Source organism: Methylobacterium sp. UNC378MF (genome assembly GCF_900103195.1).
Lineage (GTDB): Bacteria > Pseudomonadota > Alphaproteobacteria > Rhizobiales > Beijerinckiaceae > Methylobacterium.
On sequence record NZ_FMWU01000016.1, the window covers coordinates 54,603 to 110,983 of the forward strand.

49 protein-coding genes and 1 pseudogene (2 of these 50 cut by a window edge) are annotated in these 56,381 nt (G+C 69.9%); 23 read left to right on the forward strand and 27 right to left on the reverse strand.

Annotated elements, in window-relative coordinates; all coding sequences use genetic code 11:
• Positions 1-244, reverse strand: partial view of a GNAT family N-acetyltransferase gene (locus BLT59_RS17610; RefSeq protein ID WP_091782997.1) — the 5' portion only. Its footprint begins 215 nt before the window's first position; 244 of the gene's 459 nt are visible here — the first part of the coding sequence; its start codon is at positions 242-244; the stop codon falls past the left edge of the window.
• A 146-nt stretch (positions 245-390) separates the two neighbouring features.
• On the opposite strand from BLT59_RS17610, the gene BLT59_RS17615 reads away from it, so the two are divergent.
• From BLT59_RS17615 to glyS, 3 genes are all read left to right on the forward strand, one after another.
• The gene (locus BLT59_RS17615) at positions 391-1,299 is read left to right on the forward strand and encodes a glycine--tRNA ligase subunit alpha (RefSeq protein WP_091783000.1); all 909 of its coding nucleotides are present in this window, start codon (positions 391-393) and stop codon (positions 1,297-1,299) included.
• 193 nt (positions 1,300-1,492) lie between these two features.
• Positions 1,493-1,936 carry a DUF3828 domain-containing protein gene (locus BLT59_RS17620; RefSeq protein ID WP_091783003.1) on the forward strand — a complete coding sequence of 148 codons (444 nt, stop codon included), beginning with the start codon at positions 1,493-1,495 and terminating at the stop codon, positions 1,934-1,936.
• A gap of 52 nt (positions 1,937-1,988) precedes the next feature.
• Positions 1,989-4,172 carry a glycine--tRNA ligase subunit beta gene (gene glyS / locus BLT59_RS17625; RefSeq protein ID WP_091783007.1) on the forward strand — a complete coding sequence of 728 codons (2,184 nt, stop codon included), beginning with the start codon at positions 1,989-1,991 and terminating at the stop codon, positions 4,170-4,172.
• A 180-nt stretch (positions 4,173-4,352) separates the two neighbouring features.
• Here the strand turns inward: glyS and BLT59_RS17630 are convergent, their stop codons facing one another.
• Positions 4,353-5,033, reverse strand: coding sequence for a 3-oxo-tetronate 4-phosphate decarboxylase (locus tag BLT59_RS17630; protein ID WP_091783011.1), 681 nt, complete (start codon positions 5,031-5,033; stop codon positions 4,353-4,355).
• Positions 5,030-6,037 (reverse strand): LacI family DNA-binding transcriptional regulator, encoded by a 1,008-nt coding sequence (locus BLT59_RS17635; protein ID WP_091783014.1) that lies wholly within the window; start codon positions 6,035-6,037, stop codon positions 5,030-5,032. Before BLT59_RS17635 ends, BLT59_RS17630 begins: the two co-directional genes overlap by 4 nt.
• A gap of 340 nt (positions 6,038-6,377) precedes the next feature.
• On the opposite strand from BLT59_RS17635, the gene BLT59_RS17640 reads away from it, so the two are divergent.
• The 5 genes from BLT59_RS17640 (at position 6,378) to denD (ending at position 11,786) form a co-directional block, all read left to right on the forward strand.
• Positions 6,378-7,700: an MFS transporter gene (locus BLT59_RS17640; RefSeq protein WP_091783017.1), complete on the forward strand. Its 1,323-nt coding sequence runs from the start codon at positions 6,378-6,380 to the stop codon at positions 7,698-7,700.
• Between the two features lie 106 nt (positions 7,701-7,806).
• Positions 7,807-8,715, forward strand: coding sequence for an L-threonate dehydrogenase (ltnD, locus tag BLT59_RS17645; protein ID WP_091783020.1), 909 nt, complete (start codon positions 7,807-7,809; stop codon positions 8,713-8,715).
• 13 nt (positions 8,716-8,728) lie between these two features.
• Positions 8,729-9,511 carry a 2-oxo-tetronate isomerase gene (otnI, locus tag BLT59_RS17650; RefSeq protein WP_091783023.1) on the forward strand — a complete coding sequence of 261 codons (783 nt, stop codon included), beginning with the start codon at positions 8,729-8,731 and terminating at the stop codon, positions 9,509-9,511.
• Positions 9,508-10,782, forward strand: a complete 1,275-nt coding sequence (otnK, locus tag BLT59_RS17655) for a 3-oxo-tetronate kinase (RefSeq protein ID WP_091783026.1) — start codon at positions 9,508-9,510, stop codon at positions 10,780-10,782. Before otnI ends, otnK begins: the two co-directional genes overlap by 4 nt.
• 26 nt (positions 10,783-10,808) lie before the next feature.
• On the forward strand, positions 10,809-11,786 hold the full coding sequence (denD, locus tag BLT59_RS17660) for a D-erythronate dehydrogenase (protein ID WP_091783029.1): 978 nt from the start codon (positions 10,809-10,811) through the stop codon (positions 11,784-11,786).
• A 3-nt stretch (positions 11,787-11,789) separates the two neighbouring features.
• Here denD and BLT59_RS17665 read toward each other — a convergent pair.
• A pseudogene (locus BLT59_RS17665) lies at positions 11,790-12,071 on the reverse strand (type II toxin-antitoxin system VapC family toxin); the annotation flags it as partial.
• Positions 12,072-12,190: 119 nt separating this feature from the next.
• On the reverse strand, positions 12,191-12,427 hold the full coding sequence (locus tag BLT59_RS17670; RefSeq protein ID WP_091783032.1) for a type II toxin-antitoxin system VapB family antitoxin: 237 nt from the start codon (positions 12,425-12,427) through the stop codon (positions 12,191-12,193).
• Between the two features lie 83 nt (positions 12,428-12,510).
• Between BLT59_RS17670 and recQ the strand changes: the two genes are divergently transcribed.
• From recQ to grxD, 6 genes are all read left to right on the forward strand, one after another.
• Complete coding sequence (gene recQ, locus BLT59_RS17675; RefSeq protein WP_091783035.1) at positions 12,511-14,352, forward strand: DNA helicase RecQ; 1,842 nt, start codon at positions 12,511-12,513, stop codon at positions 14,350-14,352.
• 189 nt (positions 14,353-14,541) lie between these two features.
• Positions 14,542-15,717 carry a hydrolase gene (locus BLT59_RS17680; RefSeq protein WP_091783038.1) on the forward strand — a complete coding sequence of 392 codons (1,176 nt, stop codon included), beginning with the start codon at positions 14,542-14,544 and terminating at the stop codon, positions 15,715-15,717.
• Between the two features lie 228 nt (positions 15,718-15,945).
• A complete protein-coding gene (purL, locus tag BLT59_RS17685; RefSeq protein ID WP_091783041.1) occupies positions 15,946-18,171 on the forward strand; it encodes a phosphoribosylformylglycinamidine synthase subunit PurL in 2,226 nt (741 codons plus the stop codon).
• Between the two features lie 27 nt (positions 18,172-18,198).
• A complete protein-coding gene (locus BLT59_RS17690) occupies positions 18,199-18,435 on the forward strand; it encodes a BolA family protein (RefSeq protein WP_007568343.1) in 237 nt (78 codons plus the stop codon).
• A gap of 23 nt (positions 18,436-18,458) precedes the next feature.
• Positions 18,459-18,953 (forward strand): DUF29 domain-containing protein, encoded by a 495-nt coding sequence (locus BLT59_RS17695; RefSeq protein WP_091783044.1) that lies wholly within the window; start codon positions 18,459-18,461, stop codon positions 18,951-18,953.
• Positions 18,954-18,992: 39 nt separating this feature from the next.
• On the forward strand, positions 18,993-19,331 hold the full coding sequence (gene grxD, locus BLT59_RS17700; RefSeq protein WP_012318124.1) for a Grx4 family monothiol glutaredoxin: 339 nt from the start codon (positions 18,993-18,995) through the stop codon (positions 19,329-19,331).
• A gap of 159 nt (positions 19,332-19,490) precedes the next feature.
• Here grxD and BLT59_RS17705 read toward each other — a convergent pair whose 3' ends face one another.
• Positions 19,491-20,147: a class I SAM-dependent methyltransferase gene (locus tag BLT59_RS17705; RefSeq protein WP_091783047.1), complete on the reverse strand. Its 657-nt coding sequence runs from the start codon at positions 20,145-20,147 to the stop codon at positions 19,491-19,493.
• 99 nt (positions 20,148-20,246) lie between these two features.
• On the opposite strand from BLT59_RS17705, the gene rlmN reads away from it, so the two are divergent.
• Positions 20,247-21,521 (forward strand): dual-specificity RNA methyltransferase RlmN, encoded by a 1,275-nt coding sequence (rlmN, locus tag BLT59_RS17710; protein WP_091783050.1) that lies wholly within the window; start codon positions 20,247-20,249, stop codon positions 21,519-21,521.
• A 101-nt stretch (positions 21,522-21,622) separates the two neighbouring features.
• Here the strand turns inward: rlmN and BLT59_RS17715 are convergent, their stop codons facing one another.
• From BLT59_RS17715 to BLT59_RS17730, 4 genes are all read right to left on the reverse strand, one after another.
• Positions 21,623-22,747: a mechanosensitive ion channel family protein gene (locus BLT59_RS17715; RefSeq protein WP_091783053.1), complete on the reverse strand. Its 1,125-nt coding sequence runs from the start codon at positions 22,745-22,747 to the stop codon at positions 21,623-21,625.
• A 276-nt stretch (positions 22,748-23,023) separates the two neighbouring features.
• Positions 23,024-28,330 (reverse strand): alpha-2-macroglobulin family protein, encoded by a 5,307-nt coding sequence (locus BLT59_RS17720; RefSeq protein ID WP_091783056.1) that lies wholly within the window; start codon positions 28,328-28,330, stop codon positions 23,024-23,026.
• 127 nt (positions 28,331-28,457) lie between these two features.
• Positions 28,458-28,757 (reverse strand): antibiotic biosynthesis monooxygenase family protein, encoded by a 300-nt coding sequence (locus BLT59_RS17725; protein WP_042673072.1) that lies wholly within the window; start codon positions 28,755-28,757, stop codon positions 28,458-28,460.
• Positions 28,758-28,773: 16 nt separating this feature from the next.
• Positions 28,774-29,634 (reverse strand): Kdo hydroxylase KdoO, encoded by an 861-nt coding sequence (locus BLT59_RS17730; protein WP_091783270.1) that lies wholly within the window; start codon positions 29,632-29,634, stop codon positions 28,774-28,776.
• Between the two features lie 206 nt (positions 29,635-29,840).
• On the opposite strand from BLT59_RS17730, the gene BLT59_RS17735 reads away from it, so the two are divergent.
• The gene (locus BLT59_RS17735) at positions 29,841-30,290 is read left to right on the forward strand and encodes an RNA polymerase subunit sigma-70 (RefSeq protein ID WP_091783059.1); all 450 of its coding nucleotides are present in this window, start codon (positions 29,841-29,843) and stop codon (positions 30,288-30,290) included.
• A 138-nt stretch (positions 30,291-30,428) separates the two neighbouring features.
• Here the strand turns inward: BLT59_RS17735 and BLT59_RS17740 are convergent, their stop codons facing one another.
• Together BLT59_RS17740 and BLT59_RS17745 are read right to left on the reverse strand one after the other, a co-directional pair.
• On the reverse strand, positions 30,429-31,424 hold the full coding sequence (locus BLT59_RS17740) for a l-ornithine N(alpha)-acyltransferase (protein WP_091783062.1): 996 nt from the start codon (positions 31,422-31,424) through the stop codon (positions 30,429-30,431).
• 160 nt (positions 31,425-31,584) lie between these two features.
• Positions 31,585-32,067 (reverse strand): Hsp20 family protein, encoded by a 483-nt coding sequence (locus tag BLT59_RS17745; protein ID WP_012318116.1) that lies wholly within the window; start codon positions 32,065-32,067, stop codon positions 31,585-31,587.
• A 205-nt stretch (positions 32,068-32,272) separates the two neighbouring features.
• Here BLT59_RS17745 and BLT59_RS17750 point away from each other — a divergent pair, with 205 nt between their 5' ends.
• Positions 32,273-33,307 (forward strand): alpha/beta fold hydrolase, encoded by a 1,035-nt coding sequence (locus BLT59_RS17750; RefSeq protein WP_091783066.1) that lies wholly within the window; start codon positions 32,273-32,275, stop codon positions 33,305-33,307.
• A gap of 4 nt (positions 33,308-33,311) precedes the next feature.
• Here the strand turns inward: BLT59_RS17750 and BLT59_RS17755 are convergent, their stop codons facing one another.
• Positions 33,312-33,836 carry a SixA phosphatase family protein gene (locus tag BLT59_RS17755; RefSeq protein WP_091783069.1) on the reverse strand — a complete coding sequence of 175 codons (525 nt, stop codon included), beginning with the start codon at positions 33,834-33,836 and terminating at the stop codon, positions 33,312-33,314.
• 213 nt (positions 33,837-34,049) lie between these two features.
• On the opposite strand from BLT59_RS17755, the gene BLT59_RS17760 reads away from it, so the two are divergent.
• The gene (locus BLT59_RS17760) at positions 34,050-34,973 is read left to right on the forward strand and encodes a class I fructose-bisphosphate aldolase (RefSeq protein ID WP_091783071.1); all 924 of its coding nucleotides are present in this window, start codon (positions 34,050-34,052) and stop codon (positions 34,971-34,973) included.
• Positions 34,974-34,982: 9 nt separating this feature from the next.
• Here BLT59_RS17760 and BLT59_RS17765 read toward each other — a convergent pair whose 3' ends face one another.
• From BLT59_RS17765 to BLT59_RS17780, 4 genes are all read right to left on the reverse strand, one after another.
• Complete coding sequence (locus BLT59_RS17765) at positions 34,983-35,903, reverse strand: NAD-dependent epimerase/dehydratase family protein (protein WP_091783074.1); 921 nt, start codon at positions 35,901-35,903, stop codon at positions 34,983-34,985.
• A complete protein-coding gene (locus BLT59_RS17770) occupies positions 35,900-36,961 on the reverse strand; it encodes an MraY family glycosyltransferase (protein ID WP_091783077.1) in 1,062 nt (353 codons plus the stop codon). The genes BLT59_RS17765 and BLT59_RS17770 overlap by 4 nt, the downstream gene beginning before the upstream one ends.
• Positions 36,962-37,005: 44 nt before the next feature.
• On the reverse strand, positions 37,006-38,691 hold the full coding sequence (locus tag BLT59_RS17775; RefSeq protein WP_091783081.1) for a methyl-accepting chemotaxis protein: 1,686 nt from the start codon (positions 38,689-38,691) through the stop codon (positions 37,006-37,008).
• A 112-nt stretch (positions 38,692-38,803) separates the two neighbouring features.
• A complete protein-coding gene (locus tag BLT59_RS17780) occupies positions 38,804-40,846 on the reverse strand; it encodes a protein meaA (RefSeq protein ID WP_091783084.1) in 2,043 nt (680 codons plus the stop codon).
• Positions 40,847-41,458: 612 nt separating this feature from the next.
• Between BLT59_RS17780 and ccrA the strand changes: the two genes are divergently transcribed.
• Together ccrA and BLT59_RS17790 are read left to right on the forward strand one after the other, a co-directional pair.
• On the forward strand, positions 41,459-42,745 hold the full coding sequence (ccrA, locus tag BLT59_RS17785) for a crotonyl-CoA carboxylase/reductase (RefSeq protein ID WP_043347875.1): 1,287 nt from the start codon (positions 41,459-41,461) through the stop codon (positions 42,743-42,745).
• Between the two features lie 170 nt (positions 42,746-42,915).
• A complete protein-coding gene (locus tag BLT59_RS17790; RefSeq protein ID WP_091783271.1) occupies positions 42,916-43,215 on the forward strand; it encodes an alkylphosphonate utilization protein in 300 nt (99 codons plus the stop codon).
• Positions 43,216-43,405: 190 nt separating this feature from the next.
• Here BLT59_RS17790 and BLT59_RS31345 read toward each other — a convergent pair whose 3' ends face one another.
• Positions 43,406-43,582, reverse strand: coding sequence for a hypothetical protein (locus tag BLT59_RS31345; RefSeq protein ID WP_175544048.1), 177 nt, complete (start codon positions 43,580-43,582; stop codon positions 43,406-43,408).
• Between the two features lie 192 nt (positions 43,583-43,774).
• Between BLT59_RS31345 and BLT59_RS17800 the strand changes: the two genes are divergently transcribed.
• Positions 43,775-45,238: a serine protease family protein gene (locus BLT59_RS17800; protein ID WP_091783090.1), complete on the forward strand. Its 1,464-nt coding sequence runs from the start codon at positions 43,775-43,777 to the stop codon at positions 45,236-45,238.
• A 100-nt stretch (positions 45,239-45,338) separates the two neighbouring features.
• Here BLT59_RS17800 and BLT59_RS17805 read toward each other — a convergent pair whose 3' ends face one another.
• From BLT59_RS17805 to BLT59_RS17835, 7 genes are all read right to left on the reverse strand, one after another.
• On the reverse strand, positions 45,339-45,494 hold the full coding sequence (locus tag BLT59_RS17805) for a hypothetical protein (RefSeq protein WP_007563230.1): 156 nt from the start codon (positions 45,492-45,494) through the stop codon (positions 45,339-45,341).
• 122 nt (positions 45,495-45,616) lie between these two features.
• Complete coding sequence (locus tag BLT59_RS17810; RefSeq protein WP_091783093.1) at positions 45,617-46,666, reverse strand: cysteine synthase A; 1,050 nt, start codon at positions 46,664-46,666, stop codon at positions 45,617-45,619.
• A gap of 39 nt (positions 46,667-46,705) precedes the next feature.
• The gene (locus BLT59_RS17815) at positions 46,706-47,731 is read right to left on the reverse strand and encodes a sulfate ABC transporter ATP-binding protein (RefSeq protein WP_091783273.1); all 1,026 of its coding nucleotides are present in this window, start codon (positions 47,729-47,731) and stop codon (positions 46,706-46,708) included.
• Positions 47,732-47,759: 28 nt separating this feature from the next.
• The gene (cysW, locus tag BLT59_RS17820) at positions 47,760-48,641 is read right to left on the reverse strand and encodes a sulfate ABC transporter permease subunit CysW (RefSeq protein ID WP_091783096.1); all 882 of its coding nucleotides are present in this window, start codon (positions 48,639-48,641) and stop codon (positions 47,760-47,762) included.
• Positions 48,634-49,488, reverse strand: a complete 855-nt coding sequence (gene cysT, locus BLT59_RS17825; RefSeq protein WP_091783100.1) for a sulfate ABC transporter permease subunit CysT — start codon at positions 49,486-49,488, stop codon at positions 48,634-48,636. Before cysT ends, cysW begins: the two co-directional genes overlap by 8 nt.
• A 10-nt stretch (positions 49,489-49,498) precedes the next feature.
• Positions 49,499-50,536 (reverse strand): sulfate ABC transporter substrate-binding protein, encoded by a 1,038-nt coding sequence (locus BLT59_RS17830; protein WP_091783103.1) that lies wholly within the window; start codon positions 50,534-50,536, stop codon positions 49,499-49,501.
• Between the two features lie 526 nt (positions 50,537-51,062).
• Positions 51,063-51,248 carry a hypothetical protein gene (locus BLT59_RS17835; RefSeq protein WP_091783106.1) on the reverse strand — a complete coding sequence of 62 codons (186 nt, stop codon included), beginning with the start codon at positions 51,246-51,248 and terminating at the stop codon, positions 51,063-51,065.
• Positions 51,249-51,413: 165 nt separating this feature from the next.
• Here BLT59_RS17835 and BLT59_RS31350 point away from each other — a divergent pair, with 165 nt between their 5' ends.
• A complete protein-coding gene (locus BLT59_RS31350; RefSeq protein ID WP_175544046.1) occupies positions 51,414-51,581 on the forward strand; it encodes a hypothetical protein in 168 nt (55 codons plus the stop codon).
• Between the two features lie 150 nt (positions 51,582-51,731).
• Here the strand turns inward: BLT59_RS31350 and BLT59_RS17840 are convergent, their stop codons facing one another.
• The gene (locus tag BLT59_RS17840) at positions 51,732-52,076 is read right to left on the reverse strand and encodes a hypothetical protein (RefSeq protein WP_091783109.1); all 345 of its coding nucleotides are present in this window, start codon (positions 52,074-52,076) and stop codon (positions 51,732-51,734) included.
• A 199-nt stretch (positions 52,077-52,275) separates the two neighbouring features.
• On the reverse strand, positions 52,276-52,761 hold the full coding sequence (locus BLT59_RS17845; RefSeq protein WP_091783114.1) for an SRPBCC family protein: 486 nt from the start codon (positions 52,759-52,761) through the stop codon (positions 52,276-52,278).
• Positions 52,762-53,550: 789 nt separating this feature from the next.
• Here BLT59_RS17845 and BLT59_RS30680 point away from each other — a divergent pair.
• Positions 53,551-56,381: the 5' portion of a rhamnosyltransferase WsaF family glycosyltransferase gene (locus BLT59_RS30680; protein WP_175544049.1), read on the forward strand. Its footprint extends 1,090 nt past the window's final position; only the first 2,831 of its 3,921 coding nucleotides appear in the window; it begins with the start codon at positions 53,551-53,553; its stop codon lies off the right edge, out of view.

Here is a 56,381-nt window from a genome sequence, read left to right on the forward strand (position 1 = left end):
CGACCGTCCAGGCCGAGCGGTGGCGGATGTGGTGGACGAGGCCGACCGCCTCGGCGCCGCGCCAGGCCAGCGCGCCGTCGACCGGCTCGGCGGGGTCGTTGAGGCGCTGCCAGGTGGTATCGGTGACGGCGTTCGACAGGTGGACCTTGTAGAACGCCTGATAGCCCTGCCAGAGCGGCAGCCAGGCATCGCGGTCCCCGGCGCCGATCGGGCGGATCGCAAGGGCGGCCGTGTCAGCGTTCATGATGGTCTCCGGGTGTAGTTCAGTCCGATCGGACCACCATTCGGCTCGAACGCGCAAGCCGCCCCGCCTTGCACCCCTGCCCGCCCGCACCTAAACCGGCCCGCCAGCGGCCCGAGCCGCCGCGCGAGCCCGAGTCTCCGACACCCATGTCCCAGAAAAAATCCTTCCAGGGTCTGATCCTGACGCTTCAGGAATTCTGGGCGGCGCAGGGCTGCGTGATCCTCCAGCCCTACGACATGGAGGTCGGCGCCGGCACGTTCCACCCGGCCACGACCCTGCGGGCTCTGGGCCCGAAGCCCTGGAAGGCGGCCTACGTCCAGCCCTCGCGCCGGCCCAAGGACGGCCGCTACGGCGAGAACCCCAACCGGCTCCAGCACTATTACCAGTTCCAGGTGATCCTGAAGCCGAATCCGCCGAACCTGCAGGAACTCTACCTTGCCTCACTGGCCGCCATCGGCGTCGACCTGAAGCTGCACGACATCCGCTTCGTCGAGGACGATTGGGAGAGCCCGACGCTGGGTGCATGGGGGCTCGGCTGGGAATGCTGGTGTGACGGGATGGAGGTGTCCCAGTTCACCTATTTCCAACAGGTTGCGGGCTTCGAATGCGCACCCGTGGCGGGCGAGCTCACCTACGGGCTGGAGCGGCTCGCCATGTACGTCCAGGGCGTCGAGAACGTCTACGATCTCGACTTCAACGGCGCCGAGGGTCCGGATCGTATCACCTACGGCGACGTGTTCCTGCAGGCCGAGCAGGAATATTCCCGCCACAATTTCGAGGCGGCCGACACCGCCATGCTGTTCCGCCAGTTCACCGACGCGGAGGCCGCCTGCCGGACCTACCTCGCGGCGGGCGCGCCGGAAGCGGAGGGCGAGCGCCACCGCATGGCGCAGCCGGCCTATGATCAGTGCATCAAGGCCAGCCACGTCTTCAACCTGCTCGACGCGCGCGGCGTGATCTCGGTGACGGAGCGCCAGAGCTACATCCTGCGGGTGCGGGATCTCGCCAAGGCCTGCGGCGCGGCGTGGCTGAAGACCGCGGCCGGAGGCGCGTGAGACGCTGCCGCAGGTTTTCCGAGCCGTGACCGTAGCGAAGCGATCCGGCGGGCGCGACAACTCCCGACGTTGCGCTGCCCTGGGTCGCTTCGCTGCGCTCGCGATGACGGAGCGGAGCCCCTTGCCCGCTCGTGCGTTGCAACCCCCGCCAACCGGCGCGCTTCGGCGCGTCCGCAGACGCGGGAACCTCGTGATGAAGAAGACGATCCTCGCCCTCAGCCTCCTCGGTTTCGGCCTCGCCCCCGCGCTGGCGGCCGATCCAGGCCCGGAGGCCGTGGTCAAGAAGCTCTACGCCGAGCCGCACCCGAATCACTCCGCGGTCTACTCGAAGCGGCTGCAGGGCCTGTTCGACGCTGACGCCAAGCAGGCCAACGGCGCAACCGGCAACCTCGATTTCGACTACCGTCTCAACGGCGAGCCCCTGAAGCCCGACACGGTGAAGAGCCTGACCTTCAAGGAAGCCACCGAGGGCAAGGACCAGGCGAAGGTCACGGTGGAGCGCAAGGGCGGCGACGGCTCGAAGGCGATCGTCTACGACCTCGTGCGCGAGGACGGCGGCTGGAAGGTCTCCGACGCCCACGCGATCGGCGACCGCAAGTGGCAGCTCTCGACCATCCTCAAGGGCGAGGCGCGCTGATCCCGGAGCTTCGACCCTCGACAGGTGTGCGGCGCGGCGATATGGCCGCGCCATGCCCGACCTCCTGCTCGAACTCCGCTCGGAAGAGATCCCCGCCCGCATGCAGCGGCGCGCGGCGGAGGATCTCAAGAAGCTCGTCACCGACGCCCTGGTGGAGCGCGGCTTCCTGTACGAGGGCGCCCGGGCGTTCTCGACGCCGCGCCGACTGGCCCTGCACATCGCCGGCCTGCCCGCCCGGGGCGAGGCTGTCCGGGAAGAGCGTCGCGGCCCGCGGGTCGGCGCGCCCGATGCGGCCGTCCAGGGGTTTCTGAAGGGCGCGGGGCTGACGAGCCTGGATCAAGCCAAGACCGTGACCGATCCGAAGAAGGGCGAGTTCTACCTCGCGGTGATCGAGCGGCCCGGCCGCGAGACGCTGGACGTCCTGGCCGAGATCCTGCCGGAGATCATCCGGACCTTCCCTTGGCCGAAATCCATGCGCTGGGGCGCGGCCTCGGCCGAACCCGGCGCCCTGCGCTGGGTGCGTCCGCTGCAGTCGATCGTCGCGACCTTCGGGCCGGAGACCGAGACGCCTGAGATCGTGCCGTTCTCAATCGGCGGGATCGCGGCCGGCACGGTGACCTACGGCCACCGCTTCCTCGCGCCGGACCCGATCGAGGTTCGCCGGTTCGACGATTACATCCAGGCGCTGGAGCGCGCGAAGGTCATCCTCGATCCTGAGCGGCGCAAGGACGTGATCCTGCACGATGCCCGCGACCTCGCCTTTGCCCGCGGCCTCGACCTCGTGGAGGATGAGGGCCTGCTGGAGGAGGTGTCGGGCCTCGTCGAATGGCCGGTGGTTCTGATGGGCTCGTTCGACGAGTCATTCCTCGATATCCCCGCCGAGGCGATCCGGGCCACCATCCGGGCGAACCAGAAGTGCTTCGTGCTGCGCAAGGGCGGCTCGGAGGATCTGGCGCCGGCCTTCATCTTGGTCTCGAACCTCGTGGCCTCGGATGGCGGTCAGGCGATCACCGCCGGCAACGAGCGGGTGGTGCGGGCGCGCCTCTCGGACGCGAAGTTCTTCTGGGAGACCGACAGGGCGATCCGCCTGGAAGACCGACTGCCGAAGCTCGACGCCATCGTCTTCCACGAGAAGCTCGGCACGCAGGGGGAGCGGATCGCCCGCATCGCCGCGCTGGCGAGGGCGCTCGCGCCGCTGGTGGGCGCCGACCCGGCGCTCGCCGAGCGGGCGGCGCGCCTCGCCAAGGCCGACCTCGTCACCGAGATGGTCGGTGAGTTCCCCGAGCTTCAGGGGCTGATGGGGCGGAAATACGCGGCGCTCCAGGGCGAGCACGACAGCGTCTGTGCGGCCATCGAGGAGCATTACAAGCCGGTCGGCCCCTCCGACCGGGTGCCGAGCGATCCGGTCTCGATCGCGGTGGCGCTCGCCGACAAGCTCGACACGCTGGTGGGTTTCTGGGCCATCAATGAGAAGCCCACGGGGAGCAAGGATCCGTTTGCCTTGAGACGGGCGGCGCTGGGCGTGATCCGCTACCTGCTGGAGGGGGGGCGCTTCAACCTCGTCATGGTACTCGATGGGCATGCTGAGCGTGTCGACGAGTCGATCAAGAAGGCTCATCTCGCCAGCGCAGGCCCTGGGCTTGTATCGTTTGGTCAAGCGTTTAGCCCGATTGCATGGGGTGGACGCCAAGTTAGATCGAATAGCCTCGACCTTCTCGCCTTCTTCGCCGACCGCCTGAAGGTTTATCTTCGCGATCAGGGCGCCCGCCACGATCTGATCGACGCCGTCTTTGCCCTGCCCGGCCAGGACGACCTGCTCATGGTGGTCCGCCGGGTCGAGGCGCTCGCCAAGTTTCTGGACACCGAGGACGGGAAGAACCTGCTCGCGGGCTACAAGCGCGCGGCCAACATCCTGCGCATCGAGGAAAAGAAGGACGGCCGCGCCTACGACGCCGCGCCCGATTCAGGCCTCGCCGCCGCGGGTGAGCCCGCCGAGCGGGCGCTCGCCGAGGCCTTGGCGAAGGCGCGGGAGACGGCCTCGGCGGCCATTGCCCGGGAGGACTTCGCCGGGGCCATGCAGGCGCTCTCGACGCTGCGCGCGCCGGTGGACGCGTTCTTCCAGGACGTGACCGTCAACGCCCCTGATCCGAAGCTCCGCGAGAACCGCCTGCTGCTGCTCAACGCGCTGCGCGCCGCGACGCGAGAGGTTGCGGAGTTCGCGAAGATCGAGGGGTGAGGCCGAGCCTTCCCCGCGCATCACCGACTTCGGAACGGAGCGCGGGTTCCCTCTCCCGTGCGGGAGAGGGGCAGGGTGAGGGGTGCGACCTCTCCGGACAGTTCTCGACCCTCACCCCAACCCTCTCCCGCACGGGAGAGGGGGCGCGTTGCGCTTTGCACGGACCCTTTTGAGGGCCCCTCACCCGTGATCGTGCCCGGCATGATCCTCCGGCTCCGGCAAGGTCAGTCCGAAATGGCTCACCAGATCGGCCACCTGCCCGGGGCTCAGCTGCCGCGGGTTGAGGTTGCGGAGCAACAAATAAAGCTTGGCGGTCTCCTCCAGCTCCTCGGTGGCGAAGACCGCGCCCTCCAGGCTGTCGCCGGCCACCACCGGGCCGTGATTGGCGAGCAGCACCGAGCTGTACTTCCCCGCCAGTCCCCGGATCGCGTCCGCCACGGCCGGATCGCCCGGGCGGTAATACGGCACGAGCGCCGTGCCGCCGGTGCGCATCAGGTAGTAGGGCGTCAGCGGCGGCAGCACCTGACGCGGGTCGATCTCCGGCAGCATCGACACCGCCACCGCGTGGGTCGAGTGCAGGTGAACGATAGCCTTGGCGCCGCTGCGGCTCTCGTAGAGGGCGCTGTGCAGCGGGATCTCCTTGGTGGGCTTGTCGCCCGACACCAGCCGCCCCGCATCGTCCAGCCGCGAGATCCGCGCCGGGTCGAGGAAGCCGAGCGAGGCGTTGGTCGGCGTCACCAGCCAGCCGCCGTCGGGCAGGCGCAGTGAGATGTTGCCGGACGAGCCCGGCGTCAGGCCGCGCTCGAACAGCGAGCGGCCGTAGCGGCAGATCTCCTCACGCAGCCGGCTCTCGTCGCTCATGCGGTCGCTCCCTCGATCAGTTCGAACCCGAGATCGATTCTTTTCGGGCCATCGCCCATCAGGCAGGCGGCGGCCTGCCGGCCGATTTCCAGGCGCGGCGTGCGCACCGTGGACAGCGGCTGGGGCATCGCCGCCGCGAAGTCGAGCCCGTTGAAGCCGAACAGCGCGATCCGTCCGGGCACCGCCAGCCCCGCCGACAGGCAGGCGAAGTAGCCGCCGAGCGCCATGTCGTCGTTAGAGAAGTAGACCGCGTCGAGATCGGGCACGCGCGCCAGCAGCGCCTCGAGCCCAGCCCGTCCCGAAGCCGGCGAGGACGGCCCCAGCCGGATTTCTTTGCCGTAGAGCGCCAGCCCCGCCTCGCCCAGGGCGGCCTCGAACCCGGCGAGCCGCTTGGCCGCGCGCAGGTCGACCGCGAGATCGTGGCCGAGATAGGCGATCCGGCGGTAGCCGCGCGCGACGAGGTGGCGGGCGCTCGCCGCCCCCACGGCCCGGTTGGAGAAGCCGACCACGGCGTCGATCCCCTCCCCGTCCGTGTCGATCATCTCGACCACACGCACGCTGCTGGCCCTGGCCAGGGCGACCGTCCCGGGATTGTGCTCCAGCCCGGTGAGCAGTAGCGCTGCTGGCCGCCAGGATAGGAGCGCGGCGGCCAGCGCCTCCTCCCGGTCGGGGTCGTAGTCGCTCACCCCGATCACGCAGGGGATGCCCGCGGCATCGAGGGCGGCGGTCAGGCCGCGCAGCAGGTCGGGAAAGACCACGTTGGCGAGCGACGGGATCACGACCCCCACGAGCCGCGCGCTCGCCCCCTGTCCCGCGAGGCTGCCGGCGAGGCGATTCGGCACGTAGCCGAGCCGGGCCACCGCCTCCGCCACCCGCTCGCCGGCGCGCTTGGAGTAGGAGCCGTGATTGCGCAGGACCCGCGAGACCGTGCTCTCGCCGAGTCCGGCCGCGCGGGCGACGTCGGTGAGGGTCACGAGCCGCCCCGGCGTCTGGATGTCGTCCATGGCCCCGCTCTCCCGGCGCGGATCTTCTTATGGCGCCCGTCGCATCTCCCATCTCCCTCATCCTGAGGTGACCGCGAAGCGGGCTTCGAAGGAGAACTCTAGAAACCGCTGCGATCTCTAGAGGTCCCTGCGAAGTCTCGGCTGCGCTCCAGCATCTCAGGATGAGGGGGGATGGGAAGACCGTCCTCGGCAATCCACGACTGACATAGCCGCCTGCATTATCTCGCACAACCGGATTGGCAGCGCTGCCAAAAGGCGATATGGCACCGCCCCAGCGCCGCCCGACGAGCGGTGAAGACGAGTGTCCGGCGGCCGTACGGCCCGGACCAGGGAGTACGCCATGCCGGTCCAAGCCGCCCCGCTGGGGGGCGCCACCGCAGCCGCGGATCAAGAATCCTTTGCCGATCGCACCTACGCGAAGGTGTTCTGGCGGCTCGTGCCGTTCCTGATGCTTTGCTACGTAGTGGCGTATCTCGACCGGGTGAATGTCGGCTTCGCCAAGCTCCAGATGTCCCAGGAGCTGAAATTCTCCGAGACGGTCTACGGGCTCGGCGCCGGGATCTTCTTCCTCGGCTACTTCCTGTTCGAGGTTCCCTCGAACGTGATCCTGCACCGGGTCGGCGCCCGGGTCTGGATCGCCCGGATCATGATCACCTGGGGGGTGATCTCCGGGGCGTTCCTCTTCGTGAACTCCGAGTGGAGCTTCTATGGGATGCGCTTCCTGCTCGGGCTAGCCGAGGCCGGGTTCTATCCGGGCGTGATCCTCTACACGACCTCGTGGTTCCCGGCCCATCGCCGGGCCCGGGTGATCGCCGTGTTCATGGCGGCGATCCCGATCTCCGGCATCTTCGGCAACCCGCTCTCCGGCTGGATCATGGACGCGTTCAACGGCGCCCACGGCCTGTCCGGCTGGCAGTGGATGTTCCTGATCGAGGCGGTGCCTGCGGTGCTGATCGGCCTCGCGGTGTTCTTCTATCTCGACAACCGCCCCGCCGAGGCCAAGTGGCTGACCGATTCCGAGAAGCAGCTCCTGGAGCGCGACATCGCCGCCGACAACCACGGCAAGGAAGCGAGCCCGCACTCGATCGCCACGGTGTTCCGCAACGGCCGCGTGTGGTTCATGAGCCTGATCTACTTCGCCTTCGTCACCGGCCAGTACGGCCTGACCTTCTGGATGCCGACCATCGTCAAGGCGTCGGGCGTGCAGGGCAACCTCAACATCGGCCTGATCAGCGCGATCCCCTTCGTCTGCGCGGCGATCGTGATGGTCCTGCTCGGCCGCTCCGCCGACCGGATGCGCGAGCGCCGCTGGCACCTGATCATCCCGGCGCTGATCGGCGCGGTCGCCTTCGTGGTCTCGGCCAATGCCGGCTCGACGACGCTCGCCATCGCGGCGCTGTCGGTGGCGGCGGCTGGCGTGCTGACCTGCTCGCCCCTGTTCTGGTCGCTGCCCACGGCGTTCCTCAGCGGCGCCGGCGCGGCGGCCGGCATCGCGCTGATCAACTCGGTGGGGAACCTCGCGGGCTTCGTCAGCCCCTACGTGATCGGCGCGCTGCGCGACGCCACCGGCAGCACCGCCACGGGCCTCTACGCGCTGGCCGCCATGCTGGTGGTCGGCTCGGTCTGCGTGTTCGTCACGCCCGCCCGCATGGTGAACCGCTGACCTTCGGTCCGACCGCAACCTGCCCCCTCTCCCGTGCGGGAGAGGGGGCCCGCGCCTCACGCGGTGATGCAGAGGCGCCCTCCCCTTCACGCAGGAGCCGCCCCCGATGACCAACGCAACAGACCGCGCCGCGGTGATCGGCCTGGGCTCCATGGGCTCCGGCATGGCCGGCTCGCTCCTGCGCGCGGGCTTCGCCGTCGCCGCCTGCGACGTGAACCCGGAGGCGGTGGCGCGCTTTGAAGCGGCCGGTGGACGGGGAGCCACGAACCCCGCCGAGGCCGCGCGGGACGCCGACGTGGTGGTGAGCGTGGTGGTCAACGCCGCCCAGACCGAGGCGGTCCTGTTCGGTGAGAACGGCGCCGCCGCCGCGATGCCGGAGGGCGCGGTGTTCGTCTCCTCCGCCACCATGGACCCGGCCGTCGCCCGGGCGCTGGCGGCGCGGCTCGAGGCCACCGGCCGCCACTACCTCGACGCCCCGATGAGCGGCGGCGCCGCCCGCGCAGCCGAGGGCGGGCTGACCTTCCTGGCCTCGGGCTCGGCGGCGGCCTTCGCCAAGGCGCGGCCCGCCCTCGATGCTATGGCGGGCACGCTCTACGAGCTCGGCGACGCGGCCGGCCAGGGCGCGGCCTTCAAGATGATCAACCAGCTGCTCGCCGGCGTCCACATCGCCGCCGCCGCCGAAGCCATGGCCTTCGCGGCCAAGCAGGGGCTCGACCTCCGGCGCGTCTACGAGGTGATCACCAAGTCGGCCGGCAATTCCTGGATGTTCGAGAACCGGGTGCCGCACATTCTCGACGCCGACTACAGCCCGAAGAGCGCGGTCGACATCTTCGTCAAGGATCTCGGCATCGTGCAGGACATGGCCCGGGCGGAGAAGTACCCGGTCCCGGTGGCGGCGGCGGCGCTGCAGATGTTCCTGATGGCGTCCGGCGCCGGCATGGGCCGCGACGACGACGCCTCGGTGGCGCGGCTCTACGCGCAGGTATCGGGGGCGAAGCTCCCGGGCCAGGCTTGAGGGAGCGAGAACCATGCCGCGCTTTGCCGCCAACCTGAGCCTGATGTTCAACGAGGTGCCGTTCCTTGACCGGTTCGAGGCCGCCGCCAAAGCCGGGTTCGACGCCGTCGAGTTCCTGTTCCCCTATGAGCATTCGCCGGCAGACATCGGCGCGCGGCTCCGGGCGAACGGCCTGACCCAGGCCCTGTTCAACCTGCCGCCGGGCGACTTCGCCAAGGGCGAGCGCGGGATCGCGGCCTTCCCCGAGCGGTTCGACGAGCTGAAGGCCGGTGTCGGCACCGCGCTCCGCTACGCCGAGGCGACCGGCGTCGGGCGGCTCCACCTGATGGCGGGTCTCGCGCCCTGGGACGACGCCACGGCTGCTGAGTCCTACCGCCGGGCCGTCACTTGGACGGCCGAGCGGCTGGCGTCGGCCGGCCTCGACCTGGTCCTGGAGCCGATCAACGGCCGCAACATGCCGGGCTACTTCCTCAACGATTTCGGCCGGGCCGCGGACCTGATCCGCGACCTCGCCCTGCCGAACCTGAAGCTGCAGTTCGACCTCTACCATTGCCAGATCCTGCACGGCGACGTGACCATGCGGCTGCGCGCCCTGATGCCGATCATCGGTCACGTTCAGACCGCGAGCGTGCCCGAGCGGCACGAGCCCGGAACCGGCGAGATGGCCGACTTCTTCCTGTTCGACGAGCTGGACCGGCTCGGCTACCGCGGCTTCGTCGGCTGCGAGTACATCCCGGCCGCCGACACCGTCGCGGGCCTCAGCTGGCTTGCGGCCTACAAGGAGAGCGCCCGATGAGCCTCGCGTTGGGATGCGTCGCCGACGATTACACGGGCGCTTCGGACCTCGCCAACACGCTGACCAAGGCGGGCCTGCGCACGATCCAGACCATTGGCGTGCCGGCGGATGACCGTGTCCTGCCGGAAGCCGACGCTGTGGTGGTAGCGCTCAAGAGCCGCTCGATTCCGGCCGACCAGGCCGTGGCCCGCTCCCGCGAAGCCGAGGGCTGGCTGCGCGCGCGCGGGGCCGCCCACGTGATGTTCAAGGTCTGCTCAACCTTCGATTCGACCGATGCGGGCAATATTGGCCCGGTCATGGACGCCCTGCGGGCGGAGGCCGGCGAGGCCATCGCGCTCGTCACGCCGGCTTTCCCGGAGACGGGGCGCAGCGTCTACCAGGGCAACCTGTTCGTCGGCGCCGTGCCGCTGAACGAGAGCCCGCTGAAGGACCACCCGCTCAACCCGATGCGCGACGCCAACCTCGTGCGCGTCCTCGGGCGCCAGAGTGCCAGCCCGGTCGGCCTCGTCGATACCGCGACCGTGGCCCGGGGCCCGGAGGCCGTGGCGGCTCGCCTCGAGGCGCTGGCAAAGGAAGGCAAAGGGGCCGCGATCGCGGACGCGATCTTCGACAGCGACCTCGAAGTGCTCGGCCGGGCGATCGTCGGCCATAAGTTCTCGGTGGGTGCCTCGGGGCTCGGGCTCGGACTCGCCCGCACCCTGGTGGCCGACGGGCGCGGAACGACGGATGCCGCCGGGGCGGCCATCGGCGAGCCGGTGGGCGGGACCTCCGCGTGCCTCGCCGGTAGTTGCTCGCAGGCGACGCTCCAGCAGGTCGCCGCCGCGGAGGCAATCATGCCGGTGTTGCGCCTCGATCCGGCGCGGCTGCTGGCGGGCGATGACGTGGTGGAAGAGGCCCTCGCCTTCGCAGAGGAGCGCCTCGGCGCCGGCCCGGTTCTGATCGCTACCTCGGCCCCGCCCGAGGCGGTGCGTGCGCTTCAGGCCGCGCACGGGGTCGATGCCGCCGGCCACGCCATCGAGGCGGCGCTGGCCGCCATCGCCGAGGGCCTCGTCGCCCGCGGGGTGCGCCGGCTCGTGGTGGCCGGTGGCGAGACCTCCGGCGCGGTGGTCGACCGGCTCGGCCTCACAGCCTTCCTGCTCGGGCCGGAGATCGCCGCGGGCGTCCCGGTCCTGCGCACCGCGGGACGGCCCGAGCCGATGCTGCTTGCCCTGAAATCCGGCAATTTCGGCGGCGCCGACTTCTTCGGCCGCGCCCTCGACATGATGGCCTGACGCCACAACCCGACGGGAGGTTTTCCATGCACGCCCTGATTCTCGGCGCCGCCGGCATGATCGGCCGCCGCCTCGTGGACGCCCTGGTGAAGGACGGCCGGGTCGGCGGGCAGCCGCTCAGCGCCCTCACCCTGCTCGACGTCGTGCCGCCCACGGTGCCGGAGGGCTTCTCGGGCCCGGTCCGCGCCGAGGCCGCCGACCTCACGGCGCCCGGCGCCGCCGAGGCCGCCATCGCCGAGCGGCCGGGGGTGATCTTCCACCTCGCCGCCGTGGTCTCGGGCGAGGCCGAGGCGAATCTCGAACTCGGCTACCGGGTCAACCTCGACGGCACCCGGCTGCTCCTCGACGCGATCCGGACGGCCAACGCGCCGGACGGCTACCGGCCGAAGCTGGTCTTCACCTCCTCCCTCGCCGTGTTCGGGCCGCCCTTCCCGAAGGTCATCCCGGACGACCACATCCTGCGCCCGGCCTCCTCGTACGGGGTCCAGAAGGCCATGGGCGAGCTGATGCTCGCCGACTATGCGCGCCGCGGCTTCCTCGACGGTATCGGCCTGCGCCTGCCGACGATCTGCGTGCGGCCGGGCAAGCCCAACAAGGCGGCCTCGGGCTTCTTCTCGGGGATCATCCGCGAGCCGCTGGCCGGCCAGGAGGCGGTCCTGCCGGTGCCCGACACCGTCCGGCACTGGTTCGCCAGCCCCGCGGCGGCGGTGGGCTTCCTCACCCACGCGGCCGGGCTCGACCTCGCGGCGATCGGCCCGCGGATCAGCTTGACCATGCCGGGGGTCTCGGCGACCGTCGCCGAGGAGATCGAGGCCCTGCGCCGCGCGGCGGGCGACAAGGCGGTGGCGCTGATCCGGCGCGCGCCCGACGCCACCATCGCGCGGATCGTCGGCTCCTGGCCGGAGGCGTTCGAGCCGGAGGCCGCGCTGGCCCTGGGCTTCCGGGCGGACGATTCCTTCGACGCGATCGTGTCGCAGCACGTGGCCGAGTTCCACGGCGGCTGAGGCTCAGCCGAGGGCCGAGCGGATGTCGGTCTGCGGGAAGTCGTCGCCGACGTAGAGCAGCGGCACGCCGTGTACCTGCGCGCAGGCATAGGCGAAGCAGTCGCCGAGGTTCAGGCGCGCCGGGTGGCGGCCCTTGCCGTAGCGGCCGTGGGCCGCGAGGGCCAGGGCGGTCTCGGCCTCGGCGATGGGGACGATTCGCAGACCTGCGACGCGGATGAATTCCGCGACCTCCGCCTCGACATCGACCACGGACATCGCCGTCTTGCGGGCCACCGCGATCGCCGTTTCGAAGACGGCGAGGCCCTAGGTAAGGGGGGCCACAGCACCGTCGAGGCGGCTCAGCAGGGTAGAACGCTCCGGTTCCGCGGTCAGGATTGCCACCAGGGCCGAGGCGTCGACGAACATCACACGTCGTTCAGGCTGTCGTAGAACGCCTTGTCGGCCTTGAGGCCCGTGCGCGGCACGGCATCCATCCTGTCGAGGAGGGGCTTCAGCCGTCCCGCGAGCGGCACGCGCGGCTCCCGACGCTCCAGCTCGTTCGTGAGCGCGAGTCGCACCGCCTCGGTCTTGCTCACGCCGGCCCGTGATGCCAGCTTCTCGGCGAGCTGATTCACCTCTTCGCTGCGGATGTTGAGCGGCATGGCGGCGCCCGTGTAGACGCGGGAAGGCTAGTGTCTACACACCCCTGCCGCAAGGGCGGCCAGAACCCCGATCAAGGATCCCGATGACCCGCCTCGACGAGGCCCGCGCCGCGCTGAAGAAGACGTTCGGCTACGAGGATTTCCGACCCGGCCAGGACGAGGTGATCGGCGCGGTGCTCGACGGTACCGACGTGTTCGCCGTGATGCCCACGGGGTCGGGCAAGTCGATGACCTACCAGCTCCCGGCCCTGGTCGATCCGGGGCTCACCGTGGTGGTCTCGCCGCTGATCGCGCTGATGCACGATCAGGTGCAGCAGATGAGGAGCGTCGGCATCCACGCCGCGACCCTGAACTCGTCGGTGTCGGACTCCGAGTCCCGCGAGACCTGGCGCAGCCTGCGCTCCGGCGACCTGAGGCTGCTGTTCGTCTCCCCTGAGCGCCTGCTGATGGACGGCTGCATGGACGCCCTGCGCGGCGCCGGCGTCCGGCGGCTCGCCGTCGACGAGGCCCACTGCGTCTCGCAATGGGGTCACGATTTCCGGCCCGAGTACCGGGAGATCGCCCGCGCCCGGACGGCGCTGGGCAACGTCCAGACCCTGGCGCTCACCGCCACCGCCGACGCCGCGACCCGCGCCGAGATCGCCGAGCGCCTGTTCCCGCAGGACCGGCCGCCGAAGATCTTCGTCCACTCCTTCGACCGGCCGAACATCCGGCTGACCTTCCAGCCCAAGGACAACCCGGCCCGGCAGATCGAGCGGTTCCTGAAGCACCGGCGTTCGGAGAGCGGGATCATCTACTGCTCGTCGCGCAAGCGCACCGAGCAGCTCGCCGAGACCCTCAAGAAGGACGGGTTCGACGCCCTGCCCTACCATGCCGGGCTCGACCAGGCGACGCGGATGGCAAACCAGGACCGGTTCCTGCAGGAGGACGGGGTGGTGATGACCGCCACGGTGGCCTTCGGCATGGGCATCAACAAGCCCGACGTGCGCTTCGTCTGCCACGCCGACATGCCGAACAACGTCGAGGGCTATTATCAGGAGATCGGCCGCGCCGGCCGCGACGGGCTGCCCGCCGACACGCTGACGCTCTACGGCCTCGACGACATGGCGCTCCGCCGCCGCCAGATCGACGAGAAGGAGATCTCGGACGACCGTCGCCGGGTCGAGCGGCGCAAGCTCGAGGCGATGATCACCCTGTGCGAGGGCGCCACCTGCCGCCGCCAGTCGCTGCTCGCCTATTTCGGCGAGGCGAGCGGCGCTTGCGGTCGTTGCGACCTGTGCCGCGGCGGCGTCACCCTGGTGGACGGGACGGTCTCGGCCCAGAAGATCCTCTCGGCGATCGTGCGCACCGGCCAGCGCTTCGGCGCGGCCTATATCTGCGACGTAGTCCACGGGAAGGAGAGCGAGCAGATCCGCCGCAACGGCCACGCGAACCTCAAGACCTTCGGGGTCGGATCCGACAAGCCGGTGGCGGCCTGGCGGGCGATCCTGCGCCAGCTCTTCGCTGCCGGCGCCATTGCCGAGAACGCGGACGGCTACGGCGGCCTGTCCATGACCGAAAAGGGCGAGGCGATCCTGTTCGGTCGGGAGCCGGTCCAGCTCCGGCCCGATCCGGAGCCGAAGGCCGAATCCCGCGAGCGCCGGCGGCCTGCCTCCCGGGAGGATGGCGAGATCGCCCTCTCCGAGGCAGACGAGGCCCTGTTCCAGCATCTGCGGGGCCTGCGCGCCACCCTCGCCCGGGCCGAGGGGATCGCAGCCTTCATGGTCTTCCCCGACCGGACGCTGATCGAGATGGCTCGCCAGAAGCCCGTCGATCTCTGGGCCTTGCGCACCGTGCATGGGGTCGGCGAGCGCAAGCGCGAGGCCTACGGCGACAAGTTCGTCGCGGCCATCGCTGATTTCCTGGCGCATCCCCCGGCTGCGTGAGCCGCGGGACGAGGGATCTCATCCTCGGCGTATCACGCTGGTTCGTGTAGGCAGATCGCCCCAACCCAATCGATCGGACACATCATTTCAGTTTCCGCGCCCAACGCCGATGCCACGCTCCAAGATCTTCCGGACGAAGCCACTTCCCGATCTGGCCCATCTCGGTCGCGGAATCTGACTTCCCGCATCGTGTTCTACCTACCCGGCTTCGACCCGCGGGATCCCGAGACCTACTGGGGCCTGTTCCGCCGCGAGGCCCGTCTCACAGCCGCCCGCCGCGGCGCCGAGATCGCTGTGAGCGATCCGGTCCGCTCGGCGGACGGGCTTGAACTCGCCTGGACCGCACAATCGCGCGGCGTCACCACGCGCTACGTCCTCCTGCGCTGGGAGGACATCGTGCGCGCGCGCTTCCCGCAATGCGGCCGCGCCCGCCTCCGGGGTGTCCCGATCCTGCTCTGGCGGCTGTGGCGCTCGGGCTACGTAGCGGACCTGTGGCGGGAGGGCTGGCGCTTCTCCACAGTGATCTTCGGCGTCCACGTGATCTATCTGGCGCTCGTTCTCCTCAGCCTGACGCTGGCGGGGAGCCTCGCGGCCCTGGCGCCCGCCGTCCTGCAGCCCTGGCCCCTTCTGGCGGTGCCGGTGCTCGCCTACCCGATCCTCGCCGGGCTGATGCGGGCGACCCGCGGCAAGCCGCTCTACGTCTCCCACCTCGTGGACGACACGGCCTTCACGCACGCCTACGCGGCGGGACAGGCACCCGAGGTTTCCCCCCGCCTCGACGCCTTCGCGGCTCGCATCCGTGCGGCGGAGGGCGAAGCCGACGAGGTTGTCGTGGTCGGGCATTCCTCCTCGAGCTTCCTCGGGATCGAGGTGTTGGACCGTGTGCTCGCCCGCGACCCTCGCTTCGGCGACCGGGGCACCCCGGTCTCGTTCGTGAGCATCGGCAGCGTCATCCCCTGGCTCAGCCTCGACCCGGACGCCAAAGGATTCCGTGAAGCGCTCCGGCGCTTCGGGCGTGCACGACAGATCCGCTGGATCGACGTGCGTGCGCCCTGGGACTGGCTGTCCATTCCCGGACAGATTCCGCTTGCCTCCTGCGATCTCGTCGCGCCGGACCCGGAGCGCCCGGCCACGCTCGGGGTGATGATCGGCGATCTGATCACGGGCACCGATGTGGGGCGGCGCCAGTGGAACCTGTTCCAGATGCATTTCCAGCTGCTCATGGCGAGCCAGAGCGCGGACGGCTTCGATTATCTCGACGTGATAACCGGCCCCGAGCCTGTGCACGCCCTGGTGTCGCGCTTCCGGGAGAGCGACCTCGCCCGGGGGCCGGCTTGCGCCGCCGCCGACGAATCGGCACTCTGAGCGACTTCACCTCGCCGAACCGTACGCCCGGCCACGTCGGGGCGAGGGATGGGCAGCTCCCCGGATGTCTCCTGCGCGGATGGTGGGGCCGCGGCATCGGAATACCTGCGGATGTTGCCAGGGCAGGCGCTTCCGCTCTAGAGCCGGGGCAGCCTGGATCCCCGCCCGGTTCGGGCTCGCCGCGGCCCCGGCCTGCGGCACGGCCCGCTCTCTGCCGAGACCCTTCGCATGTTCCGCAACGACGTTCCGATCACCCCCGAGCTCGTGGCCCAGCACGGCCTGACGCCGGATGAGTACGAGCGCTTCCGCGGCCTGATCGGGCGCGACCCGACGCTGACCGAGCTCGGCATCGTCTCGGCCATGTGGAACGAGCATTGTTCCTACAAGTCCTCCCGCAAGCACCTGCGCGGGCTGCCGACCTCGGCGCCGTGGGTGATCCAGGGGCCGGGCGAGAACGCGGGCGTCATCGACATCGGCGACGGCCACGCCTGCGTCTTCAAGATGGAGAGCCACAACCACCCGAGCTACATCGAGCCCTACCAGGGCGCGGCGACGGGGGTGGGCGGCATCCTGCGCGACGTCTTCACCATGGGCGCGCGGCCGATCGCGGCGCTCAACGCCCTGCGCTTCGGCTCCCCCGATCATCCGCGCACCCGCAGCCTCGTCTCGGGCGTGGTCGCGGGCGTCGGCGGCTACGGCAATTCCTTCGGCGTGCCGACCGTCGGCGGCCTGACCGGCTTCCACAAGCGCTACGACGGCAACATCCTGGTCAACGCCATGGCGGTGGGGCTCGCCCGCACCGACGGCATCTTCTACGCGGCCGCCGCCGGAGTCGGGAACCCGATCGTCTATCTCGGCTCCAAGACCGGCCGCGACGGCATCCACGGCGCCACCATGGCGTCGGCCGAGTTCGACGAGGCCTCCGAATCGAAGCGTCCGACCGTGCAGGTCGGCGACCCCTTCGCCGAGAAGCTGCTGCTGGAAGCCTGCCTGGAGCTGATGGCCTCGGGCGCGGTCATCGCCATCCAGGATATGGGCGCGGCGGGCCTGACCTGTTCGGCGGTGGAGATGGGCGCCAAGGGCGACCTCGGCGTCGAGCTCGACATCGACAAGGTGCCGGCCCGCGAAGCCGGCATGACCCCTTACGAGATGATGCTCTCGGAGAGCCAGGAGCGCATGCTCATGGTGCTCAAGCCCGGCATGGAGGCGGAGGCCGAGGCCATCTTCGTGAAGTGGGGCCTCGACTTCGCGGTGATCGGCCGGACCACCGACACGCTGCGCTTCGTGATCAAGTGGCACGGCGAGACCGTCGCCGACCTGCCGATCAAGGAGCTGGGCGACGAGGCGCCGCTCTACGACCGGCCGCATCTGGCCAACACGCATCAGCCGGTGATCGCGGCCTCGGAGGTGCCGGCCCCGGCCTCGCTGACCGACGCGCTGAAGCGCCTCGTCGGCTCCCCCGATCTCGCCTCCAAGCGCTGGGTCTTCGAGCAGTACGACCACTTCATCCTGGGCAACACCGTCCAGAAGCCCGGCGGCGACGCCGCCATCGTGCGGGTCGAGGACGGGCCGAAGGGCCTCGCGCTGACCTGCGACGTCACCCCGCGCTACTGCGAGGCTGATCCGGTCGAGGGCGGCCGGCAGGCCGTGGCCGAGGCGTGGCGCAACATCACGGCGGTCGGCGCCAGGCCGCTCGCCATCACCGACAACCTGAACTTCGGCAACCCGGAAAAACCCGAGGTGATGGGCCAGCTCGTCGGCTGCCTCCAGGGCATCGGCGAGGCCTGCCGGGCGCTCGACTTCCCGGTCGTGTCGGGCAACGTCTCGCTCTACAACGAGACCAACGGCGTCGGCATCCTGCCGACCCCGACCATTGGCGGCGTCGGCGTGCTGGACGACGTGGCGCGCCACGCCACGATCGCCCTGAAGCGCGAAGGCGACGTGCTGGTGCTGATCGGAGCGAGCGAGGGCTGGCTCGGCCAGTCAGCGTACCTGTCGGTGATCGAGGGCCGCGAGGAGGGCGCGCCGCCGCCCGTCGACCTCGCCCTGGAGCGCCGCAACGGCGACTTCGTCCGCGGGCTGATCCAGGCGGGCACCGTCGACACGGTCCACGACCTCGCGGATGGCGGCCTTGCCGTCGCGCTCGCCGAGATGGCCATGGCGGGCGGTACCGGCGCGGCGCTCTCCGACGTGCCGGTGGACCTGCCGCCCCACGCCTACCTGTTCGGTGAGGACCAGGGCCGCTACCTGCTGGCGGTGCGTCCCGAGGCGGCCACCGACCTCCTCGCGGCCGCCGCGGCCCAGGGCGTGGCGGCGGCCTCGGTCGGCGTCGCGGGCTCCGACCGTTTGACCCTGCCGGGCGGCGAGACCATATCGCTCGCCGACCTGTCCGCAGCCCACGAGGGCTGGCTGCCCGACTACATGGCGAGCCAGCCGGCCGCGCCGGCCGCCTGAGTCCCGTTCCTGTTAAGGAGTTTCCCGATGCCGATGGATGCGGGCGAGATCGAGCGCATGATCCGCGAGGCCCTGCCGGACGCGCAGGTGGAGATCCGCGACCTCGCGGGCGACGGCGACCACTACGCCGCCACCGTCCTGTCGGCGGCCTTCAAGGGCAAGACCCGGGTGGCGCAACACCAGATGGTCTACGGCGCCCTCCAGGGTCGGATGGGCGGCGTGCTCCACGCCCTTGCGCTGACCACGGGTGTCCCGCAGGATTGAGCCTTCTGGCGGGAGCGCTCCCGATGGACCGACCGAGTCTCTACGACGACGACATCGTGACCTGGGCCGAGGAGCAGGCCGCAGCCCTGCGCGCGCTGGCCGAACGGCCTGAGCTGTCGAACGCGGTCGATTGGGAGAACGTTGCCGAGGAGATCGAGAGCAAGGGGCGTTCGCATCTCCGGGCCGTCGAGGGGCTGTTGATCCAGACGCTTGCCCACCTCCTCAAGCGCGCGTCCGCCCCGCTCGCGCCGGCCAACTTGCACTGGCGGGAGGAGATCGCGACCTTCCAGATCACCGCCTGGAACGCCTACGAAGCGTCGATGCGGCAAAGGCTGAACTGGAGCAGGATCTGGAAATCGGCCGTCACGGCTGCCGAGGCTGGTCTCGGTGCCTATGGGAACGCGCTGCTCCCGGGGCTGCCGGAAGCCTGCCCGATCCGTCCTGAGGATCTGCTGACCGAGACTTTCGATATCGAGCGCGCCCTTCGCACGATCGCTACATCGGTTGCGCGCCGCTGACTCAGACCTCACATACGACCGACGAACAAGGACAGAGCGATGACCGACGTCAACACGACCATCCAGAATGAGATCGCCTCCCAGGACGTGGTGGTGTTCATGAAGGGCACGCCGCAGATGCCGCAATGCGGCTTCTCGGGGCAGGTGGTGCAGATCCTCAACTACCTCGGCGTGCCGTTCAAGGGCGTGAACGTCCTGGCCGACCAGGAGATCCGCGAGGGCATCAAGGCCTTCTCCAACTGGCCGACCATCCCGCAGATCTATGTGAAGGGCGAGTTCGTCGGCGGCTGCGACATCACCCGTGAGATGTTCCAGTCGGGCGAGCTGCAGACCTTCCTGTCCGAGAAGGGCGTGCCGGTGAAGACCGCCGCCGCCTGATTGTCTCGGGACTCTTGACGGACGGATCGGGGCGCCCGCGGGCGCCCTTTTTCGTGGCTCCGTCCTCGCGAGCGGCGCGAAGCAACCCAGCGGCGCTACGCCTGCCGAGCTCGCGCTGCCCTGGATTGCTGCGCTGCGCTCGCAAGGACGGTGGCCGGCTCAGCGCGGCTCCCGCGCCACGAACAGGGCGACGCAGCCGACGACCGTGATCTCCACCGACCGGAAGCGGCGGTCCAGCGCCGCGCGCAGGTCCGGCAGGGTGTCGGTGGCGTTCGAGAACACCCCCTTGCGGTTGTAGACTCGCATCAGCGCCCGCGCCGCGGCACTGGTCGGCACCCCACCGGACAGGATCGTGGCGCCGAACACCACGCCGTCGTCGGCCAGGCACGGACGCACCGTGTCGAAGGCCTTGGCCTTCGCGGCGATGTCGCCCGGCAGGCAGTGCAGCAGGTAGGTCATCCCGATCGAGTCGAACGGCGCGATGGCGGTGGCCGGGGCGCCGAGCACGTCGACCCGGTAGGTCTCGGGCCGGTAGCGCGCGATCCGGTCGGCGGCGAAGGCGAGGCTGTCGGCGTTGAGGTCCATCAGGCCGACGCGCGGCGCTGGCGCGGGGAAGCGGCACCGGTCGAGATACCAGCCGGTCCCGACCCCGACGTCGAGATGCGCGAGGCCGACGTGCCGGTCGTAGAGGTCCAGGATCCGCGCCGTGGGGCAGCGCCAGATCAGCGGGTTCGACAGGCGCAGCACGACGAGGTCGTAGATCTGCAGCGTCCGCGGGTTGTAGATCGCCTGCCCGGCTCGGGTGTCGGTCGCCATGGCTCTCCGTCAGGCCCCCTGTGGGCGGCGCGCATTCGCATTCGCCGCCGCGATCGCCTATATCAGACCCTTTCCAATCGTATGGATCGTTTGAACGCCATGGCGACGCCGTCGCTCGACAGCGCCCGCGCGGCCGATGCCGCGATCGAGAAGGCGCCGGATCTCCTCCCCGAGGCGCTGCCCGGCCGCCGGCCGTCGCTGGTCGGCCTGACCCGCGACGCCCTCAAGGCGCAGCTCGTCGGCATGGGCGTGCCCGAGCGCGAGAGCCGGATGCGCGCCGGTCAGGTCTGGCACTGGGTCAATTTCCGCGGGGCGTCCGACTTCGCGGAGATGACCAATGTCGGCAAGGCGCTGAAGGCGCAGCTCGCCGAGCGCTTCACCCTGGAGCGGCCCGAGGTGGCGAGCCGGCAGGTCTCCCGCGACGGCACCCGCAAGTGGCTGCTGCGCATGGCGCCGACCAACCCGCAGGAACACAATCGCGGCGCCGAGATCGAGTGCGTCTACATCCCCGGCCCGGACCGGGGCACCCTCTGCGTCTCGAGCCAGGTCGGCTGCACCCTGACCTGCTCGTTCTGCCACACCGGAACGCAGCGCCTCGTGCGCAACCTCTCGGCGGCCGAGATCGTCCAGCAGCTTGTCACCGCCCGGGACGAGCTCGGCGACTGGCCGGGCCAGATGCCGAGCCGCGACGCCGGCGGCTCCGGCGAGGTCGGCCGGCTCGTGACCAACATCGTGTTCATGGGCATGGGCGAGCCCCTCTACAATCTCGACGCGGTGGTCGACGCGGTCGGCGTGATGTCCGACCAGGAGGGCCTCGGCCTGTCCCGGCGGCGGATCACGGTCTCGACGTCCGGGGTCGTGCCGCAGATCCCGCGGCTGGGCGAGCAGGCCAACGCCATGCTGGCCATCTCGCTGCACGCGGTGCGCGACGAACTGCGCAACGAGCTGGTGCCGCTCAATCGGAAATACCCGATCGCCGAGCTGCTCGCGGCCTGCCGGGCCTATCCGGGCCTGAGCAACGCCCGCCGGATCACCTTCGAGTACGTGATGCTGAAGGGCGTCAACGATTCGGACGCGGACGCGCGGGAGCTGGTGCGCCTGCTCAAGGGCATCCCGGCCAAGATCAACCTGATCCCGTTCAACCCCTGGCCGGGCAGCCGCTACGAGTGCTCGGACTGGGACCGGATCGAGCGCTTCTCCGAGATCGTGTTCAACGCCGGCTACGCCTCGCCGGTGCGCACGCCCCGCGGCCGGGACATCCTGGCGGCCTGCGGCCAGCTCAAGAGCGAGACCGAGAAGCTGCGCGCGCGGGCCCGGATGATGCAGGAGGAGGGCATCGGCGTGGAGAGTTTTTACGCCGGCGCCGACGACTGACAGCCGTCTTTGCGAGCGCAGCGAAGCAATCCAGCCGCGCCACGCGCACTGATGTCGCGCTGCCCTGGGTCGCTTCGCTGCGCTCGCGATGACGGCTTGGCTCACGCCGCGAACCGCCGCGCCTCCGCCCGGCGCAGGGCCGGCTCCTCGGCGCCGACCCATTCCGTGCGGTGCCGCGGCAGGGCCTCCGGGTGCTCGGCCTGGAGCCACGTGATCATCGCTTCGCGGACGACGCAGCGCAGGTCCCAGGCCTGGGGCGCGTTGCGGGCGCTGACCAGCATCCGGATCTCGATCGTCGACTCCTTCGCGTCCGACACCTGCAGGTTCACCACCTTGCCGTCCCACAGGGGCGTGGCCCTGGCGATCTCGGCGAGCTTCTCGCGCATCGCCGCCACCGGCGCGCGGTGGTCGACGTAGAGGAAGACGCTGCCGATCAGCGAGGCGCCGTCGCGGGTCCAGTTCTGGAACGGCTTCTGGATGAAGTAGGTCAGCGGCAGCACCAGCCGGCGCCAGTCCCAGAGGCGGACCACCACGTAGGTCGCGGTGATCTCCTCGACCCAGCCCCACTCGTTCTCCACGATGATCGCGTCCTCGATCCGGATCGGCTGCGTGATGGCGATCTGGATGCCGGCCACGAGGTTCGACAGGACCGGCTGCATGGCGAGACCGAGGACGAGGCCCGCCGCCCCCGCCGAGGCCAGCAGGCTGACGCCGTACTGGCGCACCGGCTCGAAGGTCATCAGCGCCACCGACAGGGTGACGAGGGCCACCAGCGTCACGCCGGCGCGCTCCAGGATGCGCATCTGGGTGAAGTGCTTGCGCGCCAGCAGGTTGTCCTCGGCGTCGAGCTTGAACCGGCGCAGGTAGATCACTGTGGCGATGTGGAGCGCGGTGGCGCAGCACCAGCCGGTCAGCGTCACGAAGGCGACCAGCAGGATCTGGTTGAGGGCGATCCGCACCTCCCAGGACAAGTGCACGGTGGTCGAGGCGAGGCTGATCGCCACCACGATCAAGCCGAGGCGGCTCGGCCCGCGGGTGCGCGACACCAGCGAGCGCCAGAACAGACTCTTGGTCGCGACCGCCCGCTTCATCGCCCGGTAGACGATCCCGTGCAGGGGCATCACCACGGCGCAGCAGGCGACGATGAGGATCAGGCTCTCGGCCCACCACGGCAGGTAGGCCAGAACGCGGGCGGCGGAGCCGGCGAGCGCGTCGAGGTCCGGCATCGGGGATGGCCTCCACGGGTTCCGAACGGGACCTGTGGCAATGGGCGGGCGCTCGCGGGGGTTCCGCAATGCACCATGTGCCTGCCGCAATGCAGCGGCCCGGCGCGGCGAGTTGCGCCGTCGCGTTCGAGGCTGGGTCTGGACGATGGCTTCAGCACCACCGTTCTTGCGAGCGGAGCAAAGCAATCCAGGGCAGCGCCACGCTCACCGATGGCGCGCTACCCTGGGTCGCTTCGCTGCCCTCGCGATGACGGGAGGAGCGTCCGAACGCTCGCCCTACTTAGCCGCCCCGACCGTCACGCTGCCCGAGGCGGTCCGGCCGAACCGCGCCGGCCGGTACATGTCCTCCACGGTGGCGCCCGGATGGACGTAGGTCCCGGGGGAGACCGCCCGCACCGTGTAGGCGACCGTGAAGAAGGCCGACTGGCTCGGGTCGCGGTCGTAGGCCGCCACGAACCGGTCGTCCCGGAACTCGGTGTGGACCGGCTGCACGTCGGACTTGGCGAAGGCGAGCCCCTGGAGCGCGTCGGCGTCGAGGAGCTTCGGATTGTCGATCTCCAGCCCCGCCGGCAGCGGATCGACCAGCAGGAGCCGCGCCGCTTCCGCCTTGGCCTCCGTGACCTTGAGCACCACCACCAGCCGGTCGTTCTGGCGCAGGCCGCCCGCCGGGTCGACGGTGCTGCCATCCAGCCGCCGGAAGCTCCGCTCGATCGTGTAGCCCTGCTGCGCCGCCGGCTCCGGCACCAGGGGGCTGCCGTTGACGGTCACGGCCACCTGCACGGGGCTGCGGCCGGTATTGGTGAGCTGAACGCCCCGGTCGCCCAGGGCCGTCTCCCGGTAGACCCGGGCCAGCATTCCGGTCTGCGGGGCGCCGTCCACGGTGAACGAGAGGGCGCCCGCCTCGTTCGACAGGCTCTCGGCGGCGAGCACCATCCAGGCATTCTCCTGCGTGCTCGTCGACCGGTCGGCCTGCTGCTCCTCGCCGAGCACGGCCGCGACGGGGCCCAGCGCCCCCTGCGCCAGCCCGCTCTCGGCGGCGAGCGTGATCAGCCCGGCCCCGTCGCGCAGGCGGGAGCCGTAATCGGCGCGGTACAGGCCCTTGTCGCGCTCGGCGCGCAGCACGGTGAGCGCCGAGTCCATCGTCTTGGCGGCCCGGCCGCGGTCGCCGAGCAGCGCCAGGGCGGCGGCGAGCTGCGCCCGCCCGAGGGCGGAGGAGAAGTCGCCGATCTTGGTGTCGGCGAGGTAGCGCAGGTCGCCCATCACCGGCCGGCCGTTCCGGGCGAGCACGTAGGCCGCGTAGGCGAGGTCGGCGCCGCCGTTGCGCACCTCGGTGGCGTTGGCCACCGCGTTGCGCAGGTAGTCGAGTGCCTGGGCGAAAGCCTTCTGCGGCACCGCGAAGTTGCGCTCGCGGGCCCGGGTCAGGAAGTCGGTCACGTAGGCGTCGAGCCAGAGGTCGCTCGATCCCTGCGCCGACCACAGGCCGAAATCGCCGCTCGAATCCTGGCGGGCGAGTAGGCGCTCGATCGATTCGCGCACCCGATCGTCCGCGCCGTTGTCGAGGGCGAGCTTCTCCAGGGCCGCGAGCTTGTTGACGTAGAGCAGCGGCATCGCCCGGCTCACCACCTGCTCGGAGCAGCCGTAGGGGTAGCGGTCGAGCGCCCGGAGCAGCGCCGCCACGTCGACCCCCGGCAGGGCCGTGGCCGAGAGCGAGACGCTGCCGGTCCCCGGCTGAAGGTCGGCGAGGAGGTCCGAGGTCAGCGTCAGGCCCGCCCCGGGGGCGAGGCTGCGCACCGAGCGGCGCAGCAGGGCGCCGGTCCCCGGCGAGATCCCCAGGGCGAAACTCTGGTTCAGGGCGGCCGGGAGGCCGGGTCCCGACAGGGCGAGGTCGAGGCGGGCCGTGCCGGGTCCTGCGGCGGTGAGCGGGATCGCGAACTGGCCCTTGGCGCCGGCCTCCAGCCGCAGCGTCTGGCGCAGCGCGCTGGCGCCGACCACGACCGGGCCGCTCGGGCTCAGGTTGACCGTGTACTCGCCCGCCTGTCCCTCGACGTTGTCGAGGGCCACGAACAGACGTGAGCGGTCGCCGGTGTCGAGGAAGCGCGGCAGCGTGGCGCTGAGCACGACCGGGTCGCGGATGATCACGTCGGCCTGCGCCTGCCCGACCCGGTCGCCGCTCCAGGCGGTGACCATGACGCGCCCGGTGCCGTTGAAGGCCGGGATCGGGAAGGTGACGCTGGCCGTGCCGTCCGGCCCCACGGTGACGACGCCCGAATAGAGCGCCAGCGGTGCCTGGGTCGGCGGGGAGTCGGCGAGCTCGCCGCCGCCCGCGTCGCCGCCGGAGCGGATGGCCCCGGCCGAGCCCTGCATGCCGTCGATCAGGTAGCCGTAGAGGTCGCGGACCTCCGGCCCGAGCGCCCGCTGGCCGAGGAAGTACTGGGTCGGGTCCGGCGCCGCGTAGCGGGTCAGGTTGAGGATGCCGACATCGACCAGCGCCACGGTGATCCGCGCCGGCTCGCCGGCCTTCAGCCCGGTGAGCTGGACCGGCAGAGGCAGGTCCTGGCGCGGGCGCGCCCGCTCCGGCGCCTTCAGGGCGACCCCGAGGCTGCGGCGCTCCCGGTCGACCGAGAACCACGCCAGACCCAGCGCCCGGCCCGGCAGGCGCTTGGCAGCCTGGTCGAGGGGCCGGTAGGCGGTGGCCACCAGGTAAGCGCCGGCGCCCCACTCGGCCTTCACCGGGATGCTGACCGTGGTGCCGCCCTCCGGCACGCTGACCTCCAGGGTCTGTTGCACGCGGTCGCTGACGACCATCAGGCTGGCCTGGCCCTTGAACTTCGGGCTGAGCTTGGCCCGCAGCGTGTCGCCGGCCGCGTAGGCGGCCTTGTCGAGGGTCAGGTCGAGGAGGTCGGGCGCCTCCGCGGTCTCGGAGCCGCCCCAGCCCACCTCGAAGCCGAGGCTCGCGGTCGCCTCCGGGGCACCCGCGGTCGAGACCTCCAGCCGGTAGCGACCGAGGCCGACTGGCGCCTCGATCCGGCTCGGGCCGGCGGCCTTGAGGTCGACGGTGCCGCTGGCGATGCGCCGGGCGGACTTGACCGCCTCGAACGACCAGCGCCCGTCCGCCCGGTACCACTGGTAGGAAGAGTCGATCCGCGACAGGGTCCAGCTCACGCCCGGCCGGGCGAGGAGCGCCCCGTCGGGGCTCGCGAACACCACGTCGAAGCCCGCGATCCCGCCCTCCTTCAGGTCGGTGAAGCCTTTGCGCAGGGCGAGGACCGGGTTGGCCGGGAGGATCGGCAGGGTCAGGCTGCGCGACAGCGCCCGGCCGCCGGGCTCGCCGACCGCCAGCGTGATCTTCGCCTCCAGCGACCGCGGGGCCGCGACCTGGGGCACCGGCACCGTGACGGTGGCGTTGCCCTGCGCGTTCGTGGTGGCGTGGTCCTGCAGCTCCTGCGTCGCCGGCTCCATCGCCTCGTCGTCGAGACCGATGGCGTAGGCCTCCAGACCCTTGATGCCGCTCGTCGCGGCCGCCTGCACGGTCACGCTGCCCGACACGTCGAGATCGGCGCCCGAGGCGCCGTAGAGGTAGCGGGCGGCGACGTCGACCTGCGCGGCCTCGCCCCGGTTCAGGGCCGCCTGCCGGGCCTTGAGGGTCACCTCCAGCCGCTCGGGGACGTAATCCTCCACGAGGAAGCTGGTCTCGCCGATCGCGGGCGCCTTCGGGTCCGTGTAGGCGGAGACCCGCCACGTGCCGTGCATCGCCCCCGACAGGAGCGGCAGCGGCAGGGCCCGCCCGCCGAGCCCCTGGTCGGGCACCGAGACGCGCCGGTACTCGACGCCGTCCGGCCGCTTGACCACCAGGGTCAGCGGCAGATCCGGCACGGCGGCGCCGCGGGGATCGCGCAGCAGGGCGGTGAGCTGGACGGTCTCGCCCGTGCGGTAGACCCCGCGCTCCGGGAACAGGTAGGCGTCGAGGCCGCCGGTCTCGGGCCGTCCCTTCACGCCGCGGTCGGTGAGGTCGAAGGCGCCGAGGTTGAGGTCGAGGAAGCCGTAATCGCCGCCCGCCTGGGCGACCACGAGGCTCGGCGCCAGGCCGCCCTCCCCGCGGGCCAGCCCCGGATCGAAGGCGGCATGTCCCTGCGAATCCGTGGTCCGCGTGCCCAGCACCTCGTTGTTGCGGGCGATCAGCCGGATCTCGGCGCCCGCCATCACCTGCGCGGAGGCGAGCGAGCGCAGGACCACGTTGACCCCGTCCCGGCCCTTTGTGGCGGTGAGCCCGAGGTCCGAGACCACGAACCATTGGGTCGCCTGGGTGTCGTACTCCTCGTCGGACGCGGCCACGCCCGAGGGGCGGGCCAGCATCACGTAGAGGCCGGGCTCCAGCTTGCCCACGGCCTGCAGCACCGGGAAGGCGGTGACGGCCTCCTGGTTCACGTCGGCCTTGGCGGTGTCGAGGGTGCCCTTCCAGACGCGCTGGCCCTTCTCGGACGCGATCGTCCGGGCGGTGGAACCGCTGAGCTGGCCCAGGAAATCCTCGGAGCGCAGGGTCGGCAGCAGGCCGCGGTCGCCGATCCGCAGCACCTCGACGTCGAGCTTCGGCGCGTTCACCGAGACCAGGGGCACGCCTGCCTGCCCGGTCCGGGGCAGGACGTAGTTGCGGCCGGTGAAGCGCACCTGGGGAGCGCGGTCGCGGACGTAGATCTCGTAATCGGCGGCCTTGAGCAGGCTCTCGCCGACGGCCGAAGGCAGGCCCTGGCGGACCACGATGGCGTAGCGGCCGCCGTGCTTGAGCCCGTCGACGCAGACCTGGGAGCCCTCCCCGGTCACGGCGGCCGCGCTGCTGCCCGACACGGCGACGAAGGGCGCGTAGTCGGTCTTGGGCTTGATCGCGTCCGAGAAGGTGAAGCAGGCCCGCGGGGCGGCCGCGTCGGAATCGACCTTGTAGTCGAGGATGCGGAAGCCGTGCTCCGCCCGCAGGGTCTCGTAGGTCTCGCGGACCGCACCGGTCTCGGCCAAAGCGAGGCTCGCCGCGTAGGCGTCGAGCGCCGGCCGCCAGGATTCCTGCTCGGCCTCCGCGGCGCCGAGCGCGGCCAGCGCCGCCGCGGCGTCGGCGGCCGTGCCGGCGCGCTCGTAGGCGCGGTAGGCGGCGGCCGTCACCCGCCCGCGCAGGCGCGACCGGCCCTGGTAGTCGTTGTCCTCGAGCGCCCCCAGGGCCGCCGCGGTCCCGCGGGCGTAGGCCTGCCAGTTGCGCCCGTCGCCCGGGTCGGCCGCCACCGCGGCGGTGAGCGGCGCCAACGCCTCGTCCGGCTTGTCGGCCGCGAGCAGGGCCAGCCCGGTGGCGCGGGACTGGCCGGCGGGCCGGAGCGGGCCCCTGGCCTCCGCCTTAAGCGCGGTCTCCAGGCGGACCGCCGCGCTGGCGAGATCGGGCCGGACGAAGGTCCTGGTGAACGGCGCGGCGACGGCCGTGACCGGCCGGGGCGCGGTGCGGGCTGTCGGCGGGGACTGGGCGAGCGGGGTCTGGGCGAGGGCCGGATTTCCCGCGATCCCTCCGAGGAGCGCCAGGGCACCCGCGAGCCGTCCGAGCCGCGCCATCAGCCTGTTCCTCACCCGCCTTAACCCCAATGATTCGCCTCGGGTCCCGTCGCGCGGGAGCCTAGCACCGGCGGTCGGTGTCGCAACGCTCCAGGCCGCGAGGCTCTGCCCGGCCTCGCGCCGAGGTTCAGAACGCCTTCAGCACCTGCTCGGCGTGCTCGACGGCGACCGGTCCCGCGAAACAGTGAGAGACCAGGGCGCGGTAATCCTGCCAGGGCTGCGAGCCGGTGAAGTCTTTGGTGTGGGCCTCCAGCGTGTCCCAGTGGATCAGCAGCCGGTAGCGCTGCGGGTGCTCGATGGAGCGCCGGACCTCGAAGTGCCGGCAGCCCTTGGCCTGCTTGAAGATCGCCGAGGCCTCGGCGATGCCCTTCTCGAACTCGGCCTCCAGGCCGGGCTTGATCTCGATCTGCGCGATTTCGAGGATCATCGGTGCGGTTCCTGTCTCAGGTGCGAAGGGCGCGGCCGAGCTTGGCCGCCAGAATGCGCTGCGGGCTTAAGGTGGGGTCGGCCTGGGCGGCGACCGGCAGGTAGGCGGTCTGCTCCAGCATGTAGCGGCCGCCCATGGCCCCGTGCATCACAAGGTCCGAGAAGGTCACCCAGGTCTCGCCCGGGCGGAACTCCACGTCGGCCTGGGGGGCCGACGCCTGATAGGTCTCGTCCCGCTTGAGGGCGTCATGCAGGTGCAGCATCAGGTGGTCGTACTCCGAGCGGCGGGCCTTGGTGATGCGCAAAGCCGCGAGCAGGCGCGCCGAGAGCGGCGCGTAGCCCGGCAGCCGCGGCAGAAACTTCTCCGCCATCGACCCGAAATCCTCGCCGACCCGCCAGCGGCGCGGCTCGCCCGCGGGGTTGATGTTGCGGAACACCCGCAGGATCCGCCTCTCGCCGATCGGGTTCGACGGGAAGGCGTCGACGTGCAGGCGCGTGTCGTCGCGCCGCCAGCTCAGCTTACGCCGGTCGACGTCGAAGGGCCGGTAGGAGGTGCCGGCAAGCGTCACGCGATCGCGATATTCGGGCAGGTACGTGCCGATCAGGTCCCGGGCGAAGGCGCGGTAGCGGATCAGGAGCTGGCGCAGGGCCTCCTGCTCCTCCGGCGTGCCGGCCGCGCCGCGCAGCTCCGCGGCTTCACCGCGGATGTTGACGTTCTTGGCCCTGCCGTCCGCGAAGGGCCGCTCGGTGAACCGGCGCTCGAAGTCGCTGAACGGAAACGGCAGGTCCGGGAATAGCAGAACCGCCCCGGCTTCGAGTTCCCGCGCCAGGGAGCCGGGCGTCTCGCCGGGGGCAATTCTGCGGATCGGACTGATCATCGTCTGCGCGCCGGCTGCCGTCACGATGCGGCTCCCTGTAGCGGAGCCGCCGGGGGGAGGCCAGCGCCGCGCATTTCCGGTGGACGACCGGTGTCATCCACCGGCTCGGCGGAAGGCGCCGACCCGATCGGCTTGCGCAACCGCTTCGTTCCCGGCACGTTCCTCGGCCAGTACCCGGCCCGAGAGCCCGGCGGAGGATTGCGCCGATGGCGACGTTGAAGGAATTCGAGGAAGCCCTGCGCGAGCACGGCATGAACATGGCGCTGGCGCTCCTGGAGCGCCTGCGCGAGCGCGACCGCGCGACCCGGACGGTGAAGCCCGCCCGGCGGCTGACCGGCCAGAAGATGACGCCGGAACTCGCCCGGGCGATCCTGGACCTGCACGCTACGACCGGCATGACCCAGCAGGAGATCGCCTTCAAGGTCGGCGTCAACCAGGGCCGCGTGAACGAGGTGATCAAGCGCGGCAAGTGGTTGACCGACGACCCGAACGCCCCGGAGGCTGTGGCCCGCGACAAGGCGGTGGCCCGGATGCGCGGCGACCCGAAGCCCAAGAAGGCCGCCGCTGCCCGCCCCGCCTCCGCGCGCGCCAAGGAGCGCAAGGCCGCGCCGCCCAAGGCGCGCAACCAGGGTCAGCTGGCGCTGGGGGATCTCTGAGGGGCTGCCGCGGCGCCCGTCCTTGCGAGCGGAGCGAAGCAATCCAGCGTCGCCACGCTCAGCGAGGTCTCGCGGCCCTGGGTTGCTTCGCTCCGCTCGCGAAGACGAGGCGGCCCCTCGATCCCGATTGCCTGGCTCTCACCCCGCCGGCGCGAAATGGCCCCGGTAGCGCGCGCCGATCACCTCGACCGGCAGCGCGACGAACACGTCCGTCGTGCCGAACTGACGGTCGATCACCGCGCCGTCGCCGAAGGTGGCGCCGAGGCGCAGGTAGCCCTTGATCAGGGGCGGCAGCGCCTGCAGGGCGGCCTTGGCGTCCACCGCCTCGCGCGACATCCGGTCCATCGCCACCGCCCGCTCCGGCAGCGCCCGGGCCCGCCAGCCCTCCGGCGCGCGGGCGTGGTGGTGCAGGAAGGCGAGCGGCAGCGCCAGCCGGTCCGGATCGGTGCCCTCCAGACTGGCGCAGCCGATCAGCGCGTCGATCCGGTGGTGCAGGACGTAGGCGTAGATCCCCTGCCACAGCAGCTCGACGGTGCGCTTGCCCCGGTAGGGCTTGAGCACGCAGGACCGGCCGAGCTCCAAGAGCCGCCGGTGCCCCTGCGCGGCCATGAGCGGCGCGAGGTCGTACTCGCCCTCGGAATAGAAGCCGCTGTGCCGCTCGGCCACCTCGCCGCGCAGCAGCCGGTAGGTGCCGACGACCTTCGGGCGCGGCTCGACGAAAGGCTTCTTCCGCTTCGCCGCGTGGTCGAGGACGAGGAGGTGGTCGCAGACCGCGTCGTAGCCGTCGACGTCGCGGCGGGACAGGGCGGCGAGCCCGGAGGGCACCGCCGACATCTCCTCGTAGAAGACCTTGTAGCGCAGCCGCTGGGCCCGCCGGATCTCGGATTTCCGTGTCGCCAGCCGGACCTCCAGGCTGCCGATGCGGCCGAGGCTGCGCCCTTCGAACGGCTCGGGCAGGCGGATCGCCCGCTCCGCCGAGAGCACGTCGTCGATTCCGCCCGCGCCCTCGACGCCCGGCAGCGGGATCGACCGGCGGCGCAGCTTGGCGATCGGCGCGCCGACGCCCCATTGCACGCCCTTGTGCCAGCCGGCTCCGAGCGCGCTGTAGGCTCCGCGGGCGAGATTGGCGACCATGGTCGGGTTCACTCCGGGTGCGCGTCCGTGCACCGTCGAATCCGACAGAGAGCACGAAGGCCACACGCCATTATGACAGCCGACGCGAGAAAGCGCCCCGGCCGGGGCCGGGGCGCTCCAAGGGCCTGATGTGGACCTGCTTGTTCCGCGCGGGGCGGGATCAGGCGGCCTGCTGGACCGCGTCCTTGCGGACGTCGCCCTCGATCACCGGGGCGCTGGGGCGCGCCGCCGAGGCGATCTCGATGCGACGGGGCTTCTTCGCCTCCGGGACCTCGCGGACGAGGTCGATGTGGAGGAGGCCGTTCTCAAGCGCCGCGCCCGTCACCTGGACGTGGTCGGCGAGCTGGAACCGGCGCTCGAAGGCGCGGGCCGCGATGCCCTGGTGCAGGAACTCCGCCTTGCCCTCGGCCTTGCGCTCGCCCTTCAGCGTGAGCGCGTTCTCCCGCACCTCGATCGACAGGTCGGACTCGGTGAAGCCGGCGACCGCGACGGTGATGCGGTAGGCGTTCTCGCCGGTCCGCTCGATGTTGTAGGGCGGGTAGGTCGGGGCTGCCTCGGCGCTCGCGAACTGGTCGAGGGCGGAGAACAGGCGATCGAAGCCGACGGTGGAACGGTACAGGGGAGCGAGATCGAACTGACGCATGACATATCCTCGTCTGAGCAACATGCAATTCCGGTCCGCCCGATGGGCCGGACCCGTCTTTCGTGCCGCCTGACGGCCGGCACAGACGAGATATCGGAGGGGGAAAATCGCGCTTCAAGACCCCGAGCGATGGTGGGAAACCAGATTTTTTCGCTACGGTCGGAAGGTGGATCGGGCGGTGCACGGAGGCGCTGAGGTGAGGCCAGTGAGACGCTTCGACGGTGACACCGGGCGCGAGCCGCCGCTCCTGACCCTGCGCGGCACGCCCGACAATCCGGTCCCGCCGGGCGGCACGCTGATCGCGGTCGGGACGCGCGACGACTGCACCCTGCGGGCGGCCTACTGGCAGACGACGGCGCGCACCTGCCGGGGAACGGTCTGCCTGCTCCAGGGCCGGGCCGAGTTCATCGAGAAGTACTACGAGACGATCCACGAGCTGCGCGCCCGGGGCTTCGCGGTCGTGGCCTTCGACTGGCGCGGCCAGGGCGAATCGGACCGGCGGGTGGACGATCCGCACAAGGGCCACGTCGCCCGGTTCGACGATTACCGCCTCGACCTGCGAGCCGTGACCGAGACGATCCTGGTGCCGCTGATGCCCGAGCCCCATGTCGGCCTCGCGCACTCCATGGGCGGGTGCGTCGCCCTCCTCGCGGCCCTCGACGGCTCGCTGCCATTCCGGCGGCTCGTAGCCCTGGCGCCGATGCTGTCGATCCGGATGGTGCGCTGGCCGGCCGGCGCCGCGATCCTGTCGCGAGGTCTGCAGCGGCTCGGCCTCGGGAGCCGCTACATCCCGTTCGGCAAGCCGGTCTCGATCGCCACCAACCCGTACGCGGGCAACCGCCTGTCGCGCGACCCAGTCCGCTACGCCCGCAACGCCGCGGCGGCCCGGCAGGTCGGCGCCGGCGCGGTCGGCGACCCGACGATCGCGTGGCTCGCCGAGGCCTTCCGGGCGATGGCGCGGCTGCGTGACCCGCGGGCGGCGCCGCGGATCACGCTGCCGACCCTGATCGTCGCGGCGGGCGCCGATCCGGTCTGCGGAACCACGGACATCGAGCGCTTCGCCGCCCGGCTGAAGGCCGGCCATATCCTGGTCCTGCCGGATTCCCGGCACGAGATCCTGACCGAGCGCGACGCGATCCGGCAGGATTTCTGGGCCGCTTTCGAGGCCTTCGTACCGGGCTCGCCCCTGCCGACCCACGCGGAGGTCGAGACGCACGCCGTCGCGGTGCCGGTCGCCTGAGGCGTCAGCCTCCGAGACCCGGGTCGATGTCCCGGGGGCGCACGTACCGGTCGAGGCGTCCGCGGCCCGGCGCGAGCTCCGCCCAGTGGTCGCCGTCGAAGTCGATCACCGCGAAGGCCGCCGTCGGGAATTCCAGGGCCAGCCGGTCCCGGGCCGCCCGCGGCCCCGACCCCGCGAGCGCCACCGCGAGGTCGCCGAGGCCCGGATTGTGGCCGACCACGATCAGCGTGGCGGCTGAATCGGGCGCCTGCCGGATCACCCCGAGGATCCGATTCGTCGGCGCCTCGTAGATTTCGGATTGCCAGCGCGTCTCGGGGCTGCCGAGGGCGGCCTCCATCGCGGCCCAGGTCTCGCGGGTCCGCGAAGCAGTGGAGACCAGGGCGAGATCCGGGCACAGGCCCTCGCGGGCGAGGTGGGCGCCCACCGCCGGGGCGGCCCGTTTCCCGCGGTCGTTGAGCGAGCGCTCGTGGTCGGCCCCGCCCGGCGGGCGGTCGGACTTGGCGTGCCGCAGCAGGATCAGCCTGCGCATGAGCGAACCTCTGACGCGAATCGTGGGCCGGCCTCGGGGCTCCCGGTTCGGGCGCGCGCGGCCGAACCGGGCGGCGCCCGCTCCCGCCCGGTTAGCCGAAAGCGCCGCGTGCGGGAACCTCGGCTTTGCCCTCACCGTTCCGACCGCGAGCCGTCCGCGCACGGCCCGCGGCCCGATCCGCGGCGCGACGGTCTCTGGCCAGGAGGCTGCCCGATGGACCGATCCGCCCGCGTCACCGAGATCCTGTCGTGGTACGGGGCTGACAGCCCCGGGACCCTCACCAACCTCGCCCGGATGCTGGAGCACGGGACGCTCGGCGGCACCGGCAAGATGTTGATCCTGCCGGTCGACCAGGGCTTCGAGCACGGGCCCGCCCGCAGCTTCGGCCCGAATCCGCCGGCCTATGACCCGCACTACCATTTCGAGCTGGCCCTGGCGGCGGGGTGCAACGCCTACGCGGCGCCGCTCGGCTTCCTCGAGGCCGGCGCGCGCGACTATGCCGGGCGCATCCCGCTGATCCTCAAGCTCAACGACCACGACCTCCTGGCCGACGAGGAGGATCCCGAGCAGGCGATCACCGGCTCGGTGGCGGACGCCCTGCGGCTCGGCGCCTGCGCCGTCGGCTTCACGATCTACCCGGGCTCCGCCCACCGCAACGCCATGTACGGCCAGATCCGAGAAATCGCCGAGGAGGCCAAGAGCGTCGGCCTCGCCGTGGTGATCTGGTCCTACGCCCGCGGCTCGGCGCTGTCGAAGCAGGGCGAGACCGCCATCGACGTGATCGGCTACGCGGCCCAGATCGCCGCGCAACTCGGCGCCCACATCATCAAGGTGAAGCTGCCCACTGCCCATATCGAGCAGCCGGCGGCTAAGAAGGTCTACGAGTCGACCGGCATCCCGATCGGCACGGCGGCCGAGCGCGTCCGCCACGTGGTACAATGCGCCTTCAACGGGCGGCGGATCGTGATCTTCTCCGGCGGGGCCCAGGCTGAGGAGGCCACCTTCCTCGACGAGATCCGCGCCATCCAGGCGGGCGGCGGGTTCGGCTCGATCGTGGGCCGCAACGCCTTCCAGCGCTCGAAGGCGGACGCGCTGTCGCTGCTCGGCAAGATCACCGACATCTACGCGGGCCGATGAACGGGACCGTCAACCGCCATCGCGAGCCAGCCGGGCGAGCCCGTCGCGTGTCGACCCGGCCGGCCGCCAGCCGAGGGCCACGAGCCCCTCGGCGCGGGCGACGAGCCCTTCGGCGACGCGGGCGAACTGCGCATCCCGGCCGGTCATCCGGCAGGCCAGCCGGATGAGCCCGGCCGGGACCGGGACGAGGCCCGGGCCGCGGCCGAGACCCTGGCGCAGCGACGTGATCATCTCGGGCAGGCTGAGCGGGTCCGGGTCGGCCGCGACGAGGGCGCAGTTCAGGGGGGCCGGCGCCGCCAGCACTGCGTGCACGGCGCCCGACAGGCTCTCCAGCGAGATCAGGGAGCGCCGCGCCGCGAGGCCGCCCAGGGGCAGCGGGTAGGGGCTGCGCGCCAGCCGCAGGAGCGCGGCCATGTTGCCCTTCACGCCGGCCCCGTAGACGAGGACCGGCCGCAGCGCGACCCAGTCAAGGCCTGTCTCGGCGAGCGCCCGCTCGGCCTCCAGCTTGGAGCGGCCGTAGGCGTCGGTGGGCCGGGGCGGATCGCCCTCCCCGATCACGCCCGGCGCGCTCGCCCCCACCTGCGCGCGGATCGACGACAGGAACACGAAGCGGCGCACCTTCGCGCGCACCGCGGCTTCGGCGAGCCTGCGCGTCGCCTCGGTGTTGAGCGTGCGATAGTCGTCCTCCGGGGCGCCCGACATGGCATGGGCGAGCCCGGCCGAGTGCACGATCGCGTCGACGCCGCTGAGGGCCGCCGCCATGTTGATCGGGCGGGTCAGGTCGCCGACGACCGCGCTCGCGGCGCCCTCCGGCACGGTCGTGGGCCGGCGCAGCAGCACGCGGACCCGGTAGCCGCGCGCGGTGAGGTCGGCGAGCAGGTGGCGGCCGATGAAGCCGGTCGCCCCGGTGAGCGCGATGAGTCCGGTCACGGCTGGGCGGCACCTTCGGCTGGAGCCGGCGCCGGGGCGCGGGCGAAGCGGCGGAGCAGGGCGGCGACCAGGGCGAGCCCGGCCGCCGACGCGGCGAGCGTGACCGGCCGGGACGGCCAAAGCAAGGTCGCGGCCGCGAGCGAAGCCAGAGCGAGATTGGCCGCGAACACACGGCCCACCACGCCGGGGACGCCGAGCCCGTTGACGGTGGCCCGCTGGTAATAGTGCCCGCGATGGGCCTCCCAGACCCGCTCGCCCCGCGCCGCGCGGGCGGCGAGGGTCAGGCTGGCATCCGCGAGGTAGACGAGCGGCAGCAGCAGGGCGGCGGCGAGGCCGCCCGTCAGGGCCAGCTGGCACAGCAGCCACGCGGTGACGAGCCCGATCGGCAGCGAGCCGACATCCCCGAGGAAGAGTTTTGCGACCGGCCGGTTGAACGGCGCGAAGCCCAGCACCGCGCCCAGGAGGCTCGCCGCCACCAGCGTCGGCAGCGGCGGCAGGCGCCCGGCGAGGCCGAGCAGCAGGAGCGCCCCCGAAACCGGGACGATCTCCGCAACCGTCATCCAGTCGAGCCCGTCCATGAAGTTCGTCAGGTTGACGAACCACAGGGCCGCCAGCAGCGCGAGGCCGCGCTCCAGCCAGAGCGGCAGGGTGGGCAGCAGGCGCCCTTCCAGGTGCCAGACCAGAACGCCTACCACGATGGCCTGCACGGCGAGTCGCAGGGCAGCCGGCAGCGGCCGGACATCGTCCACGGCGCCGAGAAGTGCCAGGGCCAGGGCGCCCCCGGCGAGCCAGATCCAGTCCGGCCGGCCGCCGATCTCCGGCGCCGCGATCAGCAGGCCCGAGATCGTGACCAGCGCCGTCACCACGGCGATTCCGCCCCCCTGCGGGGTCGGCACGGTGTGGCTGGAGCGGGCGTTCGGCCGGGCCAGGGCGTAGCGCTGCAGCAGCGGGCGCAGGCGCAGGATCAGTCCGGCCGAGAGCGCGGCCGCGAGGGGGACCGCGAGGAGGAGGATGGTAGACAGGGCGGACAGGAGGGCGGGCGGGGTGTCGGGCGGCATAGCGCCGTCCTACGCGATCCGCCGCCCGTCCGTCAGGGGGCGCGCTACGCCGCCCGAACCGTCGCGAGGAAGCGCGCGACCTCGGCCCCGAGATGCTCGGACTGGCGCGACATCTCGCTCGCGGCCCCGAGCACCTGGGCCGCGGCCGCACCCGTCTCCTCGGCCGACTGGGCGAGGCTCGCGATGGTTCCGGTCACCGCACCGGTGCCGGCCGCCGCCTCGGCGACGTTGCGGACGATCTCCTGGGTCGCCGCGCCCTGCTGCTCCACGGCCGCCGCGATGTTCGAGGCGACGTCGTCGATTTCGCGGATGCGCCGACCGATCCCGTCGATCGCCGACGCGGCCTGCCCGGTGGAGGACTGGATCCGGCCGATCTGACCAGTGATCTCCTCGGTGGCCCGGGCGGTCTGCTCGGCGAGCGCCTTCACCTCGGACGCCACCACCGCGAAGCCGCGTCCCGCGGTGCCGGCCCGGGCGGCCTCGATCGTGGCGTTGAGGGCCAGCAGATTGGTCTGAGCGGCGATCCCGGAGATCAGCGCCACCACGTCGCCGACCTTCGCGGCTGCGGCGCTCAGATCCTGCACCAGCGCCACCGTGTTGGTCGCCTCCGCGACCGCCACCCGCGCGAGCTCCGCCGAGCCGCTGACCTGCCGGCCGATCTCCTGCACGGACGAGCCCAGCTCCTCGGCGGCCGCCGCGACGGTGTTGACGTTGGCGGCAGCCTCGCCGGCGGCGACCGCGACGGTGCCGGACTGCCCGGCTGCATCCGCCGCACTGCCGGTCAGGGACCGGGCGGTGGCCTCAAGCTCGGTGGCCGCCGACGACACGCCGCCGACGATGCCGCCCACCGCCTGCTCGAAGGCGTCGGCCATGGCATGGGTCGCGACCCGGCGCTGCGTCTCGGCATCGGTGCGGGCCAGCGCCGTCTCCGCCTCGAGGGCGCGCGAACGGACGAGGTTGTCGCGGAAAACCACGACGGAGCCCGCGAGGTCGCCGATCTCGTCGCGGCGCTCCTGCCCCGGGATCGCCACCTCCGCGTCGCCCGCGGCGAGGCGCTGCGTCACGGCGGCGATCTTCCGGAGGGGCCCGCTGACGCCGCGGGTCACCAGCACGAAGGCTCCGATCGCGATCAGGAGGGCGAGGCCGGCGAGCGCCAGCACGTTCCGCTTGGCGGCGTCGTAGGTCTGCGCGATCAGCGTGCCGCTCGCCTGCGATCCGTCGCTGTTCAGGGCGACGAGTTTCTCCCAATCGGCCATGATGGCGCCGATGCTCGCCGACATGGTCGTGTTGTAGATCCGCTGCCCGCCGGCGACGTCGCCCGCCTCGGCCTTGGCCACTGCCTCCCGCTGCTGCTCGGCGTAGGTGGCCACGTGCTGGCGGAAGGCCGCGTAGGCCTCGCGCTCGGATTGGGTCAGCGGCAGGGCCTCGTACCGGGCGTACTGGGCCGCGAGCAGCGCGTCGCGCTTGGCGATCTGATCCGCGACCTCCGCGCGCAATTCGGGCGTGTCGGCGGTGATCAATCGAACGGCGTTGACCCGCTGGCGCATGAAGTTGATGCCGATCCGGCCGAGCGCGTCGGTGGCCGGGATGCGCGTGTCGCGCAACTGCGCGGCGGCGGATTCGATGCGGCCCAGTTCGGCCAGCGAGAGGCCGCTCGTCGCGGCGATCAGTACCACCAGGGCTGCGAGACACAGGCCGAGCTTGGCCGCGATGGAAATACCGGCGCGCATAGGAATTGGTCCCCGATCCCGTGTCTGGGATCGGGGCCAATGCATGTACGAGAAACGTTAAGGTTGTTTGGATCCCGCCCGGATTACCCGACGTCCGGGCAGGATCGGTCCGCTAGTAGACCTGAGCCTCCGCGCGCGGCTGGTTCGACGGGCCGTCCCGGCGCTCCAGACCCTTCTCGACGACCTTGGCGAGCCCGACCATGATCTGGTCGATGGCGTAGTCCTTCGGCGTGTAGACGGCGCGCACGCCCATGTTCTTGAGGACCAGCTCGTCCTCGGGCGAGATGATGCCGCCGACCACCACCGGAATATGGTCGAGCCCCGCCTCCCGCATCTTGGCGCGGACCTCCCGCACCAGCGGCACGTGGGAGCCGGACAGGATCGACAGGCCGACCACGTGGGCGCCGGTCTCCTTGGCCTTCGCGACGATCTCGGCCGGCGTCTGGCGGATGCCGTCGTAGGTGACGTCGAAGCCGACATCCCGGGCGCGGAGCGCGATCTGCTCGGCGCCGTTGGAATGGCCGTCGAGTCCGGGCTTGCCGACCACGAGCTTCGGCGTCTCGCCCAGCCGCTCGCCGAGATCGGCGATCAGCAGCTTGGCCTCCTCGGCGGCCCCGGCCGAGACCGTCTCCAGGGTCACGCCGGTGGGCGCGCGATACTCGCCGAAGACCGCGCGCAGGCGCTCGCCCCACTCGCCGGTGGTGACGCCGGCCTTCGCGGCTTCGATCGAGGGCGGCATGATGTTGGCGCCGGAGCGCGCCGCCTGCTCCAGGGCGTCGAGGGCCTGGCCCACGGCGTTCTCGTCGCGGCGGCCGCGCCACTCCCGGATCCGGCTCTGCGCCTCCATCTCGACGGTCTCGGAGACGGAGAAGATCGCCCCCTCCCCGGCGGTGAGCGGCGACGGCTCGCCCTGCTGCCACTTGTTCACGCCGACGACGATCTGGTCTCCGGCCTCGATCGCCGAGATCCGGCGGGCATTCGATTCGACCAGCGCGCGCTTGAGCGCCCCGGTCTCCACCGCCGCGACCGCACCGCCGATGCCGCCGATCCGCTCCAGCTCGGCCCGGGTCTCGACCTTCAGCGCCTCGACCTTGGCCTCGATCACGTGACTGCCGTCGAAGATGTCGTCGTATTCCAGGAGATCGGTCTCGAAGGCCAGGATCTGCTGCATCCGCATGGACCATTGCTGGTCCCAGGGCCGCGGCAGGCCGAGCGCCTCGTTCCAGGCCGGCAGCTGCACCGCCCGGGCGCGGGCGCGCTTCGAGAGCGTCACCGCCAGCATCTCGATCAGGATGCGGTGGACGTTGTTCTCGGGCTGCTGCTCGGTGAGCCCAAGGGAGTTCACCTGCACGCCGTAGCGGAAGATGCGCTTCTTCGGGTCGTCGATGCCGTAGCGCTCCCGGGCGATCTCGTCCCAGAGTTCGGCGAACGCCCGCATCTTGCAGATCTCGGTGATGAACCGCAAACCCGCATTCACGAAGAACGAAATCCGGCCGAACACGTCAGAAAAACTCTCCGCGTCGAATTCCGGGTCGTCGCGCACCGTGTCGAGAACCGCGATGGCGATGGCGAGGGCGTAGGACAATTCCTGGACCGGCGTCGCCCCCGCTTCCTGCAGGTGGTAGGAGCAGACGTTCATCGGGTTCCACTTCGGCACGTTCTTGGTCGTGAACAGGATCACGTCCTTGGTGAGCCGGAGGGACGGCGCGGGCGGGAACACGTAGGTGCCGCGCGACAGGTATTCCTTGATGATGTCGTTCTGGGTCGTGCCCTGGAGGGCGGCGATCGGCGCGCCCTGCTCCTCGGCCACCGCGAGATAGAGCGCCAGCAGCCACGGGGCCGTGGCGTTGATGGTCATCGAGGTGTTCATCTGGGCGAGCGGGATGTCCTGGAACAGGGTCCGCATGTCGCCGAGATGCGCGATCGAGACGCCGACCTTGCCGACCTCGCCGCGGGAGAGTTCGTGGTCGGGGTCGTAGCCAGTCTGGGTCGGGAGGTCGAAGGCCACCGACAGGCCGGTCTGGCCCTTGGCGAGGTTGCCCCGATAGAGCTTGTTGGATTCCGCCGCGGTCGAGTGCCCCGCATAGGTGCGGATGATCCAGGGCTTGTCGCGGCTAGACTTGTCGCTCTTGGTCTCGGCGACGCTCGCGCCCATTCCTCGCCTCCGTGTCATCTTTGTATCCGCGCAGGGCGCGGCCTTGCGGCCACCGTAGCGAAGGCTTGGGCACGCGTCATCCGGGACGGAAGTGCAAGAGGCCTTTCCTGGGCGCCCCTGGCCCATGAAAAAACTTGCCCGGCGGAACAGCGCGATTTGAGGGCGTCGCCGGCCGAGGCACCCGCCGAGCCCCGCTCGGCGCCGGCGGAGAGGGTCCGCGGACCGGTCCGGAACAGCATCCTCAGAGCTGGTATAAAGTCTACCCAATCTGTTCTTCGCGGGAACGGCCGCTGGTCTGGCGCGAGACAGCACGCCGGAACAACGACTTAGAGCTGACCAGGCTTGCCGCGCGCGCTTGAGCAGCTCAGGCCTGTGGCCGCGCTTCCGCGGAAGGTCTCGGGACCGGCGCCGGCAAGGCCACTGCCGAATAATACTTGGTCACCCGGAAAGCCGATTTTGAATACGTGGCTGCCTGCCCTGTGCCGGCGCTTTTTTCATGCCGGAAACCATCGGGATTCGACTTTCGGCCCACTTGGACGCCTCCGTCATCACCGCTATAGCGCGATGGAGAACCGCGGCCGTGAGAAACACGCGGGACGAGAGGAGAGCGAGATGGCGGCGAGCGCTGCGATCAGTCCGACGGGCGGGGAGGTCAAGGACCTCTACGAGATGGGTGAAATCCCGCCGCTGGGTCATGTGCCGGCCAAGATGTATGCCTGGGCGATCCGGCGCGAGCGTCACGGGCCCCCGGAACAATCCCACCAGCTCGAAGTGCTGCCGGTCTGGGAGATCGGCGACGACGAGGTGCTGGTCTACGTCATGGCGGCGGGCGTGAACTACAACGGCGTCTGGGCCGGTCTCGGCGAGCCGATCTCGCCCTTCGACGTGCACAAGGGCGAGTACCACATCGCCGGCTCCGACGCCTCCGGCATCGTCTGGAAGGTCGGCGCCAAGGTGAAGCGCTGGAAGGTCGGCGACGAGGTCATCGTCCACTGCAACCAGGATGACGGCGACGACGAGGAGTGCAACGGGGGCGACCCGATGTTCTCGCCGACCCAGCGGATCTGGGGCTACGAGACTGGCGACGGCTCCTTCGCGCAGTTCTGCCGGGTGCAGTCGCGCCAGCTGATGCACCGGCCGAAGCACCTCACCTGGGAGGAGGCGGCCTGCTACACGCTGACACTGGCCACCGCCTACCGGATGCTGTTCGGCCACGCGCCGCACACGGTCCGTCCGGGCCAGAACGTGCTGATCTGGGGCGCCTCGGGCGGTCTCGGCGTGTTCGGCGTGCAGCTCTGCGCGGCGTCGGGCGCCAACGCCATCGCGGTGATCTCGGACGAGTCGAAGCGCGATTACGTGATGAGCCTCGGCGCCAAGGGCGTCATCAACCGCAAGGACTTCGATTGCTGGGGCCAGCTCCCGAAGGTGAACTCGCCTGAGTTCCACGCCTGGACCAAGGAAGCGCGGAAGTTCGGCAAGGCAATCTGGGACATCACCGGAAAGCAGGATGTCGACATCGTGTTCGAGCATCCGGGCGAGGCGACCTTCCCGGTCTCGGCCCTCGTGGTGAAGCGCGGCGGCATGGTGGTGTTCTGCGCGGGCACGACCGGCTTCAACATCACCTTCGACGCCCGCTACGTCTGGATGCGGCAGAAGCGCATCCAGGGCTCGCACTTCGCCCATCTTAAGCAGGCCTCGGCGGCGAACCAGTTCGTGCTGGATCAGCGGATCGACCCGTGCATGAGCGAGGTCTTCCCCTGGGACAAGATCCCCCAGGCCCACACCAAGATGTGGAAGAACCAGCACCCGCCGGGCAACATGGCCTGCCTCGTCAATTCCCCACGTGCCGGCCTGCGCACGGTCGAGGACGTGATCGAGGCCGGTCCGCTGAAGCGGTAAGGCCGACGCGCCGGGCCGGCTCTGCGCACTCGCGCGGGACCGGCCCGATCGGCTAAGCTCGGGGCGTCCCGCGCCGAATCGGCGACCGGTTCGGTGTGCCGGGACGCGCGGATGACGGGCCTGCGAGATCCTGACAGGACCCGGCCCCGATCCTCATCGGGGGCATGGATTTGAACGGCGACGACGAGGCTTACGTCTACGACGAGGCGACGGGCGAATGGATCCCGCCCGGACGCGCGGCCGCGCCCCCTGAGAAAGCTGCGGTCCGTGACGCGGCCGGCAATGTCCTGGCCGACGGCGATTCGGTCACGCTGATCAAGGACCTGAAGGTCAAGGGCGCGAACCAGACCCTGAAGCAGGGCACGGTCATCCGGTCGATCCGGCTCACGGACGACCCGGAGGAGATCGACTGCCGCCACGACACCATCAAGGGTCTCGTCCTGCGCACCGAATTCGTGCGCAAGCGCTGAACGGGCGGCCTTGTCGGGACGATCACCGGCTGCCGGTGCGGTCCCGATCGCGCCGCCGGACCGCACGCTCGGCGTCGTCGCGGGCGCGGCGACTCAGTGCAGCGCGCGGCGTCGTCGATCGTGGCGCCGAGGGGATGGCTGCGCTCCGATCGCGAAGACGATTCGCGGCGACGCTGCATCCCGGCACCGGCTACCGCCGGCGCGGCTCGTCCTGCGGCAGGTGGCGGCCGTAGATCTCCTCCTTGTCCGCGCGCTGCTGGATCAGGTCGGCATAGGCCTGCCGCATCTCCGGAGAGACGCTGATGCTCTTGCCCTTGGCGGGCTTGCGCTTGGGCGCCTTCTTGAAGGTGTTGTTCGTGTCGCTCATGCCGGGCCCCGCGTCGAACCGTGGCGGCATCGCGTGGCCGGTCGACCGAGCCGGCGATCCGGCCGCCGCCCAGGCCGGACATCCGCCCTGTAGCGCATCGCCGCCCCGGACGCACGGTGGCCCGGGACGGATTGATCTGGCCTGCCGCTGCGGCCTCTGCCAGGATCGAAACGATGACGGTCGGGGGCGGAGATGGATGTGCGTGACTCGTCGCGGTTTCGGCGTCCGGGCGCGGCGCGCGGCCGCTCCCGGTGCGGGGCCTCGCTCGCGATCCTGATCGCCCTCGGCAGCCTGCCGGTTCAGGCGCAGGACCGGCCGGCGCCGGCCCGGCCCGCGCCGAGACCGGCACCGACGGCCGATCCCGCCTTCGAGGCCGCGAGGGCGACCTTCGAGGCCCTGCCGGAGGCCGACCGCAAGGCGGTCCAGGACGCCCTGGTCTGGACCGGCGATTTCAACGCCGTGGTGTCGGGAGCCTTCGGGCGCCGGACCTTCGAGGCGCTGAACGCCTACGGCGCCCGGGCCGGCGGCGCCGATCCCCTCGATCCGCGCGGGCGGGCAGCGCTGCTCTCCGCCGGCGCTGCGGCGCGGAATGCGGCGCGCTTCCGGGTTGCGGTCGATCCCGGTACCGGCGCCGTGATGGGGGTTCCCGAGCGCCTGCTGGCGAAGCGCACCGCCCTGCCCTCCGGAACCCGCTGGCAGAGCCAGGACGGCCGGGTGACCCTGGAATCCCGCGCCTTCCCGCCCGGGACAGAGACCCTGGACGCGCTGTTCGAGAAGGCCACCGCGCCGCTGCCCGGCCGCAAGGTGACCTACAAGCTGCGACGACCCGACACCGTGGTGGTCACCGCCGAGACCGGGCCGGGACTGTCCTATATCCGCTACGCCTCGGGACCGGAGGGCGTGCGCGGCTTCCTGCTCGGCTACGACCGCGCCCTGGCACCGGAGGTCGACCGGCTCGTCATCGCCGTGGCGAACGCCTTCGTGCCGTTTCCGGATTCCGCAGCAGCGCCGGCCGCCCAGAGGCCGGCAAGTCCGGCGCCTCTGCCGGCGACCCGCGCCGCCGGCACGCCGGCGCCCCATCCGCCGGGCGCAGCCCTGGCGCCGGTGAGCCTCTCGGCCTCATCGGCGGCGGGCGCGGGTCTGGCGGTGGCGCCGGGGCGCGTGCTGACCGCCGTCGCCGTGCTGGAGGGCTGCGCCCAGCCGCGCGTCGGGTCTGCGCCGGCCCGTGTGCTCGCCACCGATCCGGCCGGTCTCGCACTCCTGGATGTGCCCGGGGCTGCTGCCCCGCTCCGGCCCGCAACGCGGACCGAGCCCGTCGGCGCCGAGGAGAGCCTGATCGCCCTCGCGCCGGGTCCGGAGGGGATCCAGGCCGCACCGGGCGAGGCGCGGGGAGGCGACGTCATAGCGGCACTCCAGCCGGGATCCGGCGGCGCGCCGGTGCTCGACCGGTCGGGTGCTCTCGTCGGGATCGTCGCCCGCTATCCCGCGGCACCGCGCCGGGTCGCCGGGGTGGTGCCGCCCGCGCGCTTGCCGCTGGTGCCGGGGCGGGCGATCACGGCCTTCCTGGCCGCCCAGGGCCTTCCCGCGGCGACGCCGCATCCGGGTGTCGGACCCGCCGCGCTCGCGCCCGCCGTGGTGGCGATCACCTGCCGATAGGAGGGCGCGCGCCGGAGATGGCCGCCGCCTTTCGGCCTGGGCCTGCGCGCCCTCCAGGGGCCTGGGCGGACGACGCGTCCGCTCAGGCCGATCCTCCGGCTCAGAGCCGGCCGGTCACCAGCAGGACGATCAGCACGATCAGCAGGATGCCGCCGAGGCCGAAGCCGGGACCGCGATACGCACCGCCGCCGAGGAAGCCGCCGCCGCCGAAGGCCAGGATGATCAGGATGATGAGTAGAATGGTGACGAGGGACATCGGTCGCGTTCTCCGGACGGTCGCGCTGGTGCGAGCGTGACCGTTCAAACGCTGCGACATTCCGTTCCGTTCAACGCCAAGCTACGCTTTTGTGAGGAAAATTCCGGATGCAGCCCCGGCGCTCAGGCGTGCCAGTCCGGCAGCGCCTCCTCCGGCGCGTCGAGCCAGCCTGGCACCGGCAGGTTGCGCTCGGTGAGGAAGGCCGGGTTGAACAGCTTGGAGGCGTAGCGCGCCGCCCCGTCGCACAGGATGGTCACGATGGTGTGGCCGGGCCCGAGGTCCCGGGCCAGCCGGATCGCCCCGGCGACGTTGATGCCCGAGGAGCCGCCCAGCGACAGCCCCTCCTCCCGCATCAGCCCGAAGACGATGTCGAGGGCTTCGCGGTCCGGGATGCGGAAGGCGCGATCGGGGGTGAAGCCCGCGAGGTTGCCGGTGATGCGCCCCTGGCCGATCCCCTCGGTGATCGAGGAGCCCTCGGCCTTCAGGGTGCCGGTGGTGTAATGCGCGTAGAGGGCCGAGCCCTCCGGATCGGAGAGCGCGATCTTCACCTGCGGGTTGCGGGCGCGCAGGGCCTCGGCGGTGCCGGCGAGCGTGCCGCCGGTCCCGGCCGCGCAGACGAAGCCGTCGACCCGGCCGCCGGTCTGCGCCCAGATCTCCGGGCCGGTGCCGTCGACATGGGCCTGCCGGTTGGCGACGTTGTCGAACTGGTCGGCGAAGAAGGCGCCGGCCGGCTCGGTGGCGGCGAGCTTTTCCGCAAGGCGCCGGGCCACGTGGACGTAATTGTTCGGGTTGGCGAAGGGCACGGCCGGGACCTCCACCAGCCGGGCGCCCGCGAGCCGCAGGGTCTGCTTCTTCTCCTCGGACTGGGTGACCGGGATGACGATCAGCGTCCGGTAGCCGCGCACCGAGGCCACCAGGGCGAGGCCGATGCCGGTATTGCCGGCGGTGCCCTCCACGATGGTGCCGCCCGGACGGATCAGGCCCTTCGCCTCCGCGTCCCGCACGATGGAGAGCGCGGCACGGTCCTTCACCGATAGCCCCGGATTCAGGAACTCGGCCTTGCCGTAGATGGTGCAGCCGGTCTCCTCGGAGGCGCGGCGCAGACGGATCAGCGGGGTGCTGCCGATGGCGGCCAGGACGTCGGGAGCGGGTTCGCGACTCGGTACAATCATGGTCAGGAGCCTAGGATGCGGCGCGGCCGCTGGCGAGCCTCACCCGAACACGTGCCCGCCATTGATCCGCAGCCCCACCGGATGCCCGGCGGCGTAGCGCACGCCGTCAAAATCCTCCACGGCCAACACCCGCCCCTCGGCATCCGCCACCTCGATCCGCTGGCGGCCCTGTGTCCGGTACGAGCTGCGCACCGTGCCGGACAGGTGCGCCGCCTCGGGCTCGGCGAGCTGCAGCTGCCAGGGCCGCACGTAGAGCTTGACCGGACCGAACAGGCTGGCGGGCGCTATCACCGGCGTCTCCCGGCCCCGGACCAGCACCCGGCCGCCCTCGGCGATCGCCTCCACCTCGACGGAATCGCCCAGGAACTTCATCACGGTGGCGGAGGCCGGGTTCTCCTGCACCTCGTCCGGCGTGCCGACCTGCTCCAGCCGGCCGCGGTCGAGCACCGCGACGCGGTCGGACAGCTCCAGGGCCTCGTCCTGGTCGTGGGTCACGAAGATCGTGGTCTGGCCGGTGCGGTCGTGGATCTCACGCAGCCAGCGGCGCAGGTCCTTGCGGACCTGGGCGTCCAGCGCGCCGAAGGGCTCGTCGAGCAGCAGCACCCGCGGCTCGACGGCGAGCGCCCGGGCGAGCGCCACCCGCTGGCGCTGGCCGCCCGAGAGCTGCGACGGGTAGCGGTCGCCGAAGCCGGAGAGCCGGATCAGGTCGAGCAGGTCGCCGACCCGGCGCTTGATCTCGGCCTTGGCCGGCCGGTCGGCGCGCCGCCGCGCGTTCAGCCCGTAGGCGATGTTGTCGGCCACGCTCATGTGCTTGAACAGGGCGTAGTGCTGGAACACGAAGCCCACGGCCCGTTCCTGCACGGGCAGACTCGTGGCGTCGTCGCCGCCGAACAGAATCCGGCCCCGGTCCGGCGCGTCGAGCCCGGCGATGATCCGCAGCAGCGTCGTCTTGCCCGAGCCCGAGGGGCCCAGAAGCCCGATCAGCTCGCCCGCCCGCACGTCGAGGGACAGGTCGTGCAGCACCGCCGCCGTGTCGAAAGTCTTCGAGACGTTCTCGATCCGGATCGCCGTGGAGGGCCGGTCCAAGGGGCCGTCAGTGAGCCCGGCCGGCCGCGAGCTCCCCCGCGAAGCGCCATTCGAGAACGGACTTGAGAACGAGGGTGATGAGGGCAAGGACGGCGAGGAGCGAAGCGACGGCGAATGCGGCGACGAAATTGTACTCATTGTAGAGGATCTCCACGTGAAGTGGGATGGTGTTGGTCAGGCCGCGGATGTGGCCCGACACCACCGACACCGCTCCGAATTCGCCCATCGCCCGGGCATTGCAGAGGAGCACGCTGTAGAGCAGGCCCCAGCGGATATTGGGCAGCGTGACCGTCCGGAACGCGTGCAGGCCCGAGGCGCCGAGGGTGAGCGCCGCCTCCTCCTCGGCGGTGCCCTGCTCCTGCATCAGCGGGATCAGCTCGCGGGCGACGAACGGGAAGGTCACGAACACCGTCGCCAGCACGATGCCCGGCAGCGCGAACAGGATCTGGATGCCGTGATCGATGAGCCAGGAGCCGAACAGCCCCTGGGAGCCGAACAGCAGCACGTAGATCATCCCCGAGACCACCGGCGAGACCGAGAAGGGCAGGTCGATCAGGGTGATCAGCAGCGACTTGCCGGGGAACTCGAACTTGGCGATGGCCCAGGAGGCGGCCAGCCCGAACACGACGTTGAACGGCACCGCGATCGCCGCCACCGTCAGCGTCAGGCGGATCGCGCTCCAGGCGTCGGGCTCCCGGAACGCGTCCAGGAAGGCGCCGATCCCCTTCGAGAAGGCCTGGGTGAACACCGCGATCAGCGGCAGAACCAGGAACAGCGCCAGGAACGCCACCGCGATGCCGATCAGGACGACGCGGGTGGCGGCGCCTTCGGAGGCGACCGGGGCCGGCTTGGCGGACGGCACGATGGCGGGGAAGACACCCTCAGACATAGCCGAACCGCCGCCGTGACCAGGTCTGGATGAGGTTGATGGCGAGCAGCGTCAGGAACGAGATCCCGAGCATGATCGTGGCGATGGCGGCCGCGCCGCCGTAATCGAACTCCGAGAGCTTGATGACGATGAGCAGCGGCGCGATCTCCGACACGTAGGGCAGGTTGCCGGCGATGAAGATGATCGAGCCGTACTCGCCGACGCCCCGGGCGAAGGCGAGCGCGAAGCCGGTGAGCACCGCCGGGATCAGCGGCGGCAGCACCACCCTGGTGAGGGTGACGAGGCGCGTCGCGCCGAGGGTGGCGGAGGCCTCCTCGATCTCCTTGTCGATCTCGGCGATCAGCGGCTGCACGGTCCGCACCGCGAAGGGCAGCCCGATGAACACCATGGCGATGAAGATGCCCACCGGCGTGTAGGCCGCCTGGATGCCGAGCCGCGCGAGCGGGGCGCCCAGCAGCCCGTCCGGCGCATAGAGCGCGGCCAGCGCGATGCCGGCGACCGCGGTCGGCAACGCGAAGGGCAGGTCGACCGCGGCATCGACGAGCTTGCGGCCCGGGAATCGGTAGCGGGTCAGCACCCAGGCCACGAGGAAGCCGAACAGGGAGGCCACGAGCGCCGCGACGGCCGAGACGCCGAAGCTGATCCGCAGGGCGCTCGCCACCCGCGGATCGGTGGCGACCTCCCAGATGCCCGACAGGCCGAGCCCCGAGGCCTTCACCACCAGCCCGGCCAGCGGCAGCAGGACGATCAGCCCGAGGCAGGTCAGCGTGTAGCCGAAGCTGATCCCGAAGCCCGGGATCACGCTCGGCCGTCGGAAGGTCCGTCGGAGGCGGGGCGTTTCGACCATGGTTCCCGCCTCAGCGGCCGGCCCGGCTCAAACGATCGAACAAGCCGCCGGCGTCGAAGTTCCGCTTCTGGATCTCGTCCCAGGAGCCTTGCAGGTCCTCGATCTTGAACAGCTTGATGTCCGGGAGCTGCGCGAGGTCGGCCTGAGCGGCCGCTTCCCGGCGGATCGGGCGGTAATGATGCTTGGCGAAGATCGCCTGGGCGCGGTCGGTGTAGAGGAAGTCGAGATAGGCCTGCGCGGCCTTCGTCGTTCCCTTGCGCTCGGCGTTGGCCGCAACGAGGGCCACCGGCGGCTCGGCATAGATCGAAGTCGGCGGCGAGACGATGTCGAACTTGTCGGCGCCGAATTCCTGGAGGACGAGATAGGCCTCGTTCTCCCAAGTCGGCAGCACGTCGCCGAGGCCGCGCTGCGCGAAGGTCACGGTGGAGCCGCGGGCGCCGGTATCGAGCACCGGCACGTTCTTGTAGATCTGACCGACGAAGGCGTCGGCCTTGGCGGCGTCCTTGTCCTGGCCGTAGGCGTAGCCCCAGGCGGCCAGGAAGTTCCAGCGTCCGCCCGCCGAGGTCTTCGGGTTCGGGGTGATCACCTTCACGTCGGATTTGGTGAGGTCGGCCCAGTCCTTGATGCCCTTCGGGTTGCCCTTGCGGACGAGGAACACCACCGTCGACGTGTAGGGCGTCGCCTGGTTCGGCAGCTTGCTGCGCCAATCCTCCGGGACCTTGTGGGTGAGCTTGGCGATCGCATCGATGTCGGACGGGATGCCAAGGGTCACGACGTCGGCGTCGACGCCGTCGATCACCGTCCGCGCCTGCGCGCCGGAGCCGCCATGCGAGGCGCGAACCGTGATGGCCTCGCCGGTCTTGGCCTTCCACGCCTCCGCGAAGGCGGCGTTGATCTCCCGATAGAGTTCGCGGGTCGGATCGTACGAGACGTTGAGGAGCGCGGTCTCGGCCACGGCCGGCAGCGCGCAGGCCCACAGGCCTGCGCCGGCCAGAAGGGAAAGACCGATGGCCCGAGCCACCCACTCCCGACCTGAAGCGTTCTTCATCGCGTCCGATTCCCAGCCTGGCGCCTGCGACCCAGGGACGGCTCGCCCCCGATAACAGGCCAATCGTTCTTTTTATCGAACGAAGTCAAGCCGGGACCGCGCGGGAGCGTGATCCCGCCCCGCCGGCAACATCACCGAACGCCCCGATAAGGCAAGCGTCTTCAGAGCATTAGCCGGTCAGAAGGTATGGATCTTCTCCGAAAACGAGGCGTCGGGGAAGAATATCGGCCGCGCGGCTGGTTTTGTAGAACGAACGATCTCGTGTGCGTCAGCGCACATAAGAAGCTGCCGTCCGTCGCGCGGGAGCGCCGAGCGCGGACTTCATGACGCGCTACCTACGTTGGATGCGGGTGACGCGGGGCCGGGCGTCGGGTTCAGGGCGGCGGCATCACGCGTGCGGTGCCGGGCCTCAGCGGGCCGGAGCGAAGCCCGCTCTGCGGGCCAGGATGAACTTCGCTCCCGTCGCGGCCACCTGTCGGACGCCGCGCGGCACTGAGATCTGTCCCGCGGCGCGATGCGCGGTCGCTCAGCGCTTCGGCTTGTTGAGCCGGGCGATCAGGGCTTCGAGCCGCGGATCGACGGGTGCCGAGAGGGCGTCCGTGAACAGCGTGCGCAGATGCTGACCGAGATGACGACGGATATTGGGGCTCAGCGGTGCCGCCTCGGTGGACCGTTCCGTCTCGCAGACGCGCTCTGGATGCGGCTTCGACATGACGGGAGATCCTCGCACCGGCCTGGATGTACGGTTGCAAGGTTTGGTTAAGGAGCCGTCACCGTCCCGTCTCAACCCGGCGCCGGAGCGGTGTCGCAGATCGGAACTGGCGCGGCGAAGGGCACGTTGCCGGCGCATCCCCCCTCCACAGCTCGGAGCCGCCCTGTGTCCCGCTCAATTCCCTTGATGATGTTGGTGGTCCTCGGGACGGTGACGGCGGGCGCGCCCTGCGTCGCGCAGACGAAGCCCGGCGAGATCAAGGGCATCGACGCGATGGGCGACAAGTCGCGCAGTGCCCAGGACGGCTGGAGTCAGGTGCTGTTCGTGATCTAATCGGTCTCCGCATCTCGGTTCAGCGCCGCACCCGGCATCCCGGGATGCCGGGTGCGGACCGGCGTCGCTTGGAGAGCCGAACGCTTCACCTCGCCGCGCAGATGGTGCCGATCCCGCTCATCCCGGATCGGGATCGGCCGCTCTGCCCGCTCAGCGATACCCGTACCGGCTCTTGGCGGCGGCGAGCAGGTGCAGGGCCTCGCCCGATTTGCCGGCCGCGCATTCTGCTGCGGCTTGGGCGAGGTCGGCGCTGAACCGGTCGCCCACCGGCTTGTTGAGATTGCCGGTCGCCACGTCGCTGTCGACGATCGCCTTGGTGCGCGCGATCTCCGGGCCGCAGCCACTGCCCGTGGGCAGGGCCAGAGGCGCCGGGACGATCGGCGAAGGTTCCATGACCGCGGGCGTGGCGCGCTGCTGGCAGGCGCCCAGTGCGGCGGCGGCAAGGGCGGCGAGGCTGAGACGCATCGGAAGACGGGACGCGGGCACGGCGATCATCCTGTTGGGGCGCAGGGGCTGCGCCGCCGAGGTTTTGTGCCGAGCTTGGCAGTGGGTCAATCGCTCCGGTCACATGCCGCAGGGGTGTGGGACGCGGGACGGCGAAGGCCGGAGCCGTGAAATTCCGCTGTCGTCAGAGTGGTTTGGAGCGCGCCGCCTGCGTTGGGCCTCGGCAGCGCGCTCCGAATCGTGACGACGCCTACTTCGCCTTGTCGGCCAGCGCCTTCAGGCCGGAATCGTAGATGCCCTGGATCGCGTCGGTGGCGACCGTGTCCGGCGCGCCCTTGGCGTTGAAGGTCCCGGTCCAGGTCACCTTCGAGCCTGAGCCGGCCGGGGCGACCGAGAGGGTCGACTTGTAGTCCGAGACCGGCAGCGGGCTCTCCAGGATCGTGTAGGTGTAGCTCATCACCTTGTCGTCGCGGGAGACCTGCTCCTCCTTGATGGTGCCGCCGCCCTTCAGGCTGAGGGTGCGGACCTTCATGCCGTCCTTGTCGGACAGGGCGCATTTCTCGATGGCGGGATGCCAGTCGCCGATGCCGCAGAACTCGCCGATGGTCTGCCACACCTTGGCCGGCGGGGCGGCGATGTCGGCCGAGCGCGTCACTTCCACGGCGTAGCCGGGCACGGTGGCCGCGGCGAGCGCCAGGGCGGCAAGGGGAAGGGACCGGCAGAAAGCGAAAGGCATCTTGGGGTGTCTCCGTCCGTCTCAGGTCGCGGCAGGGACCGCGCAGGCTCTGATGGCCGCGCAGGAGCTAGGCCGAAGTCACTCGTTCGGCAATAGGTCTCGACGCTGAAGCGATGCAGCGACCACCGAAGTGAGCCCAGCGCCGCTGCGCTTGTCGCACTTGTCGATCGAAACCAATCGAATCTCGAATGCAAGCAGTATCAGCTCAAATATTCCTGCCGGTGCGGATGGCGGGCATCTCACGGACTGCAAATCCTCGACGTGAGAGATGCACAGGCAACGCACCCTTTGACCACGATGTTCAATAGATTCGCTGTCTATCGCGGAATGACTCTTGAGCGCTCAAAATATTACTGCGAACTATAAATATAAATTGCAAACTATATTTTGGACATTCACGTAATTGTCTTCATCTGGACATAGGTTGCTTATTTGGCTAGATCTCGGCAGGATGATTCTGCGGATCCACAACGGTTTTAGATGTTTCGCCGCGTAGTTGTAAGTGTATTGGTAAAATATGTCTATTGACGCGCAGAAACAACCTTATGTCACATTTTGTTTCGCCTTGAACTATGTTCGAGTCGGCAGAGTGTCTTTTATCAGATCTGCCAGAGAACTAGTGAAGACAGCCCTTGATCGCGACGTGCGGCAGAGTGTGACCCAGGCAGGATGTAAACAGTGCGTTCAAAGCTAAGACAAGCGACAATATTGCTTCCGAACCTAATCGGCGGGGGAGGGTGGAGTCGACATCGAGGGAAGCGGTTAGCTCGGGGATCCGTTCCGTCCGAAATGAGACGCACTGCGCGACGTCTGATCGAGACATTGTCCCGCATCACGGATGGGCGCTCAGATTCGGCGGCCTCGAGGCGAGAAAATCAAATATTTCGCGGCATCGAGGTCGATAAATTGGTGTCATGTAAGTTATTTGATCCTATTTACTATAAAAATAAATATACAGACATCGTTGGCGATGATAAATACGCTCTCATGCACTTTGCAATGCACGGACAGTTCGAGGGACGCCGACCGTCCATTTATTTTGATCCCGATTTTTACATGCAGGAACGAGAAAGATCCGATTCGGTAAGCAGCGATGACGCGGCAGGAGGCTCCGATTTCCTGCATTACCTGACGGTGGGCTGGAAGGCGGGCCTGGATCCCTCCCGCTTCTTCTCGACCTCCTGGTATGTCGAGACTAACCGGGACGCTCCCGGCGTGAGCCTTTGCCCTCTTTATCATTTTGCAACCCGCGGACTGAACGAGGGTAGGCTGCCCGCACGGGACGTCGATGTGGATTGGTACATCAATAAGTATGACTTGGATCCAAACGACAAGCCATCCGCGTACGCCAGTATGGTCGAGTCATATCCGAAACGTGCGGTGTCGGAGTTGGATTATCACTCACGCTGTCAAGCACCTGCCGCTAACATCTCAGGAGCAGAGCTGAGCCTCATTTTCTTGGGCAACAGCGAAGCATCGGATCTCCTAGATTTGGCGCCCGCAGTTCCGGACGGCAGCCACGCCGACGCGTTTTCCGATATTGTCAATTTCGAACTGATTACGCTGGATGTCTGGGACACGATCCTTCGACGGGATTGTCATCCCGACGAGATCAAATTGCAATCGGCCAGATTTCTATACCTTCGCGCGATGACCCTGCTAAAACCGTTCTTCAAGGACGTCAATCGCCTCCTCACGGCACGACTCCAATCCGAAGCCGCAACATCTTCAGGGGAAGATCGAGAATTCCAGCTGGCCGCCGCTTTCAGGTACTGGCTCAACCTTACACTCGACACCAGCGTTAATAGAGACACGATCAGCGCGCTCGTCCAGCAGCTTCTCGAACACGAACTTGTGGCGGAGAAGCGCTCGACGCGGCTGGACCAGCCTGCCGGACAGTTCTTGCGCCAGCAGTGCGCACCAGTAGTATTTGTATCCGATTTTTACGCCGATCGGCAGTTTGTCAAGAATCTGCTCGAATTCCACGGCGTGGGAAGATATATGCTCGGCGGATATGTTTCGAGCGACTATCATCAAACCAAGCGAAGTGGAAAACTATTTGAAGTAGTTAGGCAGGATTTGCGGATTATACCTGAACGATGGGCTCACATCGGCGACAACGAGGTCTCTGATCACGTTTCCCCCCGGTCGGCGGGTATTCTATCGCGCCTCTATACGAACAACAGAGAACTTGAAAGATCGCGCTGGTTCGCTCAGGCGTTTGAAAAATACAGAAGTAGAAATCTATCGCTGCACGAGAAGCGCATCGCATCTCTGATCTGCGAGCATGCCAATTCTCTTGTCCGCCCGGATAAAGAGCACGGGCGTTTCGAGCAAGTCGGCGCACAGTTCGCGATGATCGCTGTCGGGTTTATCTTATCTGTACTCGAAGACGCGGTGGTACATGATTTCAAGCGTATATACTTCTTTACACGCGAAGGGGCGTTTTTCCGGCGGCTTGCGCAGGTGATAGTCCAAAACGACCCTTATAATGTAAACTATCCTGAGCTTGAGCTTCTGAAAGTCAGTCGCGTCGCAACGTTCGCGGCCTCGTTGTGCATGAACGAGCAGGAAGATCTGATGAGGCTGTGGCGTCAATACAGCACACAGTCGCTTCGAGATTTTTCAATTTCTCTGGGTCTCGACGAAGGTGCGATGCAAAATCTCGGCCGACGTCATTCGATCGATTGGTTCGAGCCGATACAGTATCCCTGGCGCGATAATAAATTCAAGGCTTTGCTTTCGGATAAAACGTTCAACGCTCTCATTACGAATAGAGTGCGCAAACAGGGCGGCGCGCTGAAGAATTATCTCGCGACTCAGGATTTTGGCAAGACGCCTGCAGCGGCCGAAATGATCGTTGATGTCGGATGGCGCGGAACCATCCAGGACAACCTCGCGCATCTTACATCAGTGGCGATCCGTGGACATTACCTCGGCTTGTTCCGCTTCCTGAATCCACAACCCAAATTCTCGCACAAGATTGGATATTTGTTCGACGAGAACGGTGGACGCTCGCATAGAGGAATTGTCGACGAAGTCGCGCCGCTCGAGATGATCTATAATACGTTAGGCGGATCGGTGCTGGAATACGATGACGAGGGCGGGATCTGCACTCCAAGGCGCCGCGTCGAGCCCGGAGAAGAGCGGATTGTTGCTGAATATGTCTCGCATATGCAGGAGGGAATGCTCAGCTGTGCAGAAATCATTTGCAAGTATATCAAGTTGCATGGACTGACGTCGAAGGACCTTCTGAACCTCGCGCAGTCGACAGCCGCGTCTCTGTGTGCGCAACCGCCCACTGAGCTCGCTGACGCGTTCTTCGAACTGAAGCATAACGAGTCCTTCGGTGCCGGCCAAGTTCAGGATTTGGGCTTGGCTTTGGAGCAGTTGCGCGATGACATTCCGATCAACGCGCTTGGTTCATCGGAAGTTTATCAGACAGTCAGTGCAGTCGCGTCCGGATCGCGTTGGAAAAACGGCTTGTTCGCTACCTCGAGACTGGCTCGCCTATGGGATGAGGCCGATGCACGCCGCCGCTTGTCCCTGCCGTCCAGCTTCTACATGGCTCGTACCCCGCGAACCGTAGCCCTGCGGGGACAGAGCGTCAGCGTCTACTG

Excerpts from the sequence above, each read along its gene's own strand:
- otnK (WP_091783026.1), top strand. The coding sequence starts at position 9,508 with ATGAGCCTCGCGTTGGGATGCGTCGCCGACGATTACACGGGCGCTTCG.
- BLT59_RS17725 (WP_042673072.1), bottom strand. The coding sequence starts at position 28,757 with ATGATCCTCGAAATCGCGCAGATCGAGATCAAGCCCGGCCTGGAGGCC.
- BLT59_RS17695 (WP_091783044.1), top strand. The coding sequence starts at position 18,459 with ATGGACCGACCGAGTCTCTACGACGACGACATCGTGACCTGGGCCGAG.
- recQ (WP_091783035.1), top strand. The coding sequence starts at position 12,511 with ATGACCCGCCTCGACGAGGCCCGCGCCGCGCTGAAGAAGACGTTCGGC.
- BLT59_RS17755 (WP_091783069.1), bottom strand. The coding sequence starts at position 33,836 with ATGCGCAGGCTGATCCTGCTGCGGCACGCCAAGTCCGACCGCCCGCCG.
- BLT59_RS17745 (WP_012318116.1), bottom strand. The coding sequence starts at position 32,067 with ATGCGTCAGTTCGATCTCGCTCCCCTGTACCGTTCCACCGTCGGCTTC.
- BLT59_RS17845 (WP_091783114.1), bottom strand. The coding sequence starts at position 52,761 with ATGCCTTTCGCTTTCTGCCGGTCCCTTCCCCTTGCCGCCCTGGCGCTC.
- BLT59_RS31345 (WP_175544048.1), bottom strand. The coding sequence starts at position 43,582 with ATGAGCGACACGAACAACACCTTCAAGAAGGCGCCCAAGCGCAAGCCC.
- BLT59_RS17840 (WP_091783109.1), bottom strand. The coding sequence starts at position 52,076 with ATGATCGCCGTGCCCGCGTCCCGTCTTCCGATGCGTCTCAGCCTCGCC.
- cysT (WP_091783100.1), bottom strand. The coding sequence starts at position 49,488 with ATGGTCGAAACGCCCCGCCTCCGACGGACCTTCCGACGGCCGAGCGTG.
- BLT59_RS17740 (WP_091783062.1), bottom strand. The coding sequence starts at position 31,424 with ATGGTCGCCAATCTCGCCCGCGGAGCCTACAGCGCGCTCGGAGCCGGC.
- BLT59_RS17620 (WP_091783003.1), top strand. The coding sequence starts at position 1,493 with ATGAAGAAGACGATCCTCGCCCTCAGCCTCCTCGGTTTCGGCCTCGCC.
- cysW (WP_091783096.1), bottom strand. The coding sequence starts at position 48,641 with ATGTCTGAGGGTGTCTTCCCCGCCATCGTGCCGTCCGCCAAGCCGGCC.
- BLT59_RS17835 (WP_091783106.1), bottom strand. The coding sequence starts at position 51,248 with ATGTCGAAGCCGCATCCAGAGCGCGTCTGCGAGACGGAACGGTCCACC.
- grxD (WP_012318124.1), top strand. The coding sequence starts at position 18,993 with ATGACCGACGTCAACACGACCATCCAGAATGAGATCGCCTCCCAGGAC.
- BLT59_RS17730 (WP_091783270.1), bottom strand. The coding sequence starts at position 29,634 with ATGATCAGTCCGATCCGCAGAATTGCCCCCGGCGAGACGCCCGGCTCC.
- BLT59_RS17775 (WP_091783081.1), bottom strand. The coding sequence starts at position 38,691 with ATGCGCGCCGGTATTTCCATCGCGGCCAAGCTCGGCCTGTGTCTCGCA.
- BLT59_RS17830 (WP_091783103.1), bottom strand. The coding sequence starts at position 50,536 with ATGAAGAACGCTTCAGGTCGGGAGTGGGTGGCTCGGGCCATCGGTCTT.
- BLT59_RS17800 (WP_091783090.1), top strand. The coding sequence starts at position 43,775 with ATGGATGTGCGTGACTCGTCGCGGTTTCGGCGTCCGGGCGCGGCGCGC.
- BLT59_RS17720 (WP_091783056.1), bottom strand. The coding sequence starts at position 28,330 with ATGGCGCGGCTCGGACGGCTCGCGGGTGCCCTGGCGCTCCTCGGAGGG.
- BLT59_RS17770 (WP_091783077.1), bottom strand. The coding sequence starts at position 36,961 with ATGCCGCCCGACACCCCGCCCGCCCTCCTGTCCGCCCTGTCTACCATC.
- BLT59_RS17640 (WP_091783017.1), top strand. The coding sequence starts at position 6,378 with ATGCCGGTCCAAGCCGCCCCGCTGGGGGGCGCCACCGCAGCCGCGGAT.
- BLT59_RS17690 (WP_007568343.1), top strand. The coding sequence starts at position 18,199 with ATGCCGATGGATGCGGGCGAGATCGAGCGCATGATCCGCGAGGCCCTG.
- ccrA (WP_043347875.1), top strand. The coding sequence starts at position 41,459 with ATGGCGGCGAGCGCTGCGATCAGTCCGACGGGCGGGGAGGTCAAGGAC.
- BLT59_RS17780 (WP_091783084.1), bottom strand. The coding sequence starts at position 40,846 with ATGGGCGCGAGCGTCGCCGAGACCAAGAGCGACAAGTCTAGCCGCGAC.
- BLT59_RS17670 (WP_091783032.1), bottom strand. The coding sequence starts at position 12,427 with ATGCCGCTCAACATCCGCAGCGAAGAGGTGAATCAGCTCGCCGAGAAG.
- BLT59_RS17635 (WP_091783014.1), bottom strand. The coding sequence starts at position 6,037 with ATGGACGACATCCAGACGCCGGGGCGGCTCGTGACCCTCACCGACGTC.
- otnI (WP_091783023.1), top strand. The coding sequence starts at position 8,729 with ATGCCGCGCTTTGCCGCCAACCTGAGCCTGATGTTCAACGAGGTGCCG.
- denD (WP_091783029.1), top strand. The coding sequence starts at position 10,809 with ATGCACGCCCTGATTCTCGGCGCCGCCGGCATGATCGGCCGCCGCCTC.
- BLT59_RS17705 (WP_091783047.1), bottom strand. The coding sequence starts at position 20,147 with ATGGCGACCGACACCCGAGCCGGGCAGGCGATCTACAACCCGCGGACG.
- BLT59_RS17715 (WP_091783053.1), bottom strand. The coding sequence starts at position 22,747 with ATGCCGGACCTCGACGCGCTCGCCGGCTCCGCCGCCCGCGTTCTGGCC.
- rlmN (WP_091783050.1), top strand. The coding sequence starts at position 20,247 with ATGGCGACGCCGTCGCTCGACAGCGCCCGCGCGGCCGATGCCGCGATC.
- BLT59_RS17760 (WP_091783071.1), top strand. The coding sequence starts at position 34,050 with ATGGACCGATCCGCCCGCGTCACCGAGATCCTGTCGTGGTACGGGGCT.
- BLT59_RS17630 (WP_091783011.1), bottom strand. The coding sequence starts at position 5,033 with ATGAGCGACGAGAGCCGGCTGCGTGAGGAGATCTGCCGCTACGGCCGC.
- BLT59_RS17810 (WP_091783093.1), bottom strand. The coding sequence starts at position 46,666 with ATGATTGTACCGAGTCGCGAACCCGCTCCCGACGTCCTGGCCGCCATC.
- BLT59_RS17805 (WP_007563230.1), bottom strand. The coding sequence starts at position 45,494 with ATGTCCCTCGTCACCATTCTACTCATCATCCTGATCATCCTGGCCTTC.
- purL (WP_091783041.1), top strand. The coding sequence starts at position 15,946 with ATGTTCCGCAACGACGTTCCGATCACCCCCGAGCTCGTGGCCCAGCAC.
- glyS (WP_091783007.1), top strand. The coding sequence starts at position 1,989 with ATGCCCGACCTCCTGCTCGAACTCCGCTCGGAAGAGATCCCCGCCCGC.
- BLT59_RS17735 (WP_091783059.1), top strand. The coding sequence starts at position 29,841 with ATGGCGACGTTGAAGGAATTCGAGGAAGCCCTGCGCGAGCACGGCATG.
- BLT59_RS17615 (WP_091783000.1), top strand. The coding sequence starts at position 391 with ATGTCCCAGAAAAAATCCTTCCAGGGTCTGATCCTGACGCTTCAGGAA.
- ltnD (WP_091783020.1), top strand. The coding sequence starts at position 7,807 with ATGACCAACGCAACAGACCGCGCCGCGGTGATCGGCCTGGGCTCCATG.